Annotated in this window: 50 protein-coding genes and 1 pseudogene (1 of these 51 cut by a window edge); 21 read left to right on the forward strand and 30 right to left on the reverse strand. The window is 66.1% G+C overall.

Annotated elements, in window-relative coordinates:
• The 4 genes and pseudogenes from AC07M7_RS05330 to AC07M7_RS05345 all read right to left on the reverse strand — a co-directional run.
• Positions 1–107 carry the 5' portion of an energy transducer TonB gene (locus AC07M7_RS05330; protein WP_136638240.1) on the reverse strand. Its footprint begins 739 nt before the window's first position, so 107 of the gene's 846 nt are visible here — the first part of the coding sequence; it begins with the start codon at positions 105–107; its stop codon lies off the left edge, out of view.
• 52 nt (positions 108–159) lie between these two features.
• Positions 160–425 (reverse strand): annotated as a pseudogene (locus tag AC07M7_RS05335) (hypothetical protein); the annotation flags it as partial.
• A 131-nt stretch (positions 426–556) separates the two neighbouring features.
• On the reverse strand, positions 557–949 hold the full coding sequence (locus AC07M7_RS05340; RefSeq protein ID WP_495206902.1) for a nuclear transport factor 2 family protein: 393 nt from the start codon (positions 947–949) through the stop codon (positions 557–559).
• A 52-nt stretch (positions 950–1001) separates the two neighbouring features.
• Complete coding sequence (locus AC07M7_RS05345) at positions 1002–1577, reverse strand: TetR/AcrR family transcriptional regulator (RefSeq protein WP_088026467.1); 576 nt, start codon at positions 1575–1577, stop codon at positions 1002–1004.
• Positions 1578–1646: 69 nt separating this feature from the next.
• Between AC07M7_RS05345 and AC07M7_RS05350 the strand changes: the two genes are divergently transcribed.
• Positions 1647–2192 (forward strand): thioesterase family protein, encoded by a 546-nt coding sequence (locus AC07M7_RS05350; protein WP_046986807.1) that lies wholly within the window; start codon positions 1647–1649, stop codon positions 2190–2192.
• Between the two features lie 6 nt (positions 2193–2198).
• Here AC07M7_RS05350 and AC07M7_RS05355 read toward each other — a convergent pair whose 3' ends face one another.
• Positions 2199–3332, reverse strand: coding sequence for an agmatine deiminase family protein (locus AC07M7_RS05355; protein WP_495206903.1), 1134 nt, complete (start codon positions 3330–3332; stop codon positions 2199–2201).
• A 105-nt stretch (positions 3333–3437) separates the two neighbouring features.
• Here AC07M7_RS05355 and AC07M7_RS05360 point away from each other — a divergent pair, with 105 nt between their 5' ends.
• The gene (locus AC07M7_RS05360; protein ID WP_495206904.1) at positions 3438–4322 is read left to right on the forward strand and encodes a LysR family transcriptional regulator; all 885 of its coding nucleotides are present in this window, start codon (positions 3438–3440) and stop codon (positions 4320–4322) included.
• Here the strand turns inward: AC07M7_RS05360 and AC07M7_RS05365 are convergent.
• Positions 4297–5085 carry an SGNH/GDSL hydrolase family protein gene (locus AC07M7_RS05365; protein ID WP_295380637.1) on the reverse strand — a complete coding sequence of 263 codons (789 nt, stop codon included), beginning with the start codon at positions 5083–5085 and terminating at the stop codon, positions 4297–4299. The genes AC07M7_RS05360 and AC07M7_RS05365 overlap by 26 nt on opposite strands.
• Before the next feature lie 49 nt (positions 5086–5134).
• Positions 5135–6100, reverse strand: a complete 966-nt coding sequence (locus AC07M7_RS05370; protein WP_046986802.1) for a DUF2268 domain-containing putative Zn-dependent protease — start codon at positions 6098–6100, stop codon at positions 5135–5137.
• Positions 6101–6238: 138 nt separating this feature from the next.
• Here AC07M7_RS05370 and AC07M7_RS05375 point away from each other — a divergent pair, with 138 nt between their 5' ends.
• Positions 6239–7222, forward strand: a complete 984-nt coding sequence (locus AC07M7_RS05375) for a hypothetical protein (protein WP_495206905.1) — start codon at positions 6239–6241, stop codon at positions 7220–7222.
• A 13-nt stretch (positions 7223–7235) separates the two neighbouring features.
• Here AC07M7_RS05375 and AC07M7_RS05380 read toward each other — a convergent pair whose 3' ends face one another.
• The 3 genes from AC07M7_RS05380 to AC07M7_RS05390 form a co-directional block, all read right to left on the reverse strand.
• Complete coding sequence (locus AC07M7_RS05380; RefSeq protein ID WP_046986800.1) at positions 7236–7556, reverse strand: hypothetical protein; 321 nt, start codon at positions 7554–7556, stop codon at positions 7236–7238.
• Positions 7557–7771: 215 nt separating this feature from the next.
• Positions 7772–10234, reverse strand: coding sequence for a S9 family peptidase (locus AC07M7_RS05385; protein WP_337302672.1), 2463 nt, complete (start codon positions 10232–10234; stop codon positions 7772–7774).
• 157 nt (positions 10235–10391) lie between these two features.
• A complete protein-coding gene (locus AC07M7_RS05390) occupies positions 10392–10721 on the reverse strand; it encodes a hypothetical protein (protein WP_006376346.1) in 330 nt (109 codons plus the stop codon).
• A gap of 571 nt (positions 10722–11292) precedes the next feature.
• Between AC07M7_RS05390 and AC07M7_RS05395 the strand changes: the two genes are divergently transcribed.
• The 4 genes from AC07M7_RS05395 to AC07M7_RS05410 all read left to right on the forward strand — a co-directional run bounded on the left by AC07M7_RS05395 (position 11293) and on the right by AC07M7_RS05410 (position 14453).
• Positions 11293–11799, forward strand: a complete 507-nt coding sequence (locus AC07M7_RS05395; protein WP_248298428.1) for a hypothetical protein — start codon at positions 11293–11295, stop codon at positions 11797–11799.
• Positions 11800–11811: 12 nt separating this feature from the next.
• Complete coding sequence (locus AC07M7_RS05400) at positions 11812–13236, forward strand: XVIPCD domain-containing protein (protein ID WP_495206906.1); 1425 nt, start codon at positions 11812–11814, stop codon at positions 13234–13236.
• A gap of 70 nt (positions 13237–13306) precedes the next feature.
• Complete coding sequence (locus tag AC07M7_RS05405; protein WP_100434942.1) at positions 13307–14083, forward strand: HipA family kinase; 777 nt, start codon at positions 13307–13309, stop codon at positions 14081–14083.
• A complete protein-coding gene (locus AC07M7_RS05410; protein ID WP_046986795.1) occupies positions 14061–14453 on the forward strand; it encodes a DUF3037 domain-containing protein in 393 nt (130 codons plus the stop codon). Before AC07M7_RS05405 ends, AC07M7_RS05410 begins: the two co-directional genes overlap by 23 nt.
• A gap of 16 nt (positions 14454–14469) precedes the next feature.
• Here the strand turns inward: AC07M7_RS05410 and AC07M7_RS05415 are convergent, their stop codons facing one another.
• The 3 genes from AC07M7_RS05415 to AC07M7_RS05425 form a co-directional block, all read right to left on the reverse strand.
• Entirely contained in the window at positions 14470–15900 is a 1431-nt protein-coding gene (locus AC07M7_RS05415; protein ID WP_317233338.1) for a serine hydrolase domain-containing protein, read from the reverse strand.
• Positions 15901–15964: 64 nt separating this feature from the next.
• Positions 15965–16474 carry a DUF4952 domain-containing protein gene (locus AC07M7_RS05420; RefSeq protein ID WP_495206907.1) on the reverse strand — a complete coding sequence of 170 codons (510 nt, stop codon included), beginning with the start codon at positions 16472–16474 and terminating at the stop codon, positions 15965–15967.
• Between the two features lie 51 nt (positions 16475–16525).
• Positions 16526–17431, reverse strand: a complete 906-nt coding sequence (locus AC07M7_RS05425) for a LysR family transcriptional regulator (RefSeq protein WP_046986794.1) — start codon at positions 17429–17431, stop codon at positions 16526–16528.
• A 122-nt stretch (positions 17432–17553) separates the two neighbouring features.
• On the opposite strand from AC07M7_RS05425, the gene AC07M7_RS05430 reads away from it, so the two are divergent.
• The gene (locus AC07M7_RS05430; protein ID WP_495206908.1) at positions 17554–18543 is read left to right on the forward strand and encodes a zinc-dependent alcohol dehydrogenase family protein; all 990 of its coding nucleotides are present in this window, start codon (positions 17554–17556) and stop codon (positions 18541–18543) included.
• Between the two features lie 41 nt (positions 18544–18584).
• Here AC07M7_RS05430 and AC07M7_RS05435 read toward each other — a convergent pair whose 3' ends face one another.
• The 7 genes from AC07M7_RS05435 to ligA all read right to left on the reverse strand — a co-directional run bounded on the left by AC07M7_RS05435 (position 18585) and on the right by ligA (position 30135).
• The gene (locus AC07M7_RS05435) at positions 18585–21107 is read right to left on the reverse strand and encodes a membrane-bound PQQ-dependent dehydrogenase, glucose/quinate/shikimate family (protein WP_495206909.1); all 2523 of its coding nucleotides are present in this window, start codon (positions 21105–21107) and stop codon (positions 18585–18587) included.
• A gap of 132 nt (positions 21108–21239) precedes the next feature.
• Complete coding sequence (gene gyrA / locus AC07M7_RS05440; protein WP_012511546.1) at positions 21240–23954, reverse strand: DNA gyrase subunit A; 2715 nt, start codon at positions 23952–23954, stop codon at positions 21240–21242.
• Positions 23955–24196: 242 nt separating this feature from the next.
• Entirely contained in the window at positions 24197–25261 is a 1065-nt protein-coding gene (gene mtnA / locus AC07M7_RS05445; RefSeq protein ID WP_482997827.1) for an S-methyl-5-thioribose-1-phosphate isomerase, read from the reverse strand.
• A gap of 47 nt (positions 25262–25308) precedes the next feature.
• Positions 25309–26040: a DUF3011 domain-containing protein gene (locus tag AC07M7_RS05450; protein WP_253079020.1), complete on the reverse strand. Its 732-nt coding sequence runs from the start codon at positions 26038–26040 to the stop codon at positions 25309–25311.
• Positions 26041–26180: 140 nt separating this feature from the next.
• On the reverse strand, positions 26181–27137 hold the full coding sequence (epmA, locus tag AC07M7_RS05455) for an EF-P lysine aminoacylase EpmA (RefSeq protein ID WP_046986788.1): 957 nt from the start codon (positions 27135–27137) through the stop codon (positions 26181–26183).
• Entirely contained in the window at positions 27134–27619 is a 486-nt protein-coding gene (locus AC07M7_RS05460) for a GNAT family N-acetyltransferase (protein ID WP_495206910.1), read from the reverse strand. The genes epmA and AC07M7_RS05460 overlap by 4 nt, the downstream gene beginning before the upstream one ends.
• A 50-nt stretch (positions 27620–27669) precedes the next feature.
• Entirely contained in the window at positions 27670–30135 is a 2466-nt protein-coding gene (gene ligA, locus AC07M7_RS05465; protein WP_495206911.1) for an NAD-dependent DNA ligase LigA, read from the reverse strand.
• 301 nt (positions 30136–30436) lie between these two features.
• On the opposite strand from ligA, the gene AC07M7_RS05470 reads away from it, so the two are divergent.
• Complete coding sequence (locus AC07M7_RS05470) at positions 30437–31561, forward strand: pyridoxal phosphate-dependent aminotransferase (protein WP_495206912.1); 1125 nt, start codon at positions 30437–30439, stop codon at positions 31559–31561.
• A gap of 74 nt (positions 31562–31635) precedes the next feature.
• On the opposite strand, the gene zipA is transcribed toward AC07M7_RS05470, so the two are convergent.
• The 7 genes from zipA to AC07M7_RS05505 all read right to left on the reverse strand — a co-directional run bounded on the left by zipA (position 31636) and on the right by AC07M7_RS05505 (position 38615).
• Positions 31636–32376, reverse strand: coding sequence for a cell division protein ZipA (zipA, locus tag AC07M7_RS05475; RefSeq protein WP_495206913.1), 741 nt, complete (start codon positions 32374–32376; stop codon positions 31636–31638).
• A 46-nt stretch (positions 32377–32422) separates the two neighbouring features.
• Positions 32423–35926: a chromosome segregation protein SMC gene (gene smc, locus AC07M7_RS05480; RefSeq protein WP_495206914.1), complete on the reverse strand. Its 3504-nt coding sequence runs from the start codon at positions 35924–35926 to the stop codon at positions 32423–32425.
• Between the two features lie 262 nt (positions 35927–36188).
• Positions 36189–36641: a 50S ribosomal protein L9 gene (gene rplI, locus AC07M7_RS05485; RefSeq protein ID WP_046982628.1), complete on the reverse strand. Its 453-nt coding sequence runs from the start codon at positions 36639–36641 to the stop codon at positions 36189–36191.
• Between the two features lie 104 nt (positions 36642–36745).
• A complete protein-coding gene (rpsR, locus tag AC07M7_RS05490; protein ID WP_002804494.1) occupies positions 36746–36976 on the reverse strand; it encodes a 30S ribosomal protein S18 in 231 nt (76 codons plus the stop codon).
• Positions 36977–36987: 11 nt separating this feature from the next.
• Positions 36988–37425 carry a 30S ribosomal protein S6 gene (gene rpsF / locus AC07M7_RS05495; protein ID WP_495206915.1) on the reverse strand — a complete coding sequence of 146 codons (438 nt, stop codon included), beginning with the start codon at positions 37423–37425 and terminating at the stop codon, positions 36988–36990.
• Positions 37426–37654: 229 nt separating this feature from the next.
• Positions 37655–38197, reverse strand: coding sequence for a CbrC family protein (locus AC07M7_RS05500; RefSeq protein ID WP_495206916.1), 543 nt, complete (start codon positions 38195–38197; stop codon positions 37655–37657).
• Positions 38198–38276: 79 nt separating this feature from the next.
• Positions 38277–38615 carry a HesB/IscA family protein gene (locus AC07M7_RS05505; protein WP_006376495.1) on the reverse strand — a complete coding sequence of 113 codons (339 nt, stop codon included), beginning with the start codon at positions 38613–38615 and terminating at the stop codon, positions 38277–38279.
• A gap of 128 nt (positions 38616–38743) precedes the next feature.
• Here AC07M7_RS05505 and asnS point away from each other — a divergent pair, with 128 nt between their 5' ends.
• From asnS to AC07M7_RS05565, 12 genes are all read left to right on the forward strand, one after another.
• Positions 38744–40138 (forward strand): asparagine--tRNA ligase, encoded by a 1395-nt coding sequence (gene asnS, locus AC07M7_RS05510; RefSeq protein ID WP_046982630.1) that lies wholly within the window; start codon positions 38744–38746, stop codon positions 40136–40138.
• A 30-nt stretch (positions 40139–40168) separates the two neighbouring features.
• Complete coding sequence (locus AC07M7_RS05515) at positions 40169–40468, forward strand: hypothetical protein (protein ID WP_495206917.1); 300 nt, start codon at positions 40169–40171, stop codon at positions 40466–40468.
• A gap of 7 nt (positions 40469–40475) precedes the next feature.
• A complete protein-coding gene (locus AC07M7_RS05520; protein ID WP_136638265.1) occupies positions 40476–40790 on the forward strand; it encodes a hypothetical protein in 315 nt (104 codons plus the stop codon).
• 7 nt (positions 40791–40797) lie between these two features.
• Positions 40798–41436, forward strand: coding sequence for an FMN-binding negative transcriptional regulator (locus AC07M7_RS05525; protein WP_495206918.1), 639 nt, complete (start codon positions 40798–40800; stop codon positions 41434–41436).
• A gap of 72 nt (positions 41437–41508) precedes the next feature.
• Positions 41509–42171 carry a carbonate dehydratase gene (gene can, locus AC07M7_RS05530; RefSeq protein ID WP_014037740.1) on the forward strand — a complete coding sequence of 221 codons (663 nt, stop codon included), beginning with the start codon at positions 41509–41511 and terminating at the stop codon, positions 42169–42171.
• Between the two features lie 19 nt (positions 42172–42190).
• Positions 42191–42712, forward strand: a complete 522-nt coding sequence (locus AC07M7_RS05535) for a 3-hydroxyanthranilate 3,4-dioxygenase (protein WP_046982653.1) — start codon at positions 42191–42193, stop codon at positions 42710–42712.
• Positions 42713–42874: 162 nt separating this feature from the next.
• Positions 42875–44149, forward strand: a complete 1275-nt coding sequence (gene kynU, locus AC07M7_RS05540) for a kynureninase (protein ID WP_495206919.1) — start codon at positions 42875–42877, stop codon at positions 44147–44149.
• Between the two features lie 31 nt (positions 44150–44180).
• The gene (locus AC07M7_RS05545; RefSeq protein WP_046982633.1) at positions 44181–45548 is read left to right on the forward strand and encodes an FAD-dependent oxidoreductase; all 1368 of its coding nucleotides are present in this window, start codon (positions 44181–44183) and stop codon (positions 45546–45548) included.
• On the forward strand, positions 45548–46987 hold the full coding sequence (gene sbcB / locus AC07M7_RS05550; RefSeq protein WP_495206920.1) for an exodeoxyribonuclease I: 1440 nt from the start codon (positions 45548–45550) through the stop codon (positions 46985–46987). The genes AC07M7_RS05545 and sbcB overlap by 1 nt, the downstream gene beginning before the upstream one ends.
• Positions 46984–47670 carry a DUF2461 domain-containing protein gene (locus AC07M7_RS05555; RefSeq protein WP_046982635.1) on the forward strand — a complete coding sequence of 229 codons (687 nt, stop codon included), beginning with the start codon at positions 46984–46986 and terminating at the stop codon, positions 47668–47670. The genes sbcB and AC07M7_RS05555 overlap by 4 nt, the downstream gene beginning before the upstream one ends.
• Positions 47670–48650, forward strand: coding sequence for an aldo/keto reductase (locus AC07M7_RS05560; protein WP_046982636.1), 981 nt, complete (start codon positions 47670–47672; stop codon positions 48648–48650). The genes AC07M7_RS05555 and AC07M7_RS05560 overlap by 1 nt, the downstream gene beginning before the upstream one ends.
• 42 nt (positions 48651–48692) lie before the next feature.
• On the forward strand, positions 48693–49244 hold the full coding sequence (locus tag AC07M7_RS05565) for a DUF2939 domain-containing protein (RefSeq protein WP_482997821.1): 552 nt from the start codon (positions 48693–48695) through the stop codon (positions 49242–49244).
• A gap of 153 nt (positions 49245–49397) precedes the next feature.
• Here AC07M7_RS05565 and AC07M7_RS05570 read toward each other — a convergent pair whose 3' ends face one another.
• From AC07M7_RS05570 to AC07M7_RS05580, 3 genes are all read right to left on the reverse strand, one after another.
• Positions 49398–50342 (reverse strand): 5'-nucleotidase, encoded by a 945-nt coding sequence (locus AC07M7_RS05570; RefSeq protein WP_012511563.1) that lies wholly within the window; start codon positions 50340–50342, stop codon positions 49398–49400.
• 48 nt (positions 50343–50390) lie between these two features.
• Positions 50391–51164, reverse strand: a complete 774-nt coding sequence (locus tag AC07M7_RS05575) for an NAD kinase (protein ID WP_046982638.1) — start codon at positions 51162–51164, stop codon at positions 50391–50393.
• Between the two features lie 294 nt (positions 51165–51458).
• Positions 51459–56435, reverse strand: a complete 4977-nt coding sequence (locus tag AC07M7_RS05580; RefSeq protein WP_426355584.1) for an NAD-glutamate dehydrogenase — start codon at positions 56433–56435, stop codon at positions 51459–51461.
• Positions 56436–56562 lie beyond the last annotated feature (127 nt).

A 56562-nucleotide genomic window follows, 5' to 3' on the forward strand; every position in this document is an offset into this window, starting at 1 on the left:
TCCTGCCGCCACTGCGGGCGCACGCTGGCCATCAGCGCTGCGCCAGCAGCCACGAACAGGACGACCGCTGTCGTCAGGATGCGCTTCCGTGCAATGCGTTGTCGCATCAAGCTCCTCGAAGAAATGAAGCAGGTTGGAATATCGGTCGGGACCGTGGCGCTACAGCGCTTGAATGACCTGCAGCAGGTGGGTCGCTTCTGGCGCCTGCGCCTGCGCAAGCCAACCCAGCACAGCACAGCAAAGAACAGCACCAGGCCGAGCAGCGGCCAGATCGTGTGCGTCACGCATACCCGCCACCATCCCTGCTCCTGCATGCCCCGCATGCGCCGGTACAGGCCACCGGCGATGGCGGCGTCCACCAGCAGCTCGGCCATCAGCACCGGCGCCGACCACACCACCCACATGCTCGCCAGCAGGACGGTGGATCATGGAACATGGAAGCTCAAGAACCTGATGCAGCATGCGGACATCCTTGCCGGGCACGCGTGGGCGGTGTTGCGCGGATTCTACCGCGGCCGGAGCCGCTGTCCAGACGACGGGCCGAGGCCATCGATCATCAGCTGCGGTCGATGATCCGCACGATGCGGCCGTCCTCAAAAGCAAACTCGCTGCGTCCCTTCAGAGACAGTTCCGGGCCCGCGCTGGGACCACCGGGAATGTCCTGCGCGAACACGCCACGCCAGCCGATGCTGGCCAGCGCCATGCCATCCTCGAAGGTCAACTCGAGCAACCGCTGTTCGCGCTCACGGAACAACGGCGCCGATTGCCGTGCCAGTTCGCCGAAGGCATCGATGCCTTCGGTGACCATCGTCAGCTGGCCACCGCTATGGTTTTCGAAGCGCACGTTGTGCGCCAGCACCGCCAGCACCGCCAGCATGGCGTCGATGTCGAAGCGGTTGTAGGCCTGCAGGTAGTGCTCGATCAGGTGGCGGCAGTGCGATTCGTCCATGGCGGCGTCCAGTCAGGGCCTGCGCCGAGTCTCCCGCGACCGTGCCGCCGGATCAAGGCGGCGCGGCGGCCTTCAGCAACTGCGCGGCCACTTGGTCGAACGGGCCGATGTCCTGCAGTGCGCGGCACATCGCCACCGCACCTTCCACGCTGGCAATCACCAGGCTGGCTAGGCCGGCCGCCGCTGCCGGGTTGTGACCTTCGGCGACGAACGCCGCCGCCAGATGGCCCTGCCAGCGCGCGAACACTTCGGCCGCAGCGGCACGCGGCTGGCTGGGCATGGCCTCCACCGGCTCCTCAACCGCAGCGGCCAGCACCGGGCAGCCAGCGCGGAAATCGGTGCGCAGCAGGCGCTCGCGCCACATCGCCAGGAACTGCTGCAGGCCCTGCACTGCGCCGCCCTTCAGCAGCTCCACCAGCAGCGCTTCCACCTTGTCGCCGGCCATATGGGTGGCACGCGCCAGAAGCTCCTGCTTGCCGCCGGGAAAGTGGTGGTAGGTGGAACCCAGCGGCGCTTCGGCCAGCTTGGTCACCTCACGGATGCTGGTGGCATTGAGGCCCACGCGCGCCAGCATCTGTGCCGCAGCATCAATCACGCGTTGAGGCGCATCAGAGGGGCGCGGGCTCACGGCAGGCTCCTTGCCAGGACAGTCGTCATAGATTAGCGTACCGGCGATTCTATAACAGTCGTCATAACCATGAATCTCTGGTTCCGCCTGCTCCACCTGCTGCTGTGCAGCCTGTTCCGGCCCAAGCTGGAGGCCCCGTTCGGGGTCTCGCGGCTGCAGTTCCGGGTACTGCCCAATGATCTGGACAGCAACCTGCACATGACCAACGGCCGCTACTGGAACATCTTCGACCTTGGCCGGCTGGATCTTATCCTGCGCATGGGCCTGGGCCGGGTGGCGCTGCGCGAGAAGTGGGCACCGATCGTCGGCGCGGGCACCATCCAGTTCCGCCGCGAGCTGAAGCCGTTCCAGCGCTTCACCCTGGAAACGCGGCTGGTGGGCTGGGTCGGTTCGCGCGGCATCATGGAGCAGCGCGTAATGATCGGGACCGAGCAGAAGATCGCCACCCGTGCGCTGCTGGTCACCGGCATCTACGACCGTCGCGCGCGGCAGTTCCTGGGCATGCCGAAGATGATGGAAGCAATCGGCGTGGTCGCCCCACCGTCGCCGCCGCTCAGTGCGGCCGCCGAAGCGCTGCTGGCGGCTGATGCCGCGTTGAAGCAGGACGATGCCTGAGGCGCGTCAGCCCACCTTCGGCATGTTCTTGGTCACACAGTGAATGCCACCACCGCCGCCAGCAATCGCGTCGATGTCCACCTGCTCGATCGCGCGGCCGGGATACATGCCTTCCAGTAGTTCACGGCAGAATCCATCGGCTGCGTCGTCACCGAACTGCGGCGCGACCACCGCGCCGTTGATCGGCAGGTAGTTGATATAGCCCATCGCCAGATCGTCGTTGTCGCGGGTATGCACGTTGTCGCGTCCGTCAAGCGGCGGCGGCAAGGTATGCACCTGCAGGCGACGGCCATCGGCATCGGTGGCCCTACGCAGGATCTGCAGGTGTTCGCGCGTCAAGTCGTAATCGTAGGACTCCGGATCGTTGTCCAGATTGGCGATCACCACGCCCGGGCGTACGAAGCGCGCATAGAAATCCACGTGCGCATCGGTGATGTCCTTGCCGGCGATACCGGGCAGCCAGATCACCTTGCGCACGCCCAGGCGATGTTTCAGCTCGGCCTCGATATCCGCGCGCGACCAGTCCGGATTGCGGTTGCGGTTGACCCAGCAGCTCTCGGTGAGGATCGCCGTGCCATGGCCGTCCACTTCGATACCACCGCCCTCGCCCACCAGATCGCTTTCCAGCAACGTCGCGCCGGTCACCTGCGTCAGCCACGGCGCCACCGCGCCATCGTTGCGCGCACTCTGCTTGCCACCCCAGCCGTTGAAGTTGAAGTCGACCAGGCCCAGCCCGCCCTGGCCATCGGTGACGAAGCACCCGCCGTAGTCGCGCACCCAGATGTCATCCAGCGGCACCTCGAGGAACTCGATGTTGTCGCGGCCACAGCGGTCCTGCGCCTGCTTCAACTGCGCCGGGCGGCACAGCACGCTGACCGGCTGGTGGCGTGCGATGGTGCGGGCCAGCCGCGCCACGGTCGTGTTCACCGCATCGGCCTGCGCGCCCCACACCCGCGGCTGCGCAGCAAAGGCCAGGAACACGCGTTCCTGCGGACCATGTTCATCGGGCATGCGCCAGATGCCTGCGCCCGGCGCAGCCGCAGCCACGCGCCCCGGCAGGCCGGCCATACCCAGAGCGGCCAGGCCACCAAGACCAGCGGCGCCCGCCAGTTGGGTGAGGAAGTGACGACGATTGCTCATGACAGGCTCCAGGCCCGGTGTGGGATGGGCGCTATGCTGCGCTTGCGGACACATAAGAACAAACGATAGATTCAGCCATCACTTGAACAGTTTTACTTAACTGAAATGCTCAAGCACTGGCCACCGCTGAACGCCCTACGGGGTTTCGAGGCTGCCGCCCGGCTGGGCAGCTTCCATCGCGCGGCCGAGGAACTGCACCTGACCCAGTCGGCCATCAGCCAGCAGATCCGGGGCCTGGAAGCGTCGCTGCAGCAGCCGTTGTTCTTCCGGCAGGGCCGCAGCGTCACCCTCACCGACGCCGGCATCGACCTGCTGGAAACCACTCAATCCCTGCTGCGGCAGCTGGCCAGCGGCATCCGCCGGCTCGATCAGTACCGCAAGCCCAATCAACTGATCGTCAACACCAGCCCGGCCTTTGCCCGGCATTGGCTGGTGCCGCGCCTGGCCAGCCTCCACCGCCTGCACCCCGACGCCGACCTGTGGTTGCTGACCAGCGAAGAAGCACCGGACATGACCACGCAGACGTTGGACGTGGCGGTACGCGATGACCTCGACTCACAGGCGCAGTGCCAGCATCGCGTGCTGCTGCAGGACCGCCTCTATCCAGCCTGCCATCCCAACCTGCTGGCCACGCCCGTGCACGAACGCCTCACCCTGCATGGCGAACGTGAGATGGACTGGAGCCAATGGCAGGTGCAGGGTGGCGCCGATGTCGGCCAGCGCCGCGAGGGCATGAACTTCTCCGAGCCCGGGCAACTACTGGATGCCGCGTGCCAAGGGCTGGGTATCGCCTTGGTCAGCGAGCTGCTGGCAGCCCGCGCCTGCGAACAAGGCCTGCTGCAAGCCCTGGATGAGGCACGCGTGCGCGGCCCGCGCTGGAGCTGGCTGGTGCACCAGGACAGCACGGCAGATCCGCTGGTGATCAGTTTCTGCGAGTGGTTGCTGGCGAGTCTGCCCGCGGGAGCTACTTCCGCTGCAGTGCGTGTTTGACCGCCGCCTCAGCCAGCGGCGCCATCACCGCATAGCCCTTCGCGGTGGGATGCACACCGTCGTCGGCCAGCTGCGGATCCAGTCCACCGGCCTTATTGGCCATCGGCGTGTAGTAGTCCAGATAGACCATCTGTTGTGCATCGGCATAGCGCTTCAATGCCGTGTTCAATGCACGCACCTTGGGCGCAGGTGCCGTGCCCGGCAGCCACGGGTAGTCGCTGACCGGCAGCACTGATGCCAGCACCACGGCGATGCCGTGTGCACGGGCGAGGTCCACCATCGCGTACAGGTTGTCTTCGATCATCGCCTGCGTGGACGGGCCGGTGTTGCCGGCGATGTCGTTGGTGCCGGCCAGGATCACCACCACCTGTGGCTTCAGCGCCAGCACGTCCTGCGGGAAGCGCACCAGCATCTGCGCCGTGGTCTGGCCGCTGATGCCACGATTGAGCCAGCCCTTGCCGGGGAAGAAACCGGCACTGCCTTCCCTTCCCCAGCCTTCGGTGATGGAGTCGCCGAAGAACACCACGCGCGGCTGGCCCGGCACTGCCGCAGGCAGTTGCGCGTTGGCATCACGATAGCGTTGCAGCTCCGGCCAATCGGCCAGGCGCTGCTGCATGAAGCGCACTTCGTCGGGACGAAGCTGGTCAATGGGCGTCCGCAGCAGCGGATTGACTGCGACGGCTTCAGCGGCACCCAGCGGAGAAGCCAACGCGAGGCCCAGCATCACGACGGTGGCAGTGGCAATCCCAACAGGTCCACGCATGCGGTTTCTCCTGAAACGGTCTCCAGCAGTCTAACGCCCTGCCCCGCGCTCAGCGTGCAGCCGTGCGCGCCGCGACACCGGTCACCTTCGCCGGCATCCACATGCCCGGCGTCCAGCCGCTGGCGGCCAGGATCGCCTTCGGGTTGTCCTGCTGGATCAGCGCACGCACCGCATCACGCTTGTCCTTGGCCTGGAGGTAATAGGCCTTGGCGATGCGGTACCCCACCCAGTAACCCAGGTCATAGGGCTCCTGCGAGCCCGGCTTGTAGTTGTACAGCCACGGCGACAGGTCGGTGCTGTCCAGATCCAGTGCGAATGCACTTTCGATATGCACTTCCCGGCCGCGCGTCCACGCCGCGTGGCGCCCATTGCCGACGTTGCCGGAAATCAGTTCGGTGATGAACTCGGCGATGCCTTCGCCCAGCGACACGCGCAGCACGGTCGCGCGCGGATCTCCCGGCTCGAAGTCGCTCAGGCCGGTCTGCTGGATGTGCACGTACTCGTGTGCGATCACGTGCACGAAGCGGTCCTGCACACTGGGATTCATGAAGTCGGCCGCGCACAGCGCTTCCAGGCCGATGATCACCCCACTCTTCGAGGTCAGCCCCACAGGCCGGCCACGGCCCACTGCGATGGTCACCGGCGGGAACCGGGTCTGCGGATAGATCGCCTGCAGGTTGGCGAACACCTGTACGAGGCGCTGCTTGACCGCCGGCAGCTCGGCCAGGCAGTTTCGCCCCTGCGCATACAGCTCGGGCTGGCTGGCGATGGACTCGGCCATCCGTTCGGGAGTTACCCGGCGCGCCTTGGCCAGCTCCGCCAGGCCCGTCGAACCTTCGGCCATGTATCCACGCAGCTGCGCAACACTGGGTTTACCGCCAGCACCATCGTAAAGCGCATAGAAACGACTGACATCCTCGGTGAGGATCTGCGGCCCCGCCGGAGCTGCCGCCGTGGCCACGCCCGTCGCCCCGGCACAGGCCAGGGCCAACAGGCCGCGCAGGATCATGGACATCGCTCCGTCCTTGGTGGAGTGCATGCGAAGCGCGCAATCTATCACTCCGCACGGCCAACCGCAGCAGGCGGATGCGGGCACCCCGGCGCTGTGCCAGACTCGCTTCGGCACCTGCCACGGAAGATGGAGCACCGCACGATGATGATCGTTCCCGCGTACTGGGCCGAAGCCCGCCTGCAGGCCCGTTTCCGCGGCCGGCCGGTGGTCGTGCGTCGCTTCGGCTGGTCCGACGAAAGCCCTGCCGAGGCCCAGGGACACGCCGACCGCCGTGCCAACGAAGCACTCAACGCCATTCTTGCCGGGCAGGCGCTCCCGCGCCGCGAAGTGCGCAGCAATTACGGCGTGGAAGGGGTACCGATCCGCGAGCAGATCGTGCAGCGCGACAGCGATGTCATCATCACCCGCAACAGCTATGGCGCGCTGTGCCTGAACACCCCGGACGTGCTGTTCGCCGACATCGACCATGCGCAACCACCGGCAGGTTGCGTGATGCCCGCCCTCATCGCCGCAGCGCTGCTGTTCGCCGGTGCCATCATCGGCACCCTGCTCTGGCACTGGCTGGTGGGACTGGTACTGGGTGTGGCGGCCGTGGTGCTGGTGAACGCCGCGATGCTGATGCAGCGCAAGCGGCGCCTGGCCGCCGCCGGTGGCGCCGAAGGTGTAGCCCTGCAGCGCGTCGCAGTCTTCATCGAACAGCATCCGGATTGGCATCTGCGCGCCTACCGCACGCCGGCCGGGCTGCGTGTGCTGGCGATGCATGCCTCGTTCTCGCCCGAGGACGAGCAGCTGCAGTCGTTCTTCAAGGCACTGGGCACCGACACCCTGTACGCGCGCATGTGCCGGCTGCAGCATTGCTTCCGTGCGCGACTGACACCGAAGCCGTGGCGCGTCGGCCTGAGGTACCGCATCCGGCCACCGGTGGCCGCATGGTCAGCCGAACAGGCCAACAATCCGGATCGACTGGCCTGGATTGCCGAGTACGAAAAGAAGAGCGCCGGCTTCGCGGCCTGCGCTTATCTACGCAGTTTCGGCGATACGACCCGGGTGCATGCCAAGGCCGAGCACGTGCGCGATCTGCATGACCGGCTGTCGCACGCGCAGGATCGTCTACCGCTGGCGTGAGCGTGGCGGACGCTCAGTCAGCGCTCTGCACGAACGGCTGCCCTGCCAGGGTAGTGCCCAGCCGCACCGCGATCTGTTGACCGTCCTTTTCGAAGGTCGTCGCACACTGCTTTCCGTCCTTCTGGCATCCGACTTCCGGAAAGCCCTCCAGCGACTCCGGCGCGCCCTGCGCAGGCTTTATCTGCCAGCCTGCGGCATCCAGCAGGCGCTTGGCCTTGGCGTAGGGCATGCCGGCGATGATGCCCAGCTGCGCCAGTTCGGTCGGCAGTGGCTGCGCACCCGCAGTTGAGACCAGGACCAAGTACAACGTTCCAGCAAGAAGGATGGCTTTCATTGCAACGACCCGGGGCGAACTCACAGGGTCAGCCTAGCCCATCTGCATGGCATGCGAATGTGCCGGTAACACGTCGTTACCGAGTCTCCACAGTTGATTGCAAAGCCGTCGGCATCATTTACATGTGGACAGCAGCCGAGCATGGGCTCGGCTCTACAGGATGCAGAAAGGCCGCCCGGAGGCGGCCTTTCCACGGCAGTCGAGCAAGCTCGACTCTACTTTGCGTTCTTCACGTAAGTGTCGAACCAGTTAAGCATTTCCGCCACCAGCTGTTCGTTCGATTCCAGCGCCGTGTACCAGTGCGGTTCGTTCGGCAGCATCACCAGGCGGGTTGTGCCGCCGTTACCGCGGATCGCCTGGTACAGCTTGCGCGACTGGAACGGCTCGGTGCCCGGGTTGGCGTCGTCCTCACCGTGAACCAGCAGCAGCGGCAGCTTGATCTTGTCGGCGTAGAAGAACGGCGAGGCCTTCAGGTACACCTGCTGCGCCTGCCATACCGAACGACGCTCGTTCTGGAAGCCGAACGGGGTGAAGGTCTTGTTGTACGAACCGCTGGTCGCCACCCCGGCCTTGAACAGGTTGGTGTGGGCGATCAGGTTGGCGGTCATCAGGCCACCGTGGCTGTGACCGGTCACGCCGATGCGGTTGCGGTCGACCACGCCCATGTCCACGGCCTTGTCCACCGCAGCCTTGGCGTCGGCTTCCAGCTGCTCCAGGTAGGTGTCGTAGGCGTTCTTCGGGTCACCCACGATCGGGAACGAGGCGTTGTCGATGATCGCGTAGCCGGCCAGCAGCATCAGGCGGTACGGCTGCAGACGGGTGAAGGTCTGCTGCGAACCGGACACCTGACCGGCCTGCGCTGCATTGGCGAAATCGGCGGGATACGCGTACAGGATCGCCGGCACGCGCTGGCCTTCCTTGTAGCCCGGCGGCGTGTACAGAGTGAAGGACAGGTCCACGCCGTCGGCGCGCTTGTAGGTCACCAGCTGCTTCTTGATCTGGCGCACTTCCGGGGTCGGGTCGACCAGCCTGGTCAGCGCGGTCGCGGTAGAGGCGAACTGCGCTTCGCCGGTCTTCGCGCCGGCCACCGCTTCACCCTGCTGGCGGATGAAGGCATTCGGCGGATCGATCACCGACTGGTGCCAGGTCAGGTAGCGCCCCGGCGTGTTGCTGAAGCCGAGGAACTGTTCGTAGGCGTCGGCACTGCTGCGGAACAGGCGCTCGCTCTTCAGCGTGCCCAGGTCCAGGCGGTCGAGGAACGGGCGGTCACCCTGCGGTGAGGCGCCACGGCCGCTGAGGAAGACGTGGTTGCCATCCTGGCGTACGACCTGCGCGCCATTCGGCAGGCGGGTGAAGACCAGGTTGCCGGGATTGCCGTACAGCTCATCGCTGGACATGTCCCACAGCAGGCGGCCTTCCTTCTTCGGCTGGTCCACATCGACGATGCGGGTCTGCATCCAGTGGCGGTTCTCGTCGTTCTCGTACTGGAATGCCACGGCCGGATCGGCGGTCCACGCGAAGCCCTCGAATCGCTGCGCGGTACGGGTGATCTCGGTCGGCTTGCCGTTGAACGGGGCCTTCAGCATCAGCACTCGGTCACGGTGCGGCACGCTGATTTTCCAGTCGCCCTTGTCCAGAGCTTCGGCATAGACCAGAGTGGCCGGATCGGTGGCTCGCCAGTCGAAACCGCGCGGGCCCTCTGGCACGCCGTGCACCGGCACGCGATCCGCCAGCGGCAGGCTGGCGATCGGCGTGCTGCGCCCGTTGCTGACATCCAGCACTGCCACATCGTTGGCGAAGCGCTGGTAGGTCACGGCATGCGAGTACGGGGCCTTGATCGATTCGGTCAGCACATGCACGCCATCGGGCGCGGCGCTGACCTCGTTGAACAGCGCCGGCTGCCCGACCGGGCGCACGCTGTTGGCGGCGGTATCGACCACGGCCAGCTGCGACGCACCGTAGTAGGCGAACAGCTTCTCGTCATGCACGCTGGTCAGCGTGTCGCGGGCTTCGTAGGTGCTGCTCTCGCCACTGCTGCCCAGCGACTCCTGCGCATCCGGACCAGTCGGCACGCCACCGTTGGACGGCGCCGGACCCTGATTGGCCGGTACCAGCTTCACCAGCAGGTTCTGGCTGCCGCCCAGCCACTGCACGGTGTAGCCGAAGATCGGGTTCAGCTGCACGTTCGGCACCTGCTTCACCTGGCCGGTCGCAGCATCGCCGACCCACAGCTGCACGCTGGTATCAACCGCATTCTGGAAGGCGAAATGGCTGCCGTCAGCCGACCACAGCGCGCCGGTGGCGCAGCCCTGCGGCAGGTTGACCTTGGTTTCCTTGCCGCTGCCGATATCGACCAGGGTGAAGTCGGCCACGCAGGCCGGAATACCGTAGCCGCCGGGAGTGTCATGGCGACTGCGGTTCTTCGGCTCCAGACGCACACCGGCCAGCTTCAGGTACGGCTGGGCGACACGGCTGATCGACGGATAGGTCTGTGCGGTGGTCAGCAGCAGGCGCTGGCCGCCCGGGGCCACGTTCGGTGCCGGCGGCGGCGGCGCCTTCAGCACCTTGAGCAGGTGTTCCGGCGGCTTCGCGTAATCGGCAAGCGCCGGGCCAGCGGCCAGCAGGCCGACAGTGGCAACGGCAACAGCCGCCGCCAGAGAGGTTCGACGGATCAGCATCCTTATCCCCTGGGGTGTGAATGGGTACCCGGAATCGGGCATGGCCCCGAATCTAGCACCGCAGGGGTTGTCGTGAATGGGCCGGAAGGGCTAGTGGCCGGATGGAGCAAAGTGGAGTGCAGGTGGCCGGACGGCCATTGCGAGGCATGGCCTGGCACTACTGCTGGGCGTGCAGGTCCCAGGCGGTCAGATAGTCCGGGTCGACCACGATCATGCCGCTGTTGCTCATCCGGTACTCGCCCGGCTGGGCCGGCAGGTACTGGTCGAGCATCGGCGGCAGGTAACGCTCGTGGCCATCGTTCTCGTCGGCCAGCACCACACCTTCATCGGCACTGATGCGCAGCACTGTTCCCGCATACTGCTCCAGTCCCTGCACCTGGCCGTCGCCGCCGTAGCGGGTCACCCCGACCAGCACCAGTTTTCCGATCATTTCTTCGACCTTGGCATCGTCCAGGGCCGGCAGCATTCGTTCGTATTGGTCGCTCATCGGTGCACCTCCAAAGCCTGCAGGATCATCATGGACAAGCCAGCCTTCGCGCTGCGAAGGCCATCGGGCAACGCAGGGACAATCTGACGGGCGTATGTCTGTATTGCAGGGCCGGCACGTCAAGGCCGGGACCGCGTCGGGTGAACAGTGGCGGATGCTGTGGGTGGCGGCCATCCGTGCCGGCAAAGTGGCCGTATCAGACCAGGGTCAACACCACGCGTTGCATTGCATGCAGGGTAAAGCGTGACAGCTGCGCAGTTGTTGCATGACGGCCTCCTGTTGAAGGTCACACGCGAAGTTGATGCTCCATGGACCCGATGCTGACATCGCGCGCGGAATGGTCAAGTGAAGAATGCGCACCCGTTCACCTTTTGTATCGCATTCGGGTGCTTCGATTACGCTTAACCTCTGCTTCACCCGGCTGCACCTAGGGTCAGCCTTCAATCTGCAAGGAACGCACATGCCCCGGTACGCATTCATACGACCGTGGACGCTCGCACTTTCAGCGGCCACGCTCTGCGCCTGCGCACATGCCGCCGACCGCACGCCGACTTCTCAAGGAACCGACACCATGGCCCCATCTGTAGCCGAGACTTCCCCGCCCTCTCCGCTCAACGCCGAGCAGTTGCTGTTGCGCCTGCTGGACCTTATCAAGACGACGACCTCCACCCGCGAGCTCACCGCCGAGCGCCTGTCCGCGGCGATGCAGGCGCCGGCGCAGGTCTTCGGCCCCGGCCACTTCGGCTATGGCGGCACGCTGACACCGGAATGGGGCTATGGCCTGGAAGTGCAGCGGGCCGGCACTGCCGACGCGCGGCTGGACCTGAACTTCATGGACACCAGCAGCGATCGCAAGGCCTCGGCTGCGGCGATCTGCCAGGTCGACTTCAACCACTTCGCTTCGGCACTGGATGCCGCTGGCTTCAAGCGCGAGACGGTGCGCGGCGAACACGGCCGGGTGATCTACGACCGCTTCGATCGACCGCAGCTGAGCATCAAGGTCGACACGATGCCCGAGAACCCCCACGCCCTCGGCGACGCCACGCATGCCTGCGTGCGTCTTGTCACCGTGCAGTAAGGGGAGCCATCAATGACGATCCTTTCCGCAGAAACGGAACGCCTGCTGGGCGAGTTCGCCGGCAAGACCGACGTCACCAGCGACCAGGTCGGCAACCTGCGCAGCGTCATCGCGGGTTCGCCCGTGCTGGCAAAGCAGGTGGACGCAGCCATCGCGGCAGGCTATCTGGAACGCTTCGAACTGTTGCCCGCCACAAGCAATGCGGGTGGTACCTACGAGACCGGCACGAAATCCATCAACCTGCCCGCCAGCAGCTTGTCGACCCCGGCGGCACCGGACAGGTTCAACGCAGCCGAGGTCACCTTTGTGCTCGGTCACGAGATCCAGCATGGCTTCAACGATGCTGATGTCGAGCGTGCCTACGTGCAGTTCGATGCCGACGTGGAGCAGATCGCAGGCCGTACCACCAGCCATGATTACACCGAGGCGATCGGCACCCTGCTCGCGGCCAACCGCCGCGATGAGGCCTCTTCGAACATCGCAGGCTGGAATGCGCTGGTCAGCCAGGTACGTGCCAGCAACCCGGACGCTACCCTGCGCGACCTGTATGAAGCCAGCACCCGCTCGACAGACGTCATCCAGTCGCGACCCGGCCCGCCGATCACCTATGCACCGCACCCGGAGCTGACCCTCAATGCGGACCTGACCATCTCCCCCACCGCAGCCAACATCGAGGGAATGGCCAAGCACTATTACGATCAGGGCGTCAGCACCGGCCTGGGCCATCATGGGAATTCGGACTACCAGAATTTCTACGGCGTCCAAGCGATCGAACTGGCCAGCGGATACGAGGCCGCGAATCCAGCGCCCGACGGCGTCAGCCGGATGGAAGTGAACATGAAGAAGCTGGGCCTGGACGAGCGCCTGCTGGAGCAGAACGGGCTCAACCTCGGCGAGGGATCGCCCCCGCGCCAGCCCTACTTCGATACCAGTACCTCGCCGTCGACGCTGCGTTACTTCGACCACACTGAGGGCACGCATACGCATGTGCCGATCACCGCACGGCATGCGACGGAGGGCGATGGCATACCGACGCCGCTTGCGGAAGGGCGTGACCGCTCCCTGCACGAACAGATCCGCGGCAAGGTGGCTGAGCTGGATGCCGCCAATGGACGCAGCTTCGATGCGTCCAGCGAGCGCCTGAGCGCCAGCCTTCTGGTGCTGGCCCGCGAAAACGGGCTGGACCGGGTCGACCATGTGGTGCTCAGCCGCCAGACCGATGGTACGGGCGCGGCGCAGAACATCTTCGTGGTGAAGGGGCCGCTGGATGATCCAGCCTCGCTGCGCGCCTCCTCGCCCACTGCCGAGGCCGCACAACGCCCCGTGCAGGAAAGCCTGGACACGCTGGCCGTGGCCAACCGGCAGGCCGACCAGGCCTCGCAGGAACAGACCCGCGCGCAGGTGCTGGAACAGCAGCGCGGTGCGCTGGCTCACTGACGGTGAACGACATGGAGTCGCCGGGGCGCTCCCGGCGCTCCCTTGGCGGCACCCACGCTAGAATGCGCGCATGCGCACCGTACATGCCCTCCGCTACATCACTCCCTTGCGGGAAGGTGGCTCCCTGCCGGCCGTGGTCGAGACCGACGACGACGGCATGGCCGTGCTGAAGTTCCGTGGCGCCGGCCAGGGACCGAAGGCACTGATCGCCGAACTGATCGCCGGTGAGATGGCGCGCACGCTGGGCCTGCCGATTCCGGAGATCCTGTTCGTGGAGCTGGACCGCGAGTTCGCCCGCACCGAGCCGGATCCGGAGATCCAGGAACTGATCCGCGCCAGCGAAGGTTTGAACCTGGGCCTGGACTACCTGCCCGGTGCGATCAACTACGACCCGGCGGCAATGCCGGTGGATGCCGATCTGGCCTCGCGCATCGTCTGGTTCGATGCGTTCACCAGCAATGTCGACCGCACCACGCGCAACCCCAACCTGATGGTGTGGCACCGCAGGCTGTACCTGATCGATCACGGCGCGGCGATGTACTTCCACCACGATTGGGCCAATGCTGGCGATGCCTGCGAGAAGCCGTTCGTTCTGATCCGCGACCATGTGCTGCTGTCGTTCGCCAGCCGCATCGCCGCGGTGGATGCCGAGCTGGCCGCGCGCCTGACCGATGCCGAGATCGAGCGTATCGTCGGCCTGGTGCCGGACAGCTGGCTGGTGAATGAGCCCGCGTTCGACAGCCCGCAGGCCTACCGCCAAGGCTACATCAGTTATCTCAAGCACCGCCTGAAAGTGCGTGCGGTGTTCGTGCAGGAGGCCATCCGTGCCCACGCTGCACACGTATGACTACGCCGTCATCCGCGTGGTACCGCGGGTGGAGCGCGAGGAATTCATCAACGTCGGGGTGATCGTCTCCTGTCCCGGCGCGCGTCATCTGGAAGCGGCCATCGAGATCGATCCGGCACGCCTGCAAGCCTTCGCCCCAGCGCTGGACCAGGAGGCACTGCAGCCGTGGCTGGATGCGATCGTGGCCATCTGCCGCGGCGACGCGACCGCCGGACCAATCGCGCAGCTGCCCGCGCGTGCGCGCTTCCATTTCCTCACTGCCAAGCGCAGTTCGGTGGTGCAGATGTCGAGCACGCACGTCGGCCGCACTGCGGACCCGACAGGTGTGGTGGAACATCTGATGACGAAGATGGTGCGGGTGCCGGAATGACCGGCACACGTCGCGATCAAAGCGGCACACGTCGCGCGATGTAATTGACCACATTGCCGATCGCATCCGGATCGACATTGGCCAGCCCAACGATCACATAGCCCTGTGCGGGCAGCACCACGATGGCGCTGTTGGAGCCGGGCGCACCGCCTTCGTGGCCGTACTGGTGCTCCCTGCCCTCGCCCTGCACCACGAAGCCGAATCCGTACCAGCCCTTGTGGTTCTGCGCCGTGGTGGCCTGCTGCAGCAATGCAGGTGAGACCAGCCTTCCACTGCGCAATGCCTCGGCGAATTTCACCATGTCGGCCACCGTGCTGTAGCCACCACCGGCTGACATGCCGCGCCAGGGCAGCGACTTCGTTTCACGGACCCATTGCCCATCCTTCTTCGTATAGGCGACGGCACGCTGCGGGACGCTCACTGTTTCCGGCTCGAAGCCGGTGCCGGTCATTCCAGCCGGGCGCAGGATGTGCTCTTCCAAATACGCGTAGTACGACTGCCCGGAGACGGCCTCGATGATCCGCCCAAGCACGATAAAGCCATAGTTCGAGTAGCTGTCCTGGCTGCCCGGCGTGAAGTGCGGTGCATCCCTGGCAAAGCGCTGCACATAGTCATCCAGCGTCTTCAACGACGCGGAATAATGCTCGAAATCGTCGCCGAAGAAATCGCCCAGGCCGCTGGTGTGGGTCAGCAGTTGGCGCACGGTCACGGTACCGGCAACGGCCTTGTTCGGATAGTCCGGCAGATGCTTGCCGATCGTGTCATCAAGGCTGAGCTTGCCCTCCTGCACCAGCTGCAGGATGGCCACTGCAGTGAACATCTTGTTGGAAGACGCAAGGCGGAACTGCGTACCCACGCCCACTTGAATACCAGCGGTGCGATCGGCATCGCCACCGCGCCAGTCCAGCAGCACATTGCCGTTCTGTGCCACCTGCAACGCACCCGACAGCGCATCCTGCGCCCGCAGCGCCTCCAGTTTTGCTGTGGCATCGGCCATCAGCGCAGGCAAAGCAACCCTCTCCGGCTTGAACTTGTCCGGCGTTTCAGTGCCTTCGATCTGGAACTGCTTCACATGCGCCGGGCTGGCCGGATCCATGACGGCCGTCACCCACATTGCGCGCTCGCTCAGCTGGCCCATCACCAGCAGCTTCGCCTGGCTGGGCGCGCTCTCGAGTGTTTCCAGCACGCGCAGTGGGCCGGTGCTCTCGCGGAACTCGAGATAGTCCTTGGGACTACTGCCTTGCTTCTTCGCATACCTGTCGGCGAATGCCTGCAACGCATCGAGGCTGCCTGCATTGAACGCCGCAAGCCAGTCATCGATGGCATCCTGCGCGCGCGGATGTGCACGTTCGGAAGATGTTGCGCCAACTGCTGGAAAAACCGACGTGGCCATCAAGACCGAACATGCCAGCGCATTGCAGAGAAGCAGACGTCCAACAGCCCTCATGGCAGTTCCTTTGCGGGGATCCCTGGGCGCATCCTAGACGAAGGAACCACCCGCCGCATCTACGCTAGGGAGTCTGCCGCAACACCTCTACGGTGACGTTGAATGCCTCGATGCGCTGCCATTCGTCCCGTTCGTACGGCAGCGATTCCACCCCCATGCCGATCTGGTATCTCACCGCGTCCGGACCTTCGCGCCAGTAATGAGGTTCACCGTTGCTCCAGCCGCAGCAGACGTAACGCAACGCAGGCAAGCCGAACGTTGCGTGCAGGAAGGCTTCGACCTTCGCTGCCTGGGCACCCGCAACGCGGTAGTGGGCTTCGATCGGCTTGATGTAGGAGGCATCGTTCTGGCTGCAATCCACGTACTCCAGGCCTTCTGGTTTCCGGCCCATTGCCTTCAGGAAGTCCTGGCAGACCGTGTCAGGTCGGGCCAGGCCATCGGCACGACCGTGCGCTTCCCACTCCGCCAGCGCCTGCGCTGGAAGTTCGGCAGCCTGCAATCCGGAGCTGAACAGCAACGCAGGCAGCACCAGCAGCAGGAAGCGCGCGACACGCTGCAGCCATGGAAGCGACATGAGGATGCGATCCTTCGCGGTTGATGGAAACCATGCTAACCGATGGTCGCGCTATCGCCGCGCCATGGTCTGTTCGTTGAACCACGCCACGCAGAAGTCGAGGAAGCTGCGCAGCTTGGGGGTCAGCTGGCGATCGCGTGGATACACCAGGTTGATCCAGGTCGACACCGGCACGTACGCCGGCAGCACTTCCACCAGTTCACCGCGCGCCAATGCTCCGGCCAGCATTTCGTGCGGCTGCAGGATCAGCCCCAGCCCCCCGATGGCGGCGGTCAGCAGCGGCTCGGCCTGGTTGACCATGAAACGGCTGGACACCGGCACGGTCAGCACGCTGCCGTCGGCGTCGCGGAAGCTCCAGCGGGTGCGGATGATCGAATGCGCGAAACCCAGGCACTCATGGCGGCTCAGATCGTTGGGATGCGTAATGGCCGGACGTGAATCGAGGTAGCCCGGCGACGCACACAGGACCAGGGGATACGGCCCCAGCCGTCGCGCCACCAGCCCGCTGTCGGCCAGGTCACCGGTACGGAACACCAGGTCGTAACCGTCTTCGACGATGTCCACCAGGCTGTTGGACAGGTTCAGATCGACCTGCACGTCCGGGTACTGCTGCATGTAGGCGACCACCGCCGGACCCAGTGCGTGCACGCCGAAGGTGACCGGCGCGCTGATGCGCAGGCGTCCCATCGGCCGCCCGCGGGCCACTTCGGCCAACTGCTCGGCGCCCTCCACTTCTTCCAGGATCACCCGCGCCCGCGCCAGATAGGCCTGGCCGAAGTCGGTCAGGCTCTGCTTGCGCGTGGTGCGGTTGAGCAGGCGCACGCCCAGGTGCTGTTCCAATGCCTGGATATGCTTGCCGACCAGTTGTGGCGACAGGTCCAGTGCATCGGCCGCAGCGGCGAAGGAGCCGGCCTCGGCCACCTTGGCGAAGGTCCGCAGGGGAGCGATCAGATCCATTGCAAAAAATTATTTTTCAATGAAACGAGAGATTACCCCTTATTCTGGATGCAGGCCACGCGCACAGTAGACCTCACCTTCCTGCCGGCTCCCTTCGCCGGCTTCTCATTGGAGCCCTCCCCATGACCCAGGTTGTCCGCATCCACGAGTACGGCAACGCCGATGTCCTGCGCATCGACGACATCGACGTTCCAGCCCCTGCCGCCGACGAGATCCAGATCCAGGTAAAGGCCATCGGCCTGAACCGCGCCGAGGTGATGTTCCGCAACGGCGCCTACCTGCAGGAAGCGCAGTTCCCCAGCCGCCTGGGCTACGAAGCGGCCGGCGTGGTCGAAGCCGTCGGCAGTGCGGTGAGCGGGTTCGCAGTCGGCGATGCCGTCAGCGTGGTCCCGCCGCTGGATATCGCACGCTGGGGCACGTACGGCGAACTGGCCAACGTGCCGGCGCGGCTGGTGGTCAAGCATCCGCAGGCACTGGGCTTTGAAACGGCGGCCGCGGTGTGGATGCAGTACGTCACCGCTTGGGGTGCGTTGCTGGAGCAGGCGCAGCTGGCTGCTGGGGATTTCGTCATCATCACCGCTGCCAGCAGCAGTGTCGGCCTGGCCGCGATCCAGATCGCCAACGCGGTAGGTGCCACGCCGATCGCGGTAACGCGCGGCCCGGGCAAGCGCCAGGCCCTGCTCGATGCCGGTGCCGCCCATGTCATCGCCACCCAGGAACAGGATCTGGCGGCCGAAGTGGCGCGCATCACCGGTGGTGCCGGTGCCCGCGTAGTGTTCGACCCGATTGGTGGCCCGCAGTTCGTGCCGCTGACCGAAGCCATGGCGCGTGGCGGCATCCTGCTGGAGTACGGTGCGCTGAGCAGCGAACCGACCCCGTTCCCGCTGTTCAACGTGCTGGGCAAGTCGCTCACGCTGAAAGGCTATCTGTACTCGGAAATCGTCTCCGACGATGCCGTACTGGCCCGCGCCAAGGCATTCATCGTCGATGGCCTGGACAAGGGCGTGCTGGCGCCGAAGATCGCCAAGGTGTTCCCGTTCGCGCAGATCCGGGAGGCACACCGTTACCTGGAATCGAACGAGCAGATCGGCAAGGTGGTGGTGACGGTGTGACAGCGCCACGCACTGGGGGCGGCCCGCCGCCCCCAGTCCGGTTACCTCGGCAACGCAAACGCCATCACGTAATCGCCGTTCGGGGTTTCCATGAAATGGTGGCCGCCGGCCATGATCACCACGTACTGTCGCCCGCCCTGCTCGTACACCATCGGGTTGGCCTGCCCACCCGCCGGCAGCTTGGCATGCCACAGTTCCTTGCCGGTCTTCAGGTCGATGGCGCGCAGTAGATCGTCGGTCGCAGCGGCGATGAAGATCAGGCCGCTGGCGGTGACCACCGAGCCGCCATTGTTCGGCGTACCGATCTCGATCGGCAGGCCGGAGCGGATTCCGAACGGCCCATTGCCGCGCGCACTGCCGAATGGGCGGTCCCACAGCAGTTTGCCGGTGCGCAAATCGATGGCACGGATGCCGCCATAGGGTGGCTGCTTGCACAGCAGCCCGGTGAACGGCAGCCGCCAACCTGCGTTCACCTGGATGCCATAGGGCGTTCCCACCTGCGGGTCACCAGCCCCTTCAGCGCCGCCCTTGTCGACGCGGATCTTCTCGCGCGGCAGCCAGCCCATGCGATCGGCCTCCGCGCGCGGTACCAGCCGGTTGTAGTTGGGCATGTCGTTGTAGTTGGCCACGATCACGCCACGGCGGGTATCCACCGCCACGCTTCCCCAGTCCGAACCACCGTTGTAGCCGGGGTACTCGATGGAGTGCCGATCGCTGCTCGGCGGCGTGTAGAAGCCTTCGTAGTACGCCTTGCGGAACTGGATGCGGCAGACCAGCTGGTCGATCGGAGTGATGCCCCACATGTCGCGCTCGGTCAGGTCATGCTCGCGGCGCAGTGTGTGGTACAGCGAGAACAACTGCGTGGGCGAACGCTGCTCGGGCTCGACGCCACCGACGGGTACCTTGCGCTCCTCGGCGGCGGTCAGCAGCTGGCCGTTGCGGCGGTCGAGGATGTACATGTCGCCCTGCTTGGTCGGCAGCAGGATCGCCGGCACCTTGCCGGCCGCCGTCGGGTAGTCGATCAGGCTGGCCTGCGAACCGAGGTCGTAGTCCCACACGTCCTTGCGCACCGCCTGGAAATGCCAGACCGGCTTGCCGGTGGCCACGTCTATCGCCACCAGCGAGGTCGAATAGCGGTTCTGGTTTTCGCTGCGTGAGCCACTCCAGTAGTCGCCCGCCGAGTTGCCCAGTGGCAGGTAGACCAGGCCCAGCGCCTCATCGCCGGTCGCGGTGGTCCACATGTTCGGCGTGCCGCGCGTGTAGGTCTGCTCGCGCGGCGGCAGGCCGTTGCGCTCGGGCTGGTCCATGTCCCACGCCCAGCGCAGCTTGCCGGTGATCGCGTCGTAGGCCTGGATCACGCCCGAGGGCGCGTCGCGGCGCTGCCCATCCAACACCTGGTGACCGGTCACGATCACGCCTCGCACGATCGCCGGTGGCGAGTTGATCGACACGTAGCCAGGGGGCACTTCGCCCATTCCAAGGGTGATGTCGACCTGGCCGTTGTTGCCGAAGTTGGCGCAGGGACGGCCGCTGTCTGCGTCCACCGCGATGATGCGGCCGTCCAGGGTGCCTTCAATGATGCGGGCCCAGCACGCGGGATGACTGCCCGGCGTAGCGCTGCGGGTGACGCTGGGCGGTGGTTCGGGCAGCGCCAGATCGGCCGCGACATCGGCCAGCGCTGCATCGGCCATCGTAGGCGCGTTCGGCTGCTCGTAGTAGCTCACGCCACGGCAGGCGGCGGTGTACGGGATCGAGGCGTCCTTCACCTTCGGATCGAACCGCCACAGCTCCTTGCCACTGCTGGCGTCGAGCGCGATCAGGCGGTTGCGCGCGGTGCAAAGGTAGAGGCGGTCGCCGACCTTCAGGGGCGTGGTTTCCGCGCCCCAGCGCTTCTTCGGCAGGTCACCGGTGCGGAACTGCCAGGCCGGCTGCAGCGTGGCCACATTGGCCGGGGTGATCTGCTGCAGGGGCGAATAGCGGGTGCCCGCATTGCTGCGGCCCCACGCCGGCCAGTCGCCTTCGGCGGGCTGGTCAGCCGGCTGCAGGCCAGTGGTATCGCGCGTTGGTTCCAGTCCGGCGCTGACGGCGCCTTCCGGGAACGGCAGGTGCCCGTCCACTTCACCATGCGGGGCGAAAGCCAGGCCGAAGGCGGCCACGAACACCAGCATCAGCGAGCCCGCCACGCTGCGCGACAGACGCTTTGAAACCGGCTCGCGTAGCGTCGGCGCCAGCAGCGCCAGCACGATGCCCAGCGCGGTCATCAGGCCCAGCCGTGGCACCCAGCGCCAGTAGTCGCTGCCCGATTCCCACCAGGTCCACAGCAACGTGCCCACGAACACCAGCGCGTACAGCAGCGCGCCACTGCGGCGGTTGCCGAACAGCAGGATGCCACTGACCAGCAGCCCCAGGCCGGCGATGGCGTAGTACGCCGAGCCACCGAGGCTGAGCAGCCACGCACCGAGCCCGCCGATGACCAAGCCGAGCACGACCAGCAGCAGCGACAGCACGGTGACCAGAGGATGGCGGGGCGGAGGCGCGGAAGCAGACTGCGGCGTGGCGGACATCGTCGATCTCCGGGGGGCAGCATGCGCCGTTATCCCACCGCCGATGTGAAGCGCGCGCGTAAGTGCGGGCACCGGATACGACGACGCCGGCACAGGGCCGGCGTCGTCGGGTACCTCAACCTCGCGGCAGGATCACTCCTGCGCGGCGTCCTCGCTGCTGGCAGCAGCCGGGGCGCCATCGGTCGCGGCCGGGGCGGCGACAGCCACCTCGTCCTCGTCCTCGTCGATCGAGGCATCCATGCGCTCCACCGCCTGCAGCTTCTCGTCCTTGGACAGGCGGATCAGGGTCACGCCCTGGGTGTTGCGGCCGACGCGGCTGATTTCCGAGCCACGCGTACGCACCAGGGTGCCACCATCGGAGATCAACAGGACCTCGTCGCCCGAACCCATCAGTACCGCAGCGACCAGCTTGCCGTTGCGCTCGGTGGTCTGGATACCGATCACGCCCTGCGTGCCGCGACCCTTGCGCGGATAGTCCGGCAGCGGGGTCCGTTTGCCATAGCCGTTTTCGGTGGCGGTAAGGATGTACTGCACGCTGGCGTCATCGGCGCCGTCGATCACCGCATCGCCATTGGCTGCGGTTTCCTCGACACCGTTGTCGTCCTCGTTCTCGTCCTCGCTGCCACCCGCACTTTCGGCCACGATCAGGCTGACCACTTCCTCGCCGGCCGGCATCTTGATGCCGCGCACGCCGGTAGCGGTACGGCCCATCGAACGGACCTTGTCCTCACCGAAGCGCACGGTCTTGCCGTTGGAGGCGAACAGCAGAATGTCGCGCTCGCCATCGGTCAGGCCGACGCCGACCAGGGCATCGCCCTCGTCGAGGTTGATCGCGATCTTGCCGCGGGCCAGACGGAAGGCGAACTCGCCCAGCGGGGTCTTCTTGACCGTACCGTTCTTCGTGGCGAAGAACACGAACTGGCCATCAGCGTACTCACGCACCGGCAGTACGGCCTGCACGCGCTCACCCGGTTCCAGCGGAATCCAGTTGATGATCGGGCGGCCACGGGCGTTGGAACCGGCTTCGGGCAGCTGGTAGACCGGCAGCCAGAACACCTTGCCCGAACTGGTGAAGGTCAGCAGCGTGTCGTGCGTGTTGACCAGCCACAGCTGTTCGATGAAATCCTCTTCCTTGGTGGACGCTGCACTGCGGCCACGGCCACCCCGGCGCTGCGCGCGGTACACGCTCACCGGCTGGCGCTTGACGTAGCCAGCATGGGAGACGGTGACCACCACGTCTTCCGGCGCGATCAGGTCGAGGATGTCCAGGTCTTCTTCGCTGTGGCGGATTTCGGTACGACGCTCGTCGCCGAACTCGGCCTTGACGCTGATCAGCTCTTCGCGGATCACCTGCAGCAGGCGATCGGGATCTTCCAGGATGTGGATCAGCCCGGCGATCACTTCCAGCAGCTGCTTGTATTCCTCGGTCAGGCGGTCCTGCTCCAGCCCGGTCAGGCGGTGCAGGCGCATTTCCAGGATCTGGGTCGCCTGGATCTCGGTCAGCTGGTAGCCGCCTTCGATCAGGCCCACACCCTTGGGCAGGTCATCCGGACGCGAGGCTTCGGCACCGGCAGCGCCCAGCATCGAACCGACCAGGCCCGGTTCCCACAGGCGCGCGAGCATGCGCTCACGGGCTTCGGCGGGGTTCGGCGAGGTCTTGATCAGTTCGATCATCTCGTCGATGTTGGCCAGCGCGACGGTCAGGCCTTCCAGCACGTGGGCACGGGCGCGCGCCTTGCGCAGCTCGAACACGGTGCGGCGGGTGACCACTTCGCGACGGTGGCGGACGAACGCCTCCAGCATCTGCTTGAGGTTCATCAACTGCGGGCGGCCATCGACCAGCGCCACCATGTTGATGCCGAACACCGATTCCATCTGGGTCTGCTGGTACAGGTTGTTCAGCACAACCTCGGCAGATTCACCGCGCTTGATCTCGATGTAGATGCGCATGCCGTCCTTGTCGGACTCATCGCGCAGCTCGCTGATGCCTTCGATCTTCTTTTCCTTGACCAGCTCGGCGATCTTCTCGATCAGACGCGCCTTGTTCACCTGGTAAGGAATTTCAGTGACGATGATCGATTCGCGGCCGTTGTCGGCCACTTCGATGTCCGCCTTGGCACGGATGCGCACGCGGCCACGGCCGGTGCGGTAGCCGGCGATGATGCCGGCGGTGCCATTGATGATGCCGGCAGTGGGGAAGTCCGGGCCCGGGATGTACTCCATCAGGCCGTCGACATCGATTTCCGGGTTGTCGATCAGCGCGATGCAGGCGTTGATCGACTCGGTCAGGTTGTGCGGCGGGATGTTGGTGGCCATGCCCACCGCGATGCCGGCCGAACCGTTGACCAGCAGGTTCGGGAACCGTGTCGGCATGACCGTCGGCTCCAGTTCCTTCTCGTCGTAGTTGGGCTGGAAATCGACGGTTTCCTTGTCGATGTCCGCCATCAGCTCATGCGCAAGGCGCGACATGCGCGCCTCGGTGTATCGCATCGCCGCAGCGGAATCGCCGTCGACCGAACCGAAGTTACCCTGGCCATCGACCAGCATGTAACGCAGCGAGAACGGCTGCGCCAGGCGCACCAGCGTGTCGTACACCGACTGATCGCCATGCGGGTGGTACTTACCGATGACGTCACCGACGATACGCGCCGACTTGAAGTAGGGCTTGTTGCTGTGCGCGTTCAACTCGTTCATCGCGAACAGCACACGACGATGCACCGGCTTGAGGCCATCGCGCGCATCTGGCAGCGCGCGGCCCACGATCACGCTCATGGCGTAATCGAGGTAGCTCTTGCGCATCTCGTCTTCCAGGTTGACCTGGATGATTTCCTTGGCGGTTTCTGCCATTCGGGTTCCGTTGTCTGGTAGCGGTCCAGTCCGGCGCAGCCCCCTGCGGGAGGGAGTCGTGCCGGAACCTCGATTCAACCGCTGGATTCTACCACAAAGGGGCGTTTCCCGCCTGCCTTTACGGTGATTTTACCGGCACAAATCAGGAACTTAGGGGGTTGCCGGCCAGCGGCCGGCGCTACCGGGGCTGGGGGTCGGAGCCCTTCCTTGCGGAAAGGGATCCGACCACGACCCTGCCTGCCTCAACCGCCGAAGGCGGCGCGCATGTTCTCGACGGTCGGGTTCAGGATCACGCCACGTTCGGTCACGATGGCGTCGATCAGCTCCCCCGGGGTTACGTCGAACACCGGGTTCCAGGCGGCGATGCCCTCGGCCACGGTGCGGGTGCCGCCCACGCCGTACAGCTCGCCCGGGTCACGCTGCTCGATCTCGATCTGGCTGCCATCCACGGTCTCCATGTCCACCGTGGAGGACGGGGCCACGACCATGAACTTCACCCCATGGTGGCGGGCGGCGATGGCCAGCTGATAGGTACCGATCTTGTTGGCCGTATCGCCATTGGCGCAGATGCGGTCAGCGCCGACGATCACCCATTGCACCGCGCCGGTCTTCATCAGGTGCGAAGCCGCCGAGTCGGCGATCAGCGTGGCGTCGATGCCATCCTGCTGCAGCTCCCACACGGTCAGGCGCGCGCCCTGCAGCCACGGCCGGGTCTCGCCAGCGAACACGCGGGCGATGCGATGCTGGGCCATGCCGGCGCGGATCACCCCCAGGGCGGTGCCGAAGCCAGCGGTGGCCAGCGAGCCGGTGTTGCAGTGGGTCAGCACACCGCTGCCGGCCTCGATCAGGCCGGCACCGAGTGCGCCCATGTGGCGGTTCGCGGCCAGATCTTCTTCGGCGATCGCTTGCGCTTCAGTCTCCAGCAGCGCCTTCCAGTCGGCACCGGCAGCGCTCAGGCAACGACGCATGCGTGCCAGCGCCCAGGCCAGGTTCACCGCCGTCGGGCGCGAAGCATTGAGCCGCTGCAGCGCTGGTTCCAGCTGCTGCAGGGCATGCACGCCATCAGCTGCATGCACATCCCGCGCAGCCAGCACCACGCCCCAGGCAGCGGCAATGCCGATCGCCGGCGCGCCGCGCACGGTCAGCGCATGGATCGCCGCAGCAACCTCGTCGCTGTCATGGCAGACCACGTGTTCAACCACGAACGGCAGCTTGCGCTGGTCGAGCAGTTGCAGGGCTTCGCCTGTCCACAGGATCGGGCGGATGTGGTCGTAACGGGCGTAGTCGATGTCGGAGGCAGTGTTCATTGGCCCATTGTAGGGCCAGGCCCCACGTGGTTGGAGCCTGCCCGGGCTCAATTCACCGAGAATTCGGCCCGGCAGCCGCCGTCCACCCAGATCCCGTTGCGGCTCCAGCCCCAGGTGCTGCCCTCTTCGCACGGCGTGCTGGACAGCTGCTGGGTGACGACCGCTCCAACGGAAATGCTGGCACCGCAGAAGCGGCGCTTCTTCGACTTCGACTCGCAGGTCAGGCGCCGCGGAACGTCGACGAAACGACCCTCCTCGTCGGCCACTTCGAAATCACCCTGGCAGCCACGCGTGGTCCAGACTTCATTGCGCTTGTAGCCCCAGCCCTGCCCCTCCCGGCACGGAAGCACCGACAACTGGCGCAGCAGGCGCACCGGGGCGCCATCGAGCCGCACCGGGCAACTCTGCGGGCGACCATTGGACTCACAGCGCACCACGCGGCGCACCAGGCGCTTGCCCTGGGTGCTGGCCGGCTCTGCCGCTCCTTGCGCACGGCGTGCACGGAACTCGGCACGGCAGCCAAGAGTGACCCACACACCACTGCGGTCGGTCCCCCACTCACTGCCGCGGATGCAGCTGTTGCTGGACAGCTGGCGAACCAGGTCGATGCCGTTGCTGACATCGATATCGCAGTGCACCCAGGCCATGTCACGCGATTCGCAGGTCACCACTTCGCCGTCATAGCCGGCCTGCTGGGCCAACGCCGACGACGGTGCGAACACCCCCCATATCGCGAGGGAGTACACCGGTGCAGCGACGACCGCGAACCACTTGACCAAAGGCTTCCCCACGAGACTGGATGAACTGCCATGCCAGTGTGAGGCACGTGGGATGATGAGAGCATCATCATGCTTGCTGAATCAAGCGCGAAATCCGTCGATTCCGTTCAGCCTGCAGATTTCAGAAAGACCCGGAAAACTCAGGCGTGGGCAAAATCGTAGGCCAGCACATCGGCGATGCGCGGCGTGCGGTTCATCGCCATCAGCAGGCGGTCGATGCCCACCGCCACGCCGGCACAGGCCGGCATCGACGGCAGCGCTGCCAACAGCGCCTCATCCAGCGCCGGCTGTACCTGCCCACGCTCGTGCCGACGCTGCAGATCATGCTGGAAGCGCGCACGTTGCTCCTGCGCGTCATTCAGTTCGTGATAGCCGTTGGCCAGCTCCACCGCCCCCAGGTACAGCTCGAAACGCTCGGCCAACGGCGGTGTGCCGGGGCGGATGCGCGCGAGCGCGGCCTGGCTGGCCGGCCAGTCATGGACCACGGTCATGACCGCGTCATCGAAGTGCGGTTGGATGTGGTGGGTCATCAGCAGGTCCAGCCAGTCATCGCGGGTCAACCCGACCGGATCGATATGCACGTCGCCCAGTGCGGCACGCAGCGCGGCTTCGTCGGCATCGAACGGATCCACGCCTACATGCTGCTGGAACAGCTCGCGATAGCTCATCACGCGCAAGCGGGCACTGCGCCCGACCAGCGCCAACGCCTGCCCGACCAGCTCGGCGGTTTCCTGCACCAGCCGATGGTGGTCCCAGCCGACCCGGTACCACTCCAGCATGGTGAATTCAGGATTGTGGCGACCACCCGCTTCGCCATTGCGGAATACGCGGCCCAGTTCATAGCAGTCGCCGACGCCTGCAGCGAGCAGGCGCTTGAGCGGATACTCCGGCGAGGTCCGCAACCAGCGGCGGCGGCCACCGGCATCGACATGCCCGGTGAAATCGGTGTGGAAGCTGTCGATGTTCGGCTCGGTGTTGCCGGCCACCGACAGGATCGGGGTTTCCACTTCCAGCACATCGCGCTCGGCGAAGAAGCGGCGCAGCAGCGCGTTCAGCGCGGCGCGCTGCTGCAGCGCCCGCAGCAGGGCCTCGCTCACAGGATGCCCTCCGGGCGCGGATGGTCCAGCGGCAGGGTCAGCAGGTCACGGGTGTCGTCGATGTAGCCGCTGGCCAGGTACAGGCGTCGGGCCAGTTCGTTGTGGTGGTTCACTTCCAGGCGCAGGCGGCTGACGCCACGACCGCGTGCGCGCTGTTCGCAGATCGCCAGGGCCTGTTTGCCGCGACCACGACCGCGCGCGCGATGGCTCAGGTACAGCTCGTCCAGCAGCATGAAGTGACCGCCCTGCTCCAGGCTGAAACCTATCGCGATCACCGCATAGCCGACCACCTCGCCGGCTTCGTCCAGCCACAGCAGTACTTCACCGTTGCGCGGGTCGGCCAGCAGTGCATCCACACCGCGACGCACGCGGGCGTCGTCGAAGTCGATCTTGTCTTCGGCGTAGAACTCGCGCATCAACGCGATCAACAGTTCCTCATCGGCACGGGTGGCCAGGCGGAAATCCAGCGGGGCGGTCTGCATCGGTGTTCCTTTGTATTTCATGCCGGCCGCAGGAGCGCCCGGCGGAGGCTTCATTCGTGCTCGGCGAGATAGGCCAGCAGGCGGTCTTCGTCCCACACCGGCACGCCCAGCAACTGCGCCTTGTCCAGCTTGGAGCCGGCCTCGGTGCCGGCCACCACGAAGCTGGTCTTCTTCGACACACTGCCGGAGACCTTCGCACCCAGTGCCTCCAGGCGCTCCTTGGCGGCATCGCGGGTGAGCTGGGCCAGGGTGCCGGTCAGCACCACGGTCTGTCCATCCAGCGGGCCGGCGACGATCTCCGCAAGCGCGGGGGCCTTGGCCAGGATCTGCCGCATCGCTTTCTCAGCGGCCAGCAGCATCGCGCCGTGGCCCTCGGTATCGAGCCACTCGGCCAGGCCACGCGCAGTATCGTCGGGCAGGCCTGCATTGACGAACTGACCATGCTCGGCGTCGAGCACTGCCTGCGCGCCGGGCAGCGCAGCGACCAGTTTTTCCGCACGAAGGCGGGTGATGCCGGGAATCTCCGATTCCACCATCAACTGCGCCAGGTCCAGGCCCTCACGCAGCTTGGCGCTGGGGGCGTGTGCATCGCTGATGCGCACCTGGCCGACCTGCAACAGATCATCGATGGCCTGCTGGTTGCCTTGCTGCTCGAAGAAATGACCGAGCGAGCGGGCTACTTCGCCACCGATGTCCGGCACGCGCTTGAACAGCGGCCACGGCAGATGGCGGATCAACTCCAGATCGCCAAACCACTGCGCCAGCGCCTTGGCCGTGCTTTCGCCGACGTGTTCGATGCCCAGTGCGAACAGCAGCCGCTCGAGCGTGGCCGCACGGCTGGCGTCAATCGCCGCGATCAGGTTGTCAGCCCACTTGGTGGCGATCTTCTTCGTGTTCCATTCAAAGCTGGCCGGCTGCACCAGTGCCTGCGCGCGCCAGCCTGGATCGTTGCCGTCCAGCTTGAGCACGGCATTGAGCACCGCGCCGCTGCCTTCGGCAGGCAGATGCAGCTTCAGTGCGGCAGCCAGTGCCGAAGGATCTTCGGCATCCAGCACCAGTTTCAGGTGCAGCAGCTGGTCACGGCTGAGCCGGTACAGGTCGGCCACGCTCTTGACGATGCCGGCGTCAACCAGGGTCTCGATGTATTTGTCGCCCAAGCCGTCGATATCCATCGCGCGGCGCGAGGCGAAGTGCGCGATGGCTTCCTTGCGCTGCGCCGGGCAGGACAGCTCGCCCGAACAACGCCACGCCGCCGCTCCCTCCTCGCGCACGATCTCCGAGCCACACACCGGGCACTGCGTCGGCATCTGCCACGGCGTGGTGTCCTGCGGACGACGGTCGAGGATGACGCTGACCACTTCCGGAATCACGTCACCCGCACGTCGCACGATCACGCTGTCGCCGACGCGCACATCGAGGCGCGCGATCTGGTCGGCGTTGTGCAGGGTGGCGTTGGAGACGATTACACCGGCCACGGCCACTGGCGCCAGGCGCGCGACCGGCGTGGCGGCACCGGTGCGGCCGATCTGGATCTCGATCGCTTCCACGGTGGTGCTCTGTTCCTGCGCCGGGAACTTGTGTGCGATGGCCCAGCGCGGTGCGCGCGAAACGAAGCCCATCGCCTGCTGCCCGGCGCGGTCGTCCAGCTTGTAGACCACGCCGTCGATATCGAACGGCAGGCCATCACGGCGCTCGCCGATGTCACGGTAGTAGCCAAGCAGGCCATCGGTGCCATCCACCACCTTGCACAGCGCACTGACCGGGAAGGCCCAGCTGCCGAGCTGTGCCAGCGTGCCCGAATGGGTATCGGGAAGCTCGCCACCCTGCACCTCGCCGGTGCCGTAGGCGAAGAAACTCAGCTTGCGCTGCGCGCTGATCTTCGGGTCGAGCTGGCGCAGCGAGCCGGCTGCAGCATTGCGCGGATTGGCCAGCACCTTGCCACCCTGCAGGCGCGCACGCTCGTTGTATGCCTCGAAGTCGGCGCGGGCCATGTAGACCTCGCCGCGTACTTCCAGCACATCCGGCCAGTCCTTGCCGTGCAGGCGCTTGGGGATATCGCCGATCTCGCGCAGGTTGGCCGTCACGTCTTCGCCAGTGCTGCCATCACCGCGGGTCGCGCCCAGTACGAAATGCCCCTCTTCGTAGCGCAGGCTGATTGCCAGGCCGTCCATCTTCGGCTCTGCCGAGAACTGCAGGCTGCGGCGGCCCAGGCGCTCATCGATGCGACGCACGAAATCGGCCACTTCCTCATCGCTGAAAGCATTGGACAACGACAACATCGGCACCGCATGGCGCACCTCGGCGAAACGGCCCGAGGGACGCGCTCCTACCTGCTGGGTAGGGCTGTCGGCACGGGCCAGTTCCGGATGCTCGCGCTCCAGCGCTTCCAGCTCGCGCACCATCCGGTCATAGTCGACGTCGGGGATCTCCGGCGCATCCAGCTCGTGGTAGGCGCGGTTGGCCTGGGCGATCTGCCGGCGAAGGTCTTCGGCGCGTTCGGCGGGGCTGGGGCTCATCGGGATCCGGTGGTTCTGGGATGGCCGGGAATTCTACCGCGCCCGGGCGTCAGGCCCTGTAACACCACCGCCTTTGTTGCGTCGAGCTTGCTCGACTGACGCTCCCCCGCTCTGGCAGATACCAACCACTCCCCCGCTCTGGTAGGTGCCAACCATTCCCCGCTCCGCATTCCCCGCTCTGGTAGGTGCCAACCTTGGTTGGCACATCTGTAGTCGAGCACGGCTCGACTCTACAAAAAGCAGCTTGCCGCCCGCCCCCACCAGCGCTAGCGTGCAGCAGCCAACCTTCGGAACCCCGCCCGTGACCCTGCCTGCCTCCCGTCGCCGCTTCCTGCAACTGGCCGGTGCCGGCCTTGCCGTGGCCGGCAGCAGCCTGCCCCGCCTGGCCCAGGCCCAGCCTGCTGCGGCCGCAACGCCGACTCCCAGCGAGGGCGCGGTAATGCTGAACTTCAATGAGTGCCCGTACGGCCCCTCACCCGCTGCCCAGCAGGCGGCACGCGAGAGCATCGCAATCTGCGGCCGCTACCGCTTCGAGCTGGCGGGCCAGGTGCGCGACGCTTTCATCGGGCAGGCCGGCATCCCGGCCGATCATGTGCGCCTCTACCCCGGCTCCAGCGAACCGCTGAATCGTGCGGCCACGCTGTGGACCGGCCCGCAGGCAGGACTGGTAGTTGCCGACCCGACCTTCGAAACGCTGGGCGAAGTGGCCGCCGCACACGGCGCGCACGTGCAGAAGGTGCCGCTGCGCGATGACGGCGCGCACGACCTGCGTGCGATGGTTGCTGCCGCACATGCGCGCCCGACCGGGCTGCTGTACGTGTGCAATCCGAACAACCCCACCGGCTCGATCAGCCCACCGGTCGAGCTCGCCTGGCTGCTGGCCAACAAGCCTGTGGCCACCCGTGTACTGGTCGACGAGGCCTATCTGCAGTACAGCGAGCAGCCCAGCCTGATCGGCCAGGTGGCCCAGCGCGATGACCTGATCGTGCTGCGCACGTTTTCCAAGCTGTACGGCATGGCCGGTCTGCGCCTTGGCGTGGCCGCTGCACATCCGGACCGGCTGCGTGAACTGGCCAGCCTCGGCGACAACCCGCTACCGGTACCGGCACTGGCGGCGGCGCTATCCAGTCTGCGGGATCCGCAGCTGATCCCGCAGCGGCGCCTGCAGAATGCCAAGGCACGCCAGGCCACCGTCGCGTGGCTCGGCAAGCGCGGTTTCAACTGCGTGCCTTCGGAGGCGAACTGCTTCGTGGTCGACGTCCAGCGTGACGGCGGCGCGTTCGCCAAGGCAATGGCGGAGAACGGCGTGGTGATCGGTCGCAGCTGGCCGATCTGGCCGCAGCGCGTGCGGGTGACCGTGGGCACCGAAGAAGAGATGGCGGCGTTCCGCAAGGCGTTCGCGAAGGTGGCCGGCGTACCGGCGTAACCCCATCCGCGTGGATGCCGGCCGCTGGTCGGGGTGGGTGCCGACCGTTGGTCGGCACACCGGAAAAAACGCTTTTACCAGCGCGGGGTCTTGGTCAGCGGCGGTGCCTGGTGCTGGCGATCATAGGCACGCAGCTCGTCACGGATGTGTGCGATGCGCTGACGACCCAGGGCGTTGCGGCCGTCATCCAGCACCACGCCGTCGAGCAGTTCGGCCATGCGCTGCACGGTCGGCAGCATCTTCTCCCAGGCATCCAGCGCGGTCAGCGGTGCCGGCAGGGTCAGGAAGAAGGCGATGGCCGGAGTTTCCATGGCGCGGATGTTGGCCATGTCGAAGCTGCCCGGATTGATGACGCTGGCCATCGAGAAGATCGGTCCGCGCTCGGGATAGCCCTCCACCAGGCGGTGGAACACGTTCATATGGCCGAAGACCAGGCCGGTCTTCTCGGCGGCCACTACGATGTCCTCGCCGCGCAGCTGCTCGCCGGCGCGGGCCGCCACCAGCAGCGAAACGATCTTGTCGAAATCCTGGGTGGCGCGCTTGCCGAGGTCGCTGGCTGCGCCCAGGTCGGTATCGGGGAGACCGAGTTCGGCCTGCTCGCCTTCCCCGCCCATGCCCGGTTCAATGCGGCCATCGGCCACGGGGATCCCGTCATCGCCCAGCACCGGCTCGCGGCGTTCACCGCTGGTCGGTTCCGCGCCTTCCACGCGGCGCCCCTGGGGCTTCTTTTTCGGACGGCCAAACAGGAAGATCGCTGCGATCAACAGCAGGCCGGCGGCCAGGATGCCGATGCGCAACAGTGCCGTGTCGGACATTCGATAGGTTCTCCGGCTAGTTCATTCAGGTAACTAGGATGGCACGTCAGGCCGCGCCCGCCAATCGTGCGGCTTCTTCCAGGTCCACGCTGACCAGGCGGCTGACGCCCGGCTCGCGCATGGTCACGCCCGACAGCTGGTGCGCAGCCTCCATCGTCGCCTTGTTGTGGCTGACGAACAGGAACTGCACCTTCTCGCTCATTTCCTTGACCATGTTGGCCAGGCGGCCGACGTTGGCCTCGTCCAGCGGCGCGTCCACCTCGTCCAGCAGGCAGAACGGCGCGGGGTTCAGCTGGAAGATGGCAAACACCAGCGCTACCGCGGTCATCGCCTTCTCGCCACCGGACAACAGCGAGATGCTGGACACGCGCTTGCCCGGCGGGCGCGCCATGATGGTCACGCCGGTGTCGAGCAGGTCTTCACCGGTCAGTTCCAGGTAGGCATGGCCGCCACCGAACAGGCGCGGGTACAGGGCCTGCACGCCGGCATTGACGCGGTCGAAGGTGTCCTTGAAGCGGCCGCGGGTCTCGCGATCGATCTTGCGGATGGCATCTTCCAGGGTCTCCAGAGCGGTGGTCAGGTCAACATGCTGCGCGTCCAGGTACTCCGATCGCTGCGAGGCCTCGCCGTACTCGTGGATGGCAGCCAGGTTGACCGGCTCCAGCCGACGCATGCGGCCGTCGATCTGGTGCACGGCCTGCTCCCAGTCGCCCAGGCGGGCTTCTTCGGGCAACGCGTTGAGCACATCCTGCATCACGAAACCGGCCTTCTCCACCGCAGCCTGCAGCGTGTCGGCACTGAGCACCAGCGCCTGCTGGTCCAGCTTGCGCTGGGAAATACGCTCGCGCTGGGCCAGTGCCTGTTCGTCGCGCTGGTGGCGGGTCTGCTCGTAATTGCGCAGTTCGGCATCAATGCCGTCCAGCAGCGTACGCGCCTCGGTCAGCACACGGTCGGCACGCACGCGCTCTTCCAGCGCGTTCTGGTGCTCGGCCTGCAGCGATTCGACCGGCGAATCGCCCTCATCGAGCTGCGAGTGCAGTTCGCCCAGGCGTGAATCCAGCTGGCCACGTTGGGTGCTCATGCGCTCCAGCGCCTGGCTCAACGAGGCGAGTTGTGCACGCTGCGATTCCAGGGTCAGGGCCAGTGAATGCGAACGCTCGCGCACCGCACGTGCGGCTTCACGGGCCAGGTCACGCGCGTCGGTCAGCTGGCGTCGTTCGCCTTCCAAACCTTGCCGGGTCGATTCCAGATCGCCCATGCTGCTGACCGCGTTTTCCAACCGCGAACGCGCCTCGCGCACCTGTTCGTTGTTGGCATCCAGCGTTTCCAGCAGCTGCTTCAGCTCGCCTTCGATACGATCGATGCGCGTGCGCGCGGCTTCCACCTTGCCCTGCTGGCCCTGCAGCTGGCCGGCCAGCTCGGACACCGCACGGTGCGCCTGGTACAGCGCCCGCTGCGCGTCTTCGCGCTGCTGTTCGGCGGCCAGCAGCTGCTCGCGGAAGCCGGACAACTGTTCTTCCAGCTCAGCCTCGCGTTCCTGCAGCGCCTCGATCTGTTCACGCAGCTCGTTGATCTCGCGTTCGCGCAGCAGCGCGCCCTGCTGGGCCGCGCCAGAGCGCGCGACGCGCAGCCAGCCCTGGCCCAGGCGCTCGCCGCCCTGGGTGATGATCGAATCGCCTTCGGGCAGGCGGGCCTGCAACGTTTTCGCTTCGGCCAGATCGCTTGCAGCGTGCAGATGGGCCAGCAGGCGACGGATCGCCGCCGGGCCACGTACACGAGCGGCCAGCGAGGTAGGGGCAACCTTCAGATCTGCGTCGCCGCTTGCAACCAGCGCGATACGGCCATCGCCTAGCTCACCCAGTGCATCGACCAGGCTGGACGGATCGTCCACCAGCACGCCTTCGATCAACTGGCCAAGCGCGCTTTCCACCGCATTTTCCCAGCCGGCATCAACGTCCAGGCGTTCGCCGACACGCGCCGCCGAATCCAGCCCACGCGCCTTCAGCCACGCCACGGCAGCGCCCTGCTCCTGGCCCAGCGCGGCCTGCTGCAGGGTCTCCAGCGAGGCCAGCCGGCCACGCAGGCCGTTGGCCTGCTTGCGCAGTTCGGCCAGTTCGTTCTGGCCATTCCGCTGCTGCTCCTGCACCGCCGCCACGCCCTGCTTACGCAGCTCGACGTCTTCACTCAACTCGTCCAGCGCGGTCTTCTGCGTGTCGTGCTGCAGGTGCAGCTGTTCGAATGCTTCTTCCAGCGCGTCCACGTCCAGCCCCGCGCGTTCGGCCGCCAGCGCCTCGCGACGACGGTCGGCATCGAGGACCTGCTTGTCCAGGTAGTCCACGCGGGTACGCTCGACATCGCCGGCACGCGAGGCTTCGGAGCTCTGCGAGGTGTGCTGCTCCCAGCGTTGCTGCCAGTGAGCCAGGCGCTCTTCCGCTTCGCGCAGACTCTCCTGCTTGATCTCATTCTCTTCCTGCAGCGCTTCCAGCTGCGGGGTCGCGGCGTCCACCGCCTCGCGCAGCACCATCAGCTTGGCCTCGTCGCCACTGATGTGCTGGCCGAGCTCGGACAGGGCCTGGCGGGTTTCATCACGCGCCTTGTGCAGACGCTGCGACAATTCGCGCTGATGCTGGATCTGCTGTTCGACACGGGCCAGCGTGCTTCCGACCTGATAGACCGCGGCCTGCGCGGTATTCAGCGCATCGGCGGCCTCTTCACGGCGCACCCGCGAGGTCTCGATGCGGGCCTCGGCGTCGCGCTGGTCGGCAATCAGCTGCTGCAGTTTGGTCTCTTCCTGCGACAGGCCTTCGCGCAGTTTGGACAAGCGTCCATCCAGGCCACGGAACTCCAATGCCTTCCACTCGGCATCCTTGACCCGGCGCTCTTCCTGCAGAGCCTGGTACTGCTCAGCCTGCCTGGCCTGGCGCTTGAGGTGCTCCAGCTGCTTGCCGATCTCGTCGCGCAGGTCACCCAGCCGGTCCAGGTTCTCGCGGGTGTGGCGGATGCGGGTCTCGGTCTCCTTGCGGCGCTCCTTGTACTTGGAGATGCCGGCGGCCTCTTCCAGGTACACGCGCAGGTCTTCCGGGCGCGCCTCGATGATCTGGCTGATCATGCCCTGCTCGATGATCGAGTAGCTGCGCGGGCCCAGGCCGGTGCCGAGGAACAGATCGGTGATGTCGCGGCGGCGGCACTTGGTGCCGTTGAGGTAATAGTTGCTGGTGCCGTCGCGGCTGACCGTACGCTTGACCGAGATCTCGTTGAACGAGGCGTATTCGCCGGAGATCGTGTGGTCGGAGTTGTCGAAGATCAGCTCGACGGTGGCCTGCGAGACCGGCTTGCGGGCATTGGAACCGGAAAAGATCACGTCGGTCAGCGAGTCGCCGCGCAGGCGGCTGGCCGAACTCTCGCCCATGACCCAGCGCACGGCGTCGATGATGTTCGACTTGCCGCAGCCATTGGGCCCTACCACGCCGGTCATGTTGGTCGGCAGGTGCAGGGTGGTCGGATCGACGAACGACTTGAAGCCGGACAGCTTGATCGTGGAAAGACGCATAGGGTTTCCGGACTGGGGCCGGCGAGCGGCCTGCGTTTACCCTCCAAGTCATTGATCCGATTGGGATCGCTGGCCGTGGAACGGATGTGACGCCCTGAGTATACCGATGTGGCCGTGTTCTACGAATGGGCGTGGAACATTGCCCGGCCGGGGGCACCGGCCGAGCATCGTCCGGCGCCACGGATCGGACCTCCGCACAAAACAAAACGGGCACCCTCGCGGGCGCCCGTTCTGCGGTGATACCAGGCCTTGCGGCGTGGGATCAGGCCTTTTCGGCTTCGACCACAACCTTGACGGTGGTTTCAACGTCAGCGTGCAGGTGCACCAGGACGTCGTACTCACCGATGTTGCGGAAGGCGCCTTCGCCCAGGATGACTTCGCTCTTGCTGACCGGCAGGCCGGCAGCGGTGAAGGCATCGGCGATTTCGCGGGCGCCGACCGAGCCGTACAGCTTGCCTTCGGTCGAAGCGTTGGCGGCGATGGTGACGCTCGCGCCTTCCAGCTTGGCCTTGCGGGCTTCAGCGTCGGCGTGGATCGACTGGGCCTTGGCTTCGTACTCGGCACGCTTGGCTTCGAACTCGGCCTTGTTGCTCTCGGTGGCCGGCACGGCCTTGCCCTGCGGCACGAGGAAGTTACGGCCGTAGCCCGGCTTCACGTCGACCAGGTCGCCCAGGTTGCCGAGGTTGGTGACTTTCTGCAGAAGGATCAGCTGCATGGTATTGCTCCAGATAAGTTATTCGTTAGCGAGGCTGGGCCCCGCAACTAGGGCTGTCCGAATAGCTGGCACAGCGGGGGCGGCACCGGGCCGCCCCGCCGGCATCAGACGTCGTGGTTGTCGGTGTACGGGATCAGGGCCAGGAAGCGAGCGCGCTTGACGGCGGTCGCCAGCTGACGCTGGTACTTCGACTTGGTACCGGTGACGCGGCTCGGCACGATCTTGCCGTTCTCGGTCAGGTACTGGCGCAGGGTGTTGAGATCCTTGTAATCGATCTCCTTGACACCTTCAGCGGTGAACTTGCAGAACTTGCGGCGACGGAAGAACTTGGACATGTCAGTGCTCCTTAGGCGGCCGAAGCGGCGTCGTCGCCGGCATCGTTGTCAGCGGCGGGGGTGGTTTCGCCTTCTTCGTCATCACGACGACGACGCTCACCACGCTCGGGCTTGTCGCCCTTCTCGTCCTTGCTCTTCATGATCAGCGACTGCTCGGTGTCAGCCTCGTCACGCTTGATGACCAGGTTGCGCAGCACGGCGTCGTTGAAGCGGAAGCTTTCGGTCAGCTCGTTCAGCACGACCTGGTCGGCTTCGATGTTCAGCAGCACGTAGTGCGCCTTCACCAGGTTCTGGATCGGGTAAGCCAGCTGGCGGCGGCCCCAGTCTTCCAGACGGTGGATGGTGCCGTTGCCGTTCTCGACCAGCGACTTGTAGCGCTCGATCATGGCCGGGACCTGCTCGCTCTGGTCCGGATGGACCATGAACACGATTTCGTAATGACGACTCATGTTTTTTCTACCTTTCGGATGTGGCCTTGCGGCCGGACAGCCCCCCGCCGTTGATACCGCGGTGGGGCAAGGATTCCCGCCAGGGAGGCAGGAAGCCGCGCATTATGGCGCAGATGGGGTGGCCGGGCAACCGGCGGGTCACAGGGCAACCTGAACCGGGGGGCAGCCTTCATGCCAACCAAGGTTGGCCGCTGCCGGAGCCCGGCACAGTCCACGAATCCGCCTGGATTCACCCCAGGTCGACGTGAAGGCGATGCTGGCCGCATTCCAGGCACTGGAACAGGCAGCCGACCATCATCCCGTCCCGGCTCAGGTGCGCCAGCACCCAGTCGGCGTCGCGCGGGTTGACTTCGGCCACGTCCGGCCGGACCTGGTCGAGGATGGGCAGGAGGTCCTCGCTGCCGGCAAAGCCGAGGAAGGCGCAGGGCCTTTCACAATGGCTCAGCCAGACCGATTGCTGCCAGGACGAGTAGCCCGGGGTGCGCTCGCAGATCTCCAGCAGCAGCTTACGGGCGATGGCTGGCGGCGGGTCGGCTGGATCAGGGGATACCCCTTCAACATCGCTCCAGCCGGTGAATTCACCCTCGTAACTGGCCGCCGCCCTGCCATCGGCAATACACCATGGGCACAGATACTCCGGTCGCAGGCAGGTGTAGAAAGGCCCCCGGTACCGAAGTGTCCGCGCCTGACCGCAGCAGTCACAGACCCCGTCGACCTCTTCGAAGGAGAGGACGTAGGCGTTGGGGTGATAAATGAAAAGCGGTCGTTCCATCCGTGGATCCCTTCCCTGCCGACCAAGGTCGGCATCTACCAGAGCAGGTTCCGCTAGCGGCGGACGCCAGAACCGGCCGTCAGGCCTTGTCGGCGTCGGTGGTGAAGCTTTCGCCGCAGCCACACTCGGCGGTGGCGTTGGGGTTGCTGAACGTGAACGTTTCGCTCAGGCCGTGCTTGCCGAAGTCGATCACGGTGCCGTCCACCAGCGCCAGGCTCTTGGCATCGACGTAGATCTTCACGCCGTCCTGGTCGAACACGGTATCGCCCTCGCGCTCGTCGCGGGCCAGGTCGGTGATGTGACCCCAGCCCGAGCAGCCGGTCTTGGTCACGCCGAAACGCAGGCCCAGCGCGCCGGGGGTCTGGGCGACAAAGCGCTGCACGCGCTCGAAGGCAATGGGGGTCAGGCTGACGGCCATGGGGCTACTCCAGAGGTACGGGGACATTATAAGGAGCCGTTGCCACGAAAAATGCCTCGCAAGCAGAACGCTGCAACCGGTAAACTCCCGTGTTCACAGATCGAGTCGATCAGCAGAGGATTCAAGTCATGACGGTGGTCAGCGTTGAACATGCGCTTGCCGGGAAGATCCCGGAAGGCGGCGAAGTCACGGTACGCGGATGGGTGCGCACGGTGCGCGGTTCAGCGAATCTGGCTTTCGTGAATGTGAGCGACGGCTCCTGCTTCGCCCCGATCCAGGTCGTGGCCGGCGACAGCCTGGCCAACTTCGATGAGATCAAGCGCCTGACCAGCGGCTGCTCGGTCATCGCCACCGGCACCCTGGTGAAGTCGCAGGGCAAGGGCCAGTCGTTCGAGATCCAGGCCAACGCACTGGAAGTGGTCGGCTGGGTCGAAGACCCGCTCACCTACCCGATCCAGCCCAAGCCGATGTCGCCGGAGTTCCTGCGCGAAGTGGCACACCTGCGCCCGCGCACCAACCTGTTCGGCGCGGTCACCCGCATCCGCAACTGCCTGGCCCAGGCCGTGCACCGTTTCTTCCACGAGAACGGCTTCAACTGGATCAGCACCCCGATCATCACCACCTCCGACGCCGAAGGCGCCGGCCAGATGTTCCGCGTGTCCACCCTGGACATGGTGAACCTGCCGCGTGACGAGAAGGGCGCCATCGATTTCAGCCGCGACTTCTTCGGCAAGGAAACCTTCCTGACCGTGTCCGGCCAGCTGAACGTCGAGGCCTACTGCCTGGCGCTGAGCAAGGTCTACACCTTCGGCCCGACCTTCCGTGCCGAGAACAGCCACACCACCCGCCATCTGGCGGAGTTCTGGATGATCGAGCCGGAAATCGCCTTCGCCGACCTGGCCGAAGACGCGCGCCTGGCCGAAGAATTCCTGAAGTACCTTTTCCGCGCTGTGCTCAACGAGCGCAGCGACGACCTGGCCTTCATCGCCGAGCGCGTGGACAAGAACGCGATCACCAAGCTGGAAGACTTCATCAATGCGCCGTTCGAGCGCATCGACTACACCGATGCGGTCAGCCTGCTGCAGAAGTCCGGCAAGAAGTTCGACTTCCCGGTTGAATGGGGCCTGGACCTGCAGACCGAGCACGAGCGCTGGCTGACCGAGGAACATGTCGGCCGCCCAGTGGTGGTGACCAACTATCCGGAGCACATCAAGGCCTTCTACATGCGCCTGAACGACGACGGCAAGACCGTTGCCGCGATGGACGTGCTGGCCCCGGGCATCGGCGAGATCATCGGCGGCAGCCAGCGCGAGGAGCGCCTGGACGTGCTGGACGCGCGCATGGCCCAGTTCGGCCTGGACCGTGAGCACTACAGCTGGTACCGCGACTTCCGCCGCTATGGTTCGGTGCCGCACGCCGGCTTCGGCCTCGGCTTCGAGCGCCTGGTGGTGTATGTCTGCGGTCTGTCCAACATCCGCGATGCGATCCCTTACCCGCGCGCCCCGGGCAGCGCGGACTTCTAAGCCCTACTCGACCACGGAGGTACTGCTCCCATGACCCTGTTCTTCGCCCTCTGTTTCGTCGGCGTTGCAGTGGCCGGGTTCAGTGCCTTCGTGATCTTCTGGCCGCTGACCCTGGTGCACGTGCGTGAACGCCATCCGGCGCTGGCCGAGCGCTTCGGCAGCGGCGCCTTCCTCAAGCCCGATGCCCTGGCCTGGCTGCTGCGCCGTGATTATCTCCAGCAGCCTGACCGCTCGCTGTCCGGGCTGGCGACGCCGGCCTGGGTATCGCTGCTGACTCTGCTGGCCGGACTGGGCATGGCTGCCCTGCTCTGGCTGGCCTCGCTCTGGTAACACATCCATGAATGACATATCCGCTTCGCGCGACAGCTGGTGGCTGGCCAGCCTCGGCAACACCCTGATCTGGGCGCGCCTGCGCGTTCGCCCGGCCGGCACTGCCGAGGTTCTCGACAGCGACGGCAACACGCTGAGCTATGACAGCGAAGACACCGCCCGTTCGCAGCTGTTCGACGCCGAGTTCGTCGAATTTGACGGCCTGGATGAGGAGGACGCGCTGCTGCGCGGTTTCAGCCTGCACGAAGTGCAGCCACCGCAGGCCGACAGCGATGAAGGCCTGCGCGGCCGCATGATCCAGTCGCTGGGCGGGCGCGCCTGACCCTTGCATGTTCACCCCACGCGCATTCGCCGAGACTGACCTGCTCTGGCTGGACCGCCTGCTGGCGCGAGATCCATTCGTCACCGTGCTCACCCCCGGCAGCGATGGCCTGCCGGAGCTGACCCGGATACCGGTGCTGTACCGGCGTGACGGCGAGCGCATCGAGCTGCGCGGTCACTGGGCCCGCGCCAATCCGCAGTCGCGCCATGCCGGCGCGGCCAAGGTCCTGATCGACGGCCCGCATGGCTATGTCTCGGCCAGCTGGTATCCGGACAAGGAGCCTGCTGCGCGGGTACCCACCTGGAACTACGCCGCTGCCGAGCTGCGCGGCCAGCTGCAGACCTTCGACGATACTGATGCGCTGGCCGACCTGGTCGGTGCGATCAGCGACCGCTTCGAAGCCAGTGTCGGCCAGGCCTGGCAGTTCGATGCCACGCGTGCCGAACACGGCCCGGAGCTGCGTGCCATCGTCGGCTTCCGTTTCCAGGTCGAGCAGGTGCAGCTAAAGCTCAAGCTGAGCCAGAACCATCCCGATGCCAACCAGCGCGCAGTGATCGCCGAACTGGAACAGCTGGGCACCCCCTCTTCCACCGAGTTGGCGCAGTGGATGCGCTGGCACCGCGAACAGGCCGCCCGCAACGACTGAACGCCGCAGATTTCCGCGACGACGCAGCCGGATGGCTGCGGCGCGCCCCCACCCGACGCCAGGGACCCGAACATGAAAGACATCCACAAGCTGCTGCAGAACAACCGCGACTGGGCGGACCGGATCGAGAAGGAAGATCCGGAGTTCTTCCACCAGCTGGCCAAGCAGCAGCATCCGGAATACCTGTGGATCGGCTGTTCCGACTCGCGCGTGCCGGCCAACCAGATCATCGGCATGGCACCGGGCGAGGTGTTCGTGCACCGCAATGTCGCCAACGTGGTCGCGCACACCGACCTGAACTGCCTGAGCGTGGTGCAGTACGCAGTGGACCAGCTGAAGGTGAAGCACATCCTGATCGTCGGCCACTACGGCTGCGGCGGCGTGCACGCCTGCCTGCACAATACCCGTGTCGGCCTGGCCGACAACTGGCTGCGCCACGTCGGTGACGTGATGCAGAAGCACACCGGCATCCTCGATGCGATCGAGACCGACGAGCTCAAGCACGCCCGCCTGTGCGAACTGAACGTGATCGAGCAGGTGGCCAACCTGTGCCGCTCGACCATCGTGCAGGACGCCTGGGCCCGCGGCCAGAAGCTGATGGTGCACGGCTGGGTCTACAGCCTGAAGGACGGGCGCGTGCGCGAGATGGGCATCGACGTCGGTTCGCAGGAAGAACTGCAGCCGGCCTACGAAAAGGCCCTGTCCTACGTCCCGCGCAAGGGCAAGCGCGACTGATCCCTTACGGATGACCACCATGCTCGCTTCGCCGATCAACCTGCACGCCTGGATCGAAGAACACCGCCACCTGCTGAAGCCGCCAGTGGGCAACAAGATGATCGACAACGGCGACTTCATCGTGATGGTGGTCGGCGGGCCGAACTCGCGTACCGACTTCCACTACGACGAAGGCCCGGAGTGGTTCTACCAGCTCGAAGGCGAGATGGTGCTGAAGGTGCAGGAAGACGGCGCGGTGCGCGACATTCCGATCCGTGCCGGCGAGATCTTCCTGCTGCCGGCGAAGGTTCCGCACTCGCCGCGGCGCCCGCCCGGTGGTATCGGCCTGGTGGTCGAGCGCAAACGCCTTCCGCATGAGATGGACGGCGTGATCTGGCATTGCGAACGCTGCAACCACAAGCTGCACGAAGAGTACTTTCCGCTGCAGAACATCGAAACCGACCTGCCCAAGGTGTTCGCGCGTTACCACGCCAGCCTGGAGCTGCGCACCTGCAGTGCGTGCGGGCACGTGGACCCGCTGCCGGCGCCGGCGGCAGGCTGAGCCATCGAACGGTAGTTGCCCACCTTGGTGGGCGCTTGCTTGTACGTGCGCCAACCAAGGTTGGCGGCTACCGGATCATGCGGTGCTGGTGTTGGGCTGGCCGCTACCGGGCCATGCCCCAGGCGCTACACTGGCGGTCCCGTTGCAGCCTGTTGCCCGACCATGTCCGACCTGCTCAGCCGCACCCACGCCATCGCCCTGGACGCCGGCGATCCGCTGCGCCCGCTGCGCAGTGAATTCCTGATTCCGCGCCATGGTGGCGGTGAGCAGACCTACTTCGTAGGCAACTCGCTGGGCCTTCAGCCGCGCGGCGCACAGGCGGCCGTACAGGAAGTGATGAAGCAGTGGGGCGAGCTGGCGGTGGAAGGCCACTTCACCGGCCCGACGCAGTGGCTGTCCTACCACCGCCTGGTGAGCGCGCAGCTGGCCCGCGTGGTCGGTGCGCTGCCCAGCGAAGTGGTGGCGATGAACACGCTGAGCGTGAACCTGCACCTGATGATGGTCAGTTTCTACCGACCCACGGCCGAGCGCCCGGTGATCCTGATGGAGGCGGGTGCATTCCCGACCGACCGCCATGCGGTGGAGGCGCAGATCCGCTTCCATGGCTTCGACCCCGCCGAGTGCCTGGTGGAAGTACAGCCGGACGAGGCCAACGGCACGATCTCACTGGCGGCGATCGAACGTGCCATCGCCGAACACGGCCCGCGCCTGGCGCTGGTGCTGTGGCCGGGCGTGCAATACCGCACCGGTCAGGCCTTCGACCTCGATGCGATCACCCGTGCCGCGCGCCTGCAGGGCGCGCGCATCGGCTTCGACCTGGCGCACTCGGTCGGCAACCTGCCGCTGCGCCTGCACGACGTGGCGCCGGACTTTGCCGTGTGGTGCCACTACAAGTACCTCAACAGCGGCCCGGGCGCGGTGGCCGGCGCCTTCGTGCACGAGCGCCACCATCGCGACACCAGCCTGCCGCGCTTTGCCGGCTGGTGGGGCCATGAAGAGTCCACCCGCTTCCAGATGGCACCGCAGTTCACCCCGGCCATCGGTGCCGAAGGCTGGCAGCTGAGCAATCCGCCGATCCTCGGCCTGGCGCCGCTTCGTGCCTCGTTGGAGCTGTTCGAGCGTGCCGGCATGGAATCGCTGCGCAGCAAGTCGCTGGCGCTGACCGGCATGCTCGAAGCGCTGGTGCGCGCGCGCCTGCCTCAGGTGCTGGACATCATCACCCCGGCCGACCCGCAACGCCGCGGCTGCCAGCTGTCGCTGCGTGTGATCGGTGGCCGCGAACGTGGCCGCGCACTGTTCGAACACCTGCGCGGCATCGGCGTGCTCGGCGACTGGCGTGAGCCCGACGTGATCCGCATTTCGCCCACCCCGCTCTACAACCGCTACCTGGACGTGCACCACTTCGTCGAGGAAGTGGAAGCCTGGGCCGGCCTCTAAGCCGGCCCCTCCCCTACTGCTGGACAGTTCGTTGATCGCACACGCTTCCCGCTCGTTGAGCATTATCGGTGCCGGCCTCGCCGGGTCCCTGCTGGCCATCCTGCTGTCACGCCAGGGCTGGCGCATCACCCTGTACGAACGCCGCGGCGATCCACGCGTGGCCGACTACGAGAGTGGCCGCTCGATCAACCTGGCGTTGGCCGAGCGTGGGCGCAACGCACTGCGTCAGGCAGGCGTGGAAGACGAGGTGATGGCGCGCGCGGTGATGATGCGCGGACGCATGGTGCACCCGCGCGAGGGCGAACCGCAGCTGCAGCGCTACGGCCGCGACGACAGCGAAGTGATCTGGTCGATCCACCGCAGCGACCTGAACACCACGCTGCTGGAACTGGCCGAACAGGCCGGCGCCACCGTGCACTTCCATCGCCGCCTGCACACCGTCGATTTTGATGCCGGCTACGCGCGTTTCATCGATGACCGCGACGACAGCCCGCACGACATCCGCTTCGACACCCTGATCGGCGCCGACGGTGCCGGCTCGGCGCTGCGCGCGGCGATGAACCGCCGTGCGCCGCTGGGCGAGGACATTGCCTTCCTCGACCACTCCTACAAGGAGCTGGAGATTCCGCCGGCCGCCGATGGCAGCTTCCGCATCGAGCGCAACGCACTACACATCTGGCCGCGCGGCCACTACATGTGCATCGCCCTGCCCAACCACGAAGGCACCTTCACCGTCACCCTGTTCCTGCCCAACCAGGGCGACCCCAGCTTTGCCACGGTCAACACCGGCGCACAGGCCGAGGCGCTGTTCGCGCGCGAGTTCGCCGACACCCTGCCGTTGATCACGAACCTGCGCGCGGACTGGGAGCAGCACCCGCCGGGCCTGCTTGGCACGCTCACGCTGGAGCGCTGGCATCAGCAGGGCCGTGCCGTACTGATCGGCGACGCCGCACATGCGATGGTGCCGTTCCACGGCCAGGGCATGAACTGCGCGTTCGAGGACTGTGTTGCGCTGGCCCGTCACCTGATGGAGGCCGATGATCTGGAAGCTGCGTTCGCCGCGTTCGAAGCCGAACGCAAGCCGAATGCACGTGCCATCCAGCAGATGGCGCTGGAGAACTACCTGGAGATGCGCGACCGCGTGGCCGACCCTGCATTCCTGCTGCAGCGCGAACTGGAACAGGAGCTGCAGCGCCGCTGGCCGACCCGCTTCGTGCCGCACTACACCATGGTCACCTTCCTGCACACGCCCTACGCCGAGGCCCTGCACCGCACCGAACTGCAGCGCGGGATGCTGGTGGCGGCCACCGCAGGTCACGATTCACTGGACAACATCGACTGGGCGACACTGGAAGCGCAGATCCATGCGCAGCTCCCGGTCCTGGAGGGCGCACACTGATGGCCGACAGCTTCCTGTTCTACGACCTGGAAACCTTCGGCCAGGACCCGCGGCGTACGCGCATCTCGCAGTACGCTGCAATCCGCACCGACGCCGACCTCAACGAGATCGATACCCCGATCAGCTTCTTCGTGCGCCCGGCCGATGACCTGCTGCCCTCGCCAATGGCCACGCTGGTGACCGGCATTACTCCGCAGCAGGCACTGGCCGAAGGCATCAGCGAAGCCGAAGCCTTCGACCGCATCAATGAACAGCTGTCGCGGCCGGGCACCTGCGCACTGGGCTACAACACGCTGCGCTTCGATGATGAGTTCGTCCGCTACGGGCTGTTCCGCAACTTCCACGACCCGTACGAACGCGAGTGGCGCAACGGCAATTCGCGCTGGGACCTGCTGGACATGCTGCGGCTGATGCGCGCGATGCGCCCGGATGGCATCCAATGGCCGCTGCGCGAGGATGGCGCCACCTCGTTCAAGCTCGAGCACCTGGCCGAGGCCAACAACGTGCGCGAAGGCGATGCGCACGAAGCACTTTCAGACGTGCGCGCCACCATCGGCATGGCCCGCCTGTTCAAGCAGTCGCAGCCGCGCCTGTGGGACTACGCCCTGAAGCTGCGCGACAAGCGCTTCGTCGGCAGCCTGCTGGACGTGGCCGCGATGAAGCCGGTGCTGCACATTTCCATGCGCTACCCGGCCAGCCGCCTGTGCGCGGCACCGGTGCTGCCGCTGTCGATGCATCCCACCATCAACAACCGGGTGATCGTGTTCGACCTGGAGGGTGACATCGACGACCTGCTGGAGCTCCCGGCCGAGGTGATCGCACAGCGCCTGTACATGCGCACCAGCGAGCTACCCGAGGGCGCGACGCGGGTTCCCCTGAAGGAAGTGCAACTGAACAAGGTGCCGGCGCTGATCGCCTGGAACCACCTGCGCGCCGATGACCACGCACGGCTCGGCCTGGACGTGGCCGCGATCGAGGCCAGGGCCGAACGCCTGCGTGCGTTCGCCCCCCAGCTGGCCGAGAAGGCACGACAGGTCTACAACCAGCCGCGCGTGGACAGCGTGGCCGACGTCGATGCCTCGCTGTACGACGGCTTTCTCGGGGCCGGCGACAAGCCACTGCTCGCACTGGCGCGCACCACCGTGCCGGAGCAGCTGGCAGCGCTCGAGGGCCGTTTCCGCGATCCGCGATTGCCGGAGCTGCTGTTCCGCTACCGTGCGCGCAACCATCCCGACAGCCTCGCACCGGGTGAACGCCAGCGCTGGCAGGATTACCGCCGCCAGCGCCTGCTGGGGGATGGCGGCCTGGGCGAACTCAACCTGCCCCAGTACCAGCAGCAGCTCGACGCACTGGCTGCCGAAGCGCCCGACGACGCCCGGCGCCAGGCCCTGCTGCAATCGCTGCGCGACTGGGGCCAGCACCTGCAGGAGACCCTGTGAGCACTTATTTCTCGGACGCCAGCTTCAAGTTCCTGCGCAGCCTGGCGCGGCACAACGACAAGGCGTGGTTCAACGATCATCGCCAGCAGTATGAAGACCACGTGCGGCAGCCGTTCCTGCGCTTGCTGGGCGACCTGCAGCCGGCCCTGACCGAGGTCAGCGAGCACTTCCGCGCCGATACCCGCGGCGTCGGCGGTTCGCTGTTCCGCATCCATCGCGATGCGCGCTTTTCCAACGACAAGTCGCCGTACAAAACCTGGCAGGGTGCACGCCTGTTCCATGAGCGCCGCCGCGAAGTGGCCGCGCCATCGTTCTATGTGCACCTGCAGCCGGGCGAGAGCTTCGTCGGTGCCGGCCTGTGGCATCCGGAGCCGGAAACCCAGCGCCGCGTGCGCCACTTCATCCTCGACAACCCCGGCAGCTGGAAGGCCGCGGCGCATGCACCGGTTCTGCGCAAGCGCTTCGACTTCGAGGAGAGCGAAAAACTGGTGCGGCCGCCGCGCGGCTTCCCGGCCGACTTCGAATTCATCGAAGACCTCAAGCACCGCAACTGGGTGATGTGGCGCTCGCTGGACGACGCCACCATGACCGGCCCGCGACTGCTGTCCACGCTGGGCAAGGATCTGGCCGCGCTCGGCCCGTTCGTCGACTATCTGTGCGCGGCGCTGGACCTGGAATTCTGATGCCGTTGGCACGGCAACGCCGCACGCTGGGCCGCACCGGCCTGGCGGTTTCGCCGGTGGGCCTGGGCTGCTCCGGCTTCTGGGGGCATCGCCGCTTCCCGGAACAGTCAGCCGCGAACGTGGTCGAGCATGCACTGGCACAGGGCGTGAACCTGTTGGATACCGGCCACAACTATTCTGGCTTCCACGCCGAGCCGCGGTTGGGCCGCATCCTGCGCCCGTTGCTGAAGCGATACCCCCGCGAGTCGCTGGTGATCTCCAGCAAGGGCGGCACGCTGACCGGCCAGGCCGGCGTCAGCGGCGCCGAGCAGCGCAATTTCTCGCCGGCAGCCATTACCGCCAGCTGCGAAGCCTCGCTGCGCAACCTCGGCCTGGATTACCTCGATATCTACCAGCTGCACGGTGCCAGCCAGCACGACATCAACGATGACCTGCTGGCCGCACTGCAACGACTTCGCGAACGCGGGCTGATCCGGCACACCGGTATCAATACGCACACGGCCTCGACCCTGCGCTGGATGATCGACCATCCCACGCTGTTCGACGTGGTGCTTCTTGACTACAACGCCCTGCAGCAGGACCGTGAACCCCTCATCGACCAGTTGCAGGCAGCAGGCATCGGCGTGCTGGCCGGTACCGTGCTGGCGCAGGGCCATCTGCTGCCCTCACGGGCCCGCCTGCCGCGCCCGGCCGACGCCTGGTATCTGGCCAGAGCCTGGCTCAAGCCCAGCAGCCGCCAACTGATGCGCAGCGCGCGCCGGATGCGCCACGCCATCGCCGCCATCCGCAGCCAGCACCCCGCCCAGACCGCGTTTGCCTACGCCCTGGGCCATCCCGGGGTGGCCAGCGGCATCCTCGGCACCACCCGCACGCAGAGCCTGGATGAAGTACTGGCAACGCGCCTGGAAGCGCTGACGGCAGCCGAACGCCAACAGTTGGTGGACGCGTTCGGGGACGGCCGCGGCTCGCCCAGTCACTGAGCCTTCACCCGTTGCTGCCGGAGTTGCGGCAGTCTGGCCGATATGAAGAAGCTCAGTGCACTCGTGGTCCTGCTGGTCCTGGCGCTGGCCGCCTGGTGGTTTGGCGGCCCGTACATGACCGTGCATGGCCTCTCCAAGGCCATCGAACAGCGCGACACCGCCCGATTGGAGCGCTACGTCGACTTCCCGCGGGTGCGCAGCAGCGTGCGCGCCCAGCTCAACGACTACCTGGTGCGCCAGGCAGGCCCGGATGTAGCAGCCAGCCCGTTCGGTGCGCTGCTCTACGGGCTGGGTGACCAGCTGGGCGGTGCAGCGGTGGACACCATGGTGACCCCGACCGGTATCGGCGCGATGCTGCAGGGCCATGTGCTGTGGAAGCGTGGCCGCAATGAACTGCAGGGTGGCGATGCATTCGGCCCGACCGAACCGGCGCGGCCGCTGAAGCATGCCAAGCACCATTTCGAAGCATTGGACCGCTTCGTCATCGACGTCGATCGTGGCCCGGGCCAGCCACCATTGAAGGTGGTGCTGGAACCACAGGGCCTGCGCTGGAAGGTGGTTGACCTGCAGCTGGGGATGTCGGGCACCCAATAACCGGTAGCCGCCCACCTTGGTGGGCGCTGTTCAACCGAGATGCCAACCAAGGTTGGCAACTACGGGGGGTACAGCGCTTTGGTAGATGCCCACCTTGGTGGGCGCCGATGCATGGCAGTGCCAACCAACGGTTGGCACCCACCCGGGATGGTTTCACCCCTCGTTGGCAACGCCATGCGGCACATGGCCAGCGGCCACATGCTCGCGGGCACTGTCGATGTTGTGCTGCGAATCATCGAAGAAGATGTCGGCGCCGAACGCCTGCAGGAACGGGCCCTTGTGGCGGCCACCGAGGAACAGGGCCTCATCCAGGCGCACGCCCCACTCGCGCAGGGTGCGGATCACCCGTTCGTGCGCAGGCGCCGAACGCGCGGTCACCAGCGCGGTGCGGATCGGCGCACTATCCCCCGCCGGGAACACTTCCTGCAGCGTATGCAGGGCCGACAGGAAACCACGGAACGGCCCCCCGCTGAGCGGTTCGCGCGCACGTTCGCGCTCGTGCCGGCCGAATGCCTCCACGCCCTGCTCGCGCGAAATGCGCTCACTCTCGTCACCGAAGATCACCGCATCGCCATCGAAGGCGATGCGCAGCTGCCCGGCCGGGCGCGTGATATCGATCTGGTCGGCAGCCGCAGCGGCGGTCTCGCCCGGCGGCTTGGGCAGGATGGTGGCCGCCGCGATGCCATGGCGCAGCGCGCTGCGCACCGATTCCGGGTTGGCCGACAGGAACAGGTCAGTACCGAACGGTTTCACATACGGCCAGGTCGGCTCGCCGGCGGTGAACGTCGCACGGATGATGCCCAGGCCGTAGTGCTGGATCGAATTGAAGATGCGCAGGCCGGTATCGGCCGAGTTGCGCGACAGCAGGATCACCTCGACCCGCGGGTTCTCGGGGCTGGCGCCCTGGTTCAGCGCCAGCAGCTTACGCACCACCGGGAAGGCCACGCCGGGGCCGAGGATGTCGTCCTCATGCTGGCGCTGGAATTCGGCATAGGCCGCCACGCCATCGCTCTCGAACAGCGCGTGGCTTTCCTCGAGGTCGAACAGGGCGCGCGAGGTCACCGCGACGGTCAGCAAACGGGGGGAGTTGTCGCCCATCGGTGGGGGTCCTTCAAAGCGATCGGCGGGGCCGGCGGCCTATTGTCCTCAAAAAACGAACTGTTCGCTCAGGATCCGGTCTTCCAGGTTGTGCTCCGGGTCGAACAGCAGGGTCACCCGGCGGTCCTTGGACTCGCGGATGGTGACTTCGACCACGTCGCGGGTCTCGTGCGAGTCGGCAGTGACGCTGACCGGGCGCTTGTACGGATCAAGCACGCGGAAGCGCACCTCGGTGTCGGCCTTGAGGATCGCCCCGCGCCAGCGCCGCGGCCGGTACGGTGCCAAGGGCGTCAGGGCGATGGTATGCGAGCCCAGCGGCAGCACCGGACCATGCGCGGAATAGTTGTAGGCGGTGCTGCCAGCCGGGGTGGCTACCAGTACACCGTCACCGATCAGCTCAGCCACGCGCTCCTGGCCGTTGAGGTCGATGCCGATATGCGCGGCCTGCCGGGTCTGGCGCAGCAATGACACGTCGTTGTAGGCCAGCGAACCGGTGCTGGTGCCCGATTCGGTCAACGCCACCATCTCCAGCGGCCGCAGGTTGGCCGGTTCGGCACGGGCGATGCGCGCCTGCACGTCATCGTCGCCACGGTACTGGTTCATCAGGAAGCCCACGGTACCCAGTTTCATGCCGAACACCGGCTTACCCAGGTGACCATGCCGATGCAGGGTCTGCAGCATGAAGCCATCGCCGCCCAGCGGGCACAGCACGTCGGCCTGGTCCGGGGCGTGGTCGCCATAGCGCGAGACCATCGCTGCGCGTGCCATCTGTGCAGGTTCGGTGGTACTGGCCAGGAAAGCGATGCGGGGGGTGTCGCTCATCGGTGGATCCGGGGGGAACTGGTGAAGAGCATAACCGAGCGCCGGGGGTTGGACCGCGCGGGGCGGATGACCGGCATATCCGCCGGGACACGCCGTAAACCCGTCCCTGGCGGCTCGATCGCGCCATCCATGGCGCTCACGGTCCCGGCGGATATGCCGGTCATCCACCTTGCAGGTTCACAGCCGGGGTCGGGTCAGGTGGTCGCAAAAGGCCAAAGGCAGAAACAGAACGGCCCCGCTTTCGCGGGGCCGTTCTGTTTCACGCATGCCAGGCGTGGCCTGGCACTACATCACTTACGCGCCGTGCGCGGCCAGCTGGCCAAGACGCTGCACCGCGACCGAGACGGTCGGATAGTCCAGGGTCTTCTGCTCGGCCAGTTCGGCCAGCATCGCCAGGGTGAAGCGCAGGCTGCTGTCGTCACGACCGATCCACGCGGCCACCTTGGCTTCAGCGGTGCTGCCCTTGGTGGCCAGCACCTGACCGGCCAGGCTGCGGTGGTGCGCAGCCAGTTCGTCGCGCAGCACGCCACGTGCCACCGCGTGCCAACGGCCATTGACCTCCAGCGCGTCAATCTGCTCAAACAGCCACGGCAGCTGCAGTGCGTCACCCAGACGGAAGTGGATCTTGGACACATCCACCGGCTTCAGCTTGCGGGTGCGGGCCAGTTCGATGATGTCGAACGCCGGCTCCAGGAAGTGCAGTTCGGCCAGCTGCTGCGCCAGTGCCGACGGCAGGCCCTTTTCCTTCCACTCGGCCACCAGGGCTTCGTAGGTCGGACGCTGCGAATCCGGCAGCACGCCCGAAGCAACGCGGATGTCGTTGAACGGCCCCTGGTAGCGGTTGACCGCCTCGGTGATGCCCGGCATCGGGCCCGGGCGCGACAGCAGCCAGCGCACGAACGAACGCTGCAGCTTCCAGATCACTTCCAGCGCATCGATCTGCACCGACTCCGGCAGGGTGCCGTCGAGGGCGTCGATCTGCGCCCACAGCGCGCGGGCGTCCAGCGTTTCGCGGCTGATGGTGTAGGCCTTGGCGACCTCGGCAATGGAACGGCCGGTGTCTTCCTGCATGCGCATCAGGAAGGTGGCGCCCATGCGGTTGATGGTCTGGTTGGTCACGGCCGTGGCGATGATTTCGCGCTTCAGGCGGTGACGCTCCATCGCGTCGGCGTACTTCTTCTGCAGCGGGGTCGGGAAGTAGCGCTGCAGTTCCTTGGACAGGTACGGATCTTCCGGGATGTCCGAATCCAGCAGCTGGGCGAACGCCACCAGTTTGGAATAGGACAGCAGCACCGACAGTTCCGGACGGGTCAGGCCCTGGCCGCGTGCCTTGCGCTGGGACAGCTCGGCATCGGACGGCAGGAACTCGATCTGGCGATCCAGCAGGCCCTGCTGTTCCAGGGTACGGATGAAGTGCTGCTTGGAACCCAGGCGCTTGACCGCCATCCGCTCCATCAGGCTCAGGGCCTGGTTCTGGCGGTAGTTGTCGTTGAGCACCAGTGCGGCGACTTCATCGGTCATCGATGCCAGCAGCTTGTTGCGCTGCTCGACGGTCAGCTTCTTGGCCCGCACCACATCGTTGAGCAGGATCTTGATGTTGACTTCATGGTCGGAGGTATCCACACCGGCCGAGTTGTCGATGAAGTCGGTGTTGAGCAGCACGCCGGCCTGGGCAGCTTCGATGCGGCCCAGCTGGGTCATACCCAGGTTGCCGCCCTCGCCCACCACCTTGCAGCGCAGCTCGCCACCATTCACGCGCAGCGCGTTGTTGGCGCGGTCGCCTACATCGCTGTGCTGCTCGCTGGCGGCCTTGACGTAGGTGCCGATGCCGCCGTTCCACAGCAGGTCGACCGGCGCCTTCAGGATCGCGCTCATCAGATCGTTCGGCGACAGCGCCTTGACGCTCTCGTCCAGGCCCAGCACTTCACGCACCTGCGGGGTGATCTCGATCGACTTCAGGCTGCGCGGGTACACGCCGCCGCCCTTGCTGATCAGCTTGGCATCGTAGTCCGCCCAGCTCGAACGCGGCACGGTGAACAGGCGCTCACGCTCGACGAACGTGGTGGCCGCATCCGGGTTCGGGTCCAGGAAGATGTGGCGATGGTCGAACGCGGCCAGCAGGCGGATGTGGCGCGACAGCAGCATGCCGTTGCCGAACACGTCGCCGGACATGTCGCCGACGCCGACCGCAGTGAAGTCCTGGCTCTGGCTGTCACGGCCCAGCGCACGGAAGTGGCGCTTGACCGACTCCCACGCACCGCGTGCGGTGATGCCCATGCCCTTGTGGTCGTAACCGACCGAACCGCCGGAGGCGAACGCATCGCCCATCCAGAAGCCGTGCGCGATGGCCAGGCCGTTGGCGATGTCGGAGAAGGTCGCGGTGCCCTTGTCGGCGGCCACCACCAGGTACGGATCGTCCATGTCATGGCGCACGACATCCACCGGCGGCACGATCTTGTTGTTGACGATGTTGTCGGTGATGTCCAGCAGGCCCTGGATGAACAGCTTGTAGCAGGCCACGCCGTTGGCGAAGATCGCATCGCGATCGCCGTTCACCGGCGGCATCTTGGCGAAGAAGCCGCCCTTCGCGCCGACCGGCACGATGACGGTGTTCTTGACCATCTGCGCCTTGACCAGGCCCAGCACTTCGGTACGGAAGTCTTCGCGGCGATCCGACCAGCGCAGGCCACCACGAGCCACCGCACCGAAGCGCAGGTGGGTACCTTCCACGCGCGGGCCGTACACGAAGATTTCGCGGTACGGACGCGGCTTGGGCAGGTCCGGCACCAGCGCCGAATCGAACTTGAAGCTGATGACATGGCCGTGCTGGCCGTTGGCATCGGTCTGGTAGTAGCTGGTACGCAGGGTCGCGTCGATCACGCCCATGAACGAGCGCAGGATGCGGTCCTCGTCCAGGCTGGACACGCGGTCCATCAGCTTCAGCAGCGCATCGCGCGCGGCCTGCATCTGCGCATCACGGTCACCCTTGCGGGCATCGACCACGGTCTTGAGCACCTTCAGCGTGGCCTCGTCACCTGCAGCCAGCACATCCAGGTGTGCCTTCAGCTGGGCCTGGCCGGCGGCGATGTCGTCCTTGCTTTCGTGGCCGGTGGCTGGATCGAAGCGGGCTTCGAACAGCTCCACCAGCAGGCGTGCCAGCAGCGGGTAACGGGTGAAGGTGCCTTCCACGTAGGCCTGCGAGAACGGCACGCCGGTCTGCAGCAGGTACTTGCAGTAGCCACGCAGCATGGCGACCTGGCGCCAGTGCAGGCCGGCAGCCAGCACCAGGCGGTTGAACGCATCGTTCTCGGCATCGCCGTGCCAGACGCGGGCAAAGGTCTCGCCGAAGGCTTCATCGACGCTGGCGGCATCGATCGCACCGGCGGTCGATTCGACCTCGAAGTCCTGCACGTACACCGGCGCGTTGTCCACCGACAGACGGTACGGACGCTCGGCGATCACGCGCAGGCCCATGTTTTCCATCATCGGCAGCGCGTCCGACAGCGGGATGTCATCCAGCTGGCGATACAGCTTCAGGCGCAGGCCATCACCGGATTCACGCGGCACCGCCTGCAGGCTCAGGCGCAGGTCGTCCGGGCCGGTCAGGGCATCGAGCTGGCTGACATCATTGGCGGCAACAGCGGTGCTGTTGTCTTCGATGTAACCGGCCGGCAGCGCCTTGCCGATACGCGCAGCGATGCGCAGGCCTTCGGCTTCACCATGGCGGGTGACCAGCGCTTCGCGCAGATCGTCCTGCCAGTTGCGCAGCACCTGGGCCAGCTTCTGCTCCAGTTCGGCGGTATCGACGTCGAGCATTTCGCCCGGCTTCGGGCGCACGATCAGGTGCACCTGGGCCAGCGGCGATTCGCCCAGCACCACCGAGCTGTCCACGTACTCACCGTGCAGCGCTTCCTTGAGCATCGCTTCGATGCGCAGGCGCACGTCGGTGTTGAAACGCTCGCGCGGCAGGTAGACCAGCGCGGAAATGAAACGGCTGTACTTGTCACGGCGCAGGAACAGGCGGCTGCGCACGCGCTCCTGCAGGCCCAGCACGCCCATTGCGGTGCGGAACAGTTCGTCCTCGCTGGACTGGAACAGTTCTTCGCGCGGCAGGGTTTCCAGGATATGGCGCAGCGCCTTGCCGCTGTGGCTCGAGCCGGCCAGGCCGGACTGCTTCATCACGTGTTCGTAGCGCTGGCGCACCAGCGGAATTTCCCACGGGCGACGGTTGTAGGCGCTGGAGGTGAACAGGCCGAGGAAGCGCTGCTCGCCGATGATCTTGCCCTTGGCGTCGAATTCCAGCACGCCGATGTAGTCCATGTAACCGGCGCGGTGGACGCGCGAACGGGCATTGGTCTTGGTCAGGATCAGCGCGTCCTTCAGCCCGGACGTGGTGTTCAGGCCCTGCGCGGCCAGGGTCTTGACCGGACGCGCAGCGGACTTGTCCTTGCCGCGCATCAGGCCCAGGCCGGTGTCGTTCAGCGGTGCCAGTACTTCTTCCTTGCCCTGCTTCTCGACGCGGTACTCGCGGTAGCCGAAGAAAGTGAAGTGGTTATCGGCGGCCCAGCGCAGGAATTCCTGCGCTTCCTTGCGCGAGGCATCGTCGACCGGCAGCTGGCGGCTGCCGAGGTCGTCGGCCAGCGCCAGCGCCTTGTCCTGCATCGGCTGCCAGTCGCGTACGATCGCACGCACCTCATCCAGCGCCTTGTTGATCGCCTGCTCGATGGCGGCCATGGCTTCGGCCGGCTGGCGGTCGATCTCCAGCAGCATCACCGATTCCAGCTGGCCCTCGCCGACCTTGACCAGCTTGCCGGCCTTGTCGCGGGTGAAGCGCAGCACCGGGTGGCCCAGCACGTGGACGCCGACGCCCTGTTCGGCCAGCGACATGGTGACGGTGTCGACCAGGAACGGCATGTCGTCGTTGACGATCTGCAGCACGGTGTGCGGCGATTCCCAACCGTTGACCTTGGCAGTCGGATTGAACACGCGGACGTTGGCCTTGCCGGTCTTGCGGGCACGGGCGAACTCCAGCGTTTCAGCCGCGAGCGCGGCCCACTCTTCGGCGCTGTGGTGCGGGAACTCGTCCGCCTCCATGCGCTTGTAGAAATCAGTGGCGAAGGCCACTGCTTCGGCCTGTGCGGCCGCCGGGTAGCGCTTGCGCAAAGCCGTGTACACCGGCTCCAGGGAGAAACCAGCGGTCACTGCGACCTCCGACTCTGCTGGTTTGGTCTTGTTTTTCACGGTCTTGGCTGCGGTCTTTTGCGGTTTCATGGCAGAGCGGGGCGCTTGCTCAGTTGGGAAAATGAAATTGTAGCCCTACCGCACGAAAAGGCCTTGCTGCAGGACGGAATAAGTAGATTCGGGTTTGCTGCGGTTTAGACGCCTATTCAGTTCGCTC

Source organism: Stenotrophomonas sp. GW821-FHT09E08 (genome assembly GCF_059416125.1).

What these genes read in the sequence shown, in the direction of transcription:
- AC07M7_RS05340 (WP_495206902.1), bottom strand. Translation starts at nt 949, where the DNA reads ATGGACGAATCGCACTGCCGCCACCTGATCGAGCACTACCTGCAGGCC.
- AC07M7_RS05350 (WP_046986807.1), top strand. Translation starts at nt 1,647, where the DNA reads ATGAATCTCTGGTTCCGCCTGCTCCACCTGCTGCTGTGCAGCCTGTTC.
- AC07M7_RS05355 (WP_495206903.1), bottom strand. Translation starts at nt 3,332, where the DNA reads ATGAGCAATCGTCGTCACTTCCTCACCCAACTGGCGGGCGCCGCTGGT.
- AC07M7_RS05360 (WP_495206904.1), top strand. Translation starts at nt 3,438, where the DNA reads ATGCTCAAGCACTGGCCACCGCTGAACGCCCTACGGGGTTTCGAGGCT.
- AC07M7_RS05365 (WP_295380637.1), bottom strand. Translation starts at nt 5,085, where the DNA reads ATGCGTGGACCTGTTGGGATTGCCACTGCCACCGTCGTGATGCTGGGC.
- AC07M7_RS05370 (WP_046986802.1), bottom strand. Translation starts at nt 6,100, where the DNA reads ATGTCCATGATCCTGCGCGGCCTGTTGGCCCTGGCCTGTGCCGGGGCG.
- AC07M7_RS05375 (WP_495206905.1), top strand. Translation starts at nt 6,239, where the DNA reads ATGATGATCGTTCCCGCGTACTGGGCCGAAGCCCGCCTGCAGGCCCGT.
- AC07M7_RS05380 (WP_046986800.1), bottom strand. Translation starts at nt 7,556, where the DNA reads ATGAAAGCCATCCTTCTTGCTGGAACGTTGTACTTGGTCCTGGTCTCA.
- AC07M7_RS05385 (WP_337302672.1), bottom strand. Translation starts at nt 10,234, where the DNA reads ATGCTGATCCGTCGAACCTCTCTGGCGGCGGCTGTTGCCGTTGCCACT.
- AC07M7_RS05390 (WP_006376346.1), bottom strand. Translation starts at nt 10,721, where the DNA reads ATGAGCGACCAATACGAACGAATGCTGCCGGCCCTGGACGATGCCAAG.
- AC07M7_RS05395 (WP_248298428.1), top strand. Translation starts at nt 11,293, where the DNA reads ATGGCCCCATCTGTAGCCGAGACTTCCCCGCCCTCTCCGCTCAACGCC.
- AC07M7_RS05400 (WP_495206906.1), top strand. Translation starts at nt 11,812, where the DNA reads ATGACGATCCTTTCCGCAGAAACGGAACGCCTGCTGGGCGAGTTCGCC.
- AC07M7_RS05405 (WP_100434942.1), top strand. Translation starts at nt 13,307, where the DNA reads ATGCGCACCGTACATGCCCTCCGCTACATCACTCCCTTGCGGGAAGGT.
- AC07M7_RS05415 (WP_317233338.1), bottom strand. Translation starts at nt 15,900, where the DNA reads ATGAGGGCTGTTGGACGTCTGCTTCTCTGCAATGCGCTGGCATGTTCG.
- AC07M7_RS05420 (WP_495206907.1), bottom strand. Translation starts at nt 16,474, where the DNA reads ATGTCGCTTCCATGGCTGCAGCGTGTCGCGCGCTTCCTGCTGCTGGTG.
- AC07M7_RS05425 (WP_046986794.1), bottom strand. Translation starts at nt 17,431, where the DNA reads ATGGATCTGATCGCTCCCCTGCGGACCTTCGCCAAGGTGGCCGAGGCC.
- AC07M7_RS05430 (WP_495206908.1), top strand. Translation starts at nt 17,554, where the DNA reads ATGACCCAGGTTGTCCGCATCCACGAGTACGGCAACGCCGATGTCCTG.
- AC07M7_RS05435 (WP_495206909.1), bottom strand. Translation starts at nt 21,107, where the DNA reads ATGTCCGCCACGCCGCAGTCTGCTTCCGCGCCTCCGCCCCGCCATCCT.
- gyrA (WP_012511546.1), bottom strand. Translation starts at nt 23,954, where the DNA reads ATGGCAGAAACCGCCAAGGAAATCATCCAGGTCAACCTGGAAGACGAG.
- mtnA (WP_482997827.1), bottom strand. Translation starts at nt 25,261, where the DNA reads ATGAACACTGCCTCCGACATCGACTACGCCCGTTACGACCACATCCGC.
- AC07M7_RS05460 (WP_495206910.1), bottom strand. Translation starts at nt 27,619, where the DNA reads ATGCAGACCGCCCCGCTGGATTTCCGCCTGGCCACCCGTGCCGATGAG.
- ligA (WP_495206911.1), bottom strand. Translation starts at nt 30,135, where the DNA reads ATGAGCCCCAGCCCCGCCGAACGCGCCGAAGACCTTCGCCGGCAGATC.
- zipA (WP_495206913.1), bottom strand. Translation starts at nt 32,376, where the DNA reads ATGTCCGACACGGCACTGTTGCGCATCGGCATCCTGGCCGCCGGCCTG.
- smc (WP_495206914.1), bottom strand. Translation starts at nt 35,926, where the DNA reads ATGCGTCTTTCCACGATCAAGCTGTCCGGCTTCAAGTCGTTCGTCGAT.
- rplI (WP_046982628.1), bottom strand. Translation starts at nt 36,641, where the DNA reads ATGCAGCTGATCCTTCTGCAGAAAGTCACCAACCTCGGCAACCTGGGC.
- rpsR (WP_002804494.1), bottom strand. Translation starts at nt 36,976, where the DNA reads ATGTCCAAGTTCTTCCGTCGCCGCAAGTTCTGCAAGTTCACCGCTGAA.
- rpsF (WP_495206915.1), bottom strand. Translation starts at nt 37,425, where the DNA reads ATGAGTCGTCATTACGAAATCGTGTTCATGGTCCATCCGGACCAGAGC.
- AC07M7_RS05500 (WP_495206916.1), bottom strand. Translation starts at nt 38,197, where the DNA reads ATGGAACGACCGCTTTTCATTTATCACCCCAACGCCTACGTCCTCTCC.
- AC07M7_RS05505 (WP_006376495.1), bottom strand. Translation starts at nt 38,615, where the DNA reads ATGGCCGTCAGCCTGACCCCCATTGCCTTCGAGCGCGTGCAGCGCTTT.
- asnS (WP_046982630.1), top strand. Translation starts at nt 38,744, where the DNA reads ATGACGGTGGTCAGCGTTGAACATGCGCTTGCCGGGAAGATCCCGGAA.
- AC07M7_RS05515 (WP_495206917.1), top strand. Translation starts at nt 40,169, where the DNA reads ATGACCCTGTTCTTCGCCCTCTGTTTCGTCGGCGTTGCAGTGGCCGGG.
- AC07M7_RS05520 (WP_136638265.1), top strand. Translation starts at nt 40,476, where the DNA reads ATGAATGACATATCCGCTTCGCGCGACAGCTGGTGGCTGGCCAGCCTC.
- AC07M7_RS05525 (WP_495206918.1), top strand. Translation starts at nt 40,798, where the DNA reads ATGTTCACCCCACGCGCATTCGCCGAGACTGACCTGCTCTGGCTGGAC.
- can (WP_014037740.1), top strand. Translation starts at nt 41,509, where the DNA reads ATGAAAGACATCCACAAGCTGCTGCAGAACAACCGCGACTGGGCGGAC.
- AC07M7_RS05535 (WP_046982653.1), top strand. Translation starts at nt 42,191, where the DNA reads ATGCTCGCTTCGCCGATCAACCTGCACGCCTGGATCGAAGAACACCGC.
- kynU (WP_495206919.1), top strand. Translation starts at nt 42,875, where the DNA reads ATGTCCGACCTGCTCAGCCGCACCCACGCCATCGCCCTGGACGCCGGC.
- sbcB (WP_495206920.1), top strand. Translation starts at nt 45,548, where the DNA reads ATGGCCGACAGCTTCCTGTTCTACGACCTGGAAACCTTCGGCCAGGAC.
- AC07M7_RS05560 (WP_046982636.1), top strand. Translation starts at nt 47,670, where the DNA reads ATGCCGTTGGCACGGCAACGCCGCACGCTGGGCCGCACCGGCCTGGCG.
- AC07M7_RS05565 (WP_482997821.1), top strand. Translation starts at nt 48,693, where the DNA reads ATGAAGAAGCTCAGTGCACTCGTGGTCCTGCTGGTCCTGGCGCTGGCC.
- AC07M7_RS05570 (WP_012511563.1), bottom strand. Translation starts at nt 50,342, where the DNA reads ATGGGCGACAACTCCCCCCGTTTGCTGACCGTCGCGGTGACCTCGCGC.
- AC07M7_RS05575 (WP_046982638.1), bottom strand. Translation starts at nt 51,164, where the DNA reads ATGAGCGACACCCCCCGCATCGCTTTCCTGGCCAGTACCACCGAACCT.
- AC07M7_RS05580 (WP_426355584.1), bottom strand. Translation starts at nt 56,435, where the DNA reads ATGAAACCGCAAAAGACCGCAGCCAAGACCGTGAAAAACAAGACCAAA.